A 40,518-nucleotide genomic window follows, 5' to 3' on the forward strand; every position below is an offset into this window, starting at 1 on the left:
TTGGGCATGGTGGGCATCCTTCCAGCGAGGAGCGCATCCTCACAGGTCAGGAGTCAACCGAACCGGGGGCAGACCCCCGTGGTTTCCGCTGATGGTTTCTAGCGCGGGGCCGAGTGTGTAGCATCTCGCGGTTGATGTCGTAAGGTCCCGGCGCGTGATCAGTCTTCCTGTCGCGCATCGGCGTGGCCGGCGAGCCGGCTGGCTAGTGCTCGCACCAGGTCGCGGAGGGCGTCGGGCTGTTCCACGACGAACGGCCGATCGAGCGCGGCGAGCAGGGGTGGTATCCATTCGAGCCGTTGTGCTCGTATCCGGGCCCGCACCCAGGAAGTGCCGGGGTCGAGCTCCTCGAGTGTGGCGACGGACGCGGGGAAGACGGAGCGGATCTGTTCGGGCGTCGATCGAATCCGCACGGACACCTCGTGCTGGTACGGCGCCTCGGCGATCGCGGTCAGCACTCGCTGGGCAGGGTCGAATCCGGCCGGTAGCTCGAACGTTCCGGCACGCATTTCGACGGTCGTGATCCGGTCGACGCGGAACGTGCGCACTTGCCCGGTGGCGGAGTCGAAGCCGGTCAGGTACCACCGCCCGGAGTGCGCCACGATGCCGTACGGATGGACGACGCGTTCGCTGGCACCGCCGTGGCCGGCGGTGTAACCGAGACCAACCGGGTGACGTTCCCGCGCCGCCTCGGCGACGGTGAGCAGTGTCGCGGCCTCCGCCGCGAGTGCCGATCGTGCGGGCGCGGTGAAGTCGGCGACCTCCAGCAGCGCGTCGAGCCGGCGGCCAAGAGCTTCGGGCAGCACTCGCCGGACCTTCGCGACCGCGCTTTCGGCGGCCGCGACCGAGGTACTGATCAACCCGGCACGCCGGCCCGCGACCAGACCGAGCAGGACAGCGAGTGCCTCCTCGTCGGTGAGCATCAGCGGAGGCATCCGAAAGCCCGGGGACAGGCGGTACCCGCCGTACCGCCCGCGCACCGAGCGGACCGGGATGTCCAGGTCGAGGAGGTGGTCGACGTAGCGGCGGACGGTGCGCTCGTCCACGTCGAGCCGCCCGGCCAGCTCGGCGACGGTCCGAGTGCCTCCGCTCTGGAGGATCTCCAGCAAGGCCAGGACACGGGCGATCGGACGGGTCACACTCAGGGATCTTCCAATACCGGGCGGATCCTGTCCACTATTGACCCTAACGTGTCCGGTGAACCCCGGAGGACGGGTCAGAGCCGCCCTCCACGGCAGAAGGGAACCACCGTGCAGTTCGTCTCCGTTCGCGTCATCACCAACGACGTCGCCCGCCTTGTCGAGTTCTACGAGCACGTCACCGGCCTCGATGCCCGGCGCCCGGCCGAGCAGTTCGCCGAACTCGTGGGCCCGTCGTGCACACTGGCCATCGGCAGCGCCGAGACAATGGCGCTGTTCAGCGCCGGAGCAGCCGTCCCCGAGTCGAACCGGACCGCGATCCTCGAGTTTCTCGTCGAGGACGTCGACCGCGAGCATGAACGGATGGCAAGCCTGGCCGTCGCCCCCGAAATCGTGCAGAAGCCGACCACGATGCCCTGGGGAAACCGCTCCCTGCTGTTCCGCGACCCCGACGGCAACCTGGTCAACTTCTTCACCCCGCTCACCGACGAGGCCCGCGCGAGGCTCACCCGCTGACCGGTCCCCACCGAACGACCGGGCGATCGACGCTGAGGAAATGACTCATTCCTGAGACTGATCTTGAGGACATCGCCGTGAGACAACAGAGACACCGCAAGTCGCACAAGATCGACATGGCTCGCGCTGCGAGCGCCTACACCGCGTAAGCCCGGAATGGACAGTGGCTTGCCGGCGCGGCCAGCGGGGCGCCACGAGCGTTGTCTGAACGGTCACTATCTTGACGTGGCAGAGCGAATCATCAGCTACGACCACTCGGTCTACCTACCAACCTCGAGCTGCAACCTGTTTCAGGCACTCGAATTCCCAGATCGACCTGGTTCGAGATCGATCTTCGGTTCGCACACGAGACGACGCCCACGCACGCATAGCTCGTCCTGGTCGCGCAGCCGCCGAAGACGAGGGCTGGCGTTGGTCGGGTAGTGCTGCAGCTGCGTAGTCAGCAGGTCGGCGGGCTCGATTTGTGGTTGTGCGGCGTTGACAAGCGGGGCGTGATCGGCCCGGCCCGACTGGAGGCCACTTACCGGCGCCGCAGTTTCGGGACCGTTCTTGTCGCCGCGGCCTTGTCGCGAGGGGCCGGCTACCGACGGTCGACGACCGCGATCGACGAATCGGTCATCGCGCGGGCGTTCTGCGCGGCCCAGCACTGGTCGAAAGGTGCAGCTGGGCACTCCGTTCTACGGCTCCCATATGAAGCTGCTGAACGGCGATGACGTCTGAGAGTGGCGAGCCATCCGAGGGCAGTTAGTCCTTCGGCTGCGCGATGTGGACGATGCTGTTCACCTCGTCCTTGTAGGACACGGTGAGAATCAGCCAGCCGCCGCAGGCGAGGGCGACTATGCCCAGCCGCGAAGTTGGAAGTACCGCTCGCGTGGCTCGGTGGTCAACGGGTTGTTCTGGTGCCGGACGAACCAGATCACGTGGAACGTCGCGCCGACGGCGGGCAGGCCGGCGATCCATACCCATGTCCATGGGCGCCCGGTCAGCAGCTCGACGACGAGCAGGACGGCGAGGTACACCAGCCACCGGGTGATGCGTGTCCACAGTGGAGCTTTCGCCTCGAAATGCCCGAACAGCGATGAAAGCACGGTGATCACGACGGCCGCGATCGCCCATTCGAGTTCCACAGATCAGGCGCCTTTTGCGAGCCCGAGCCGGTCAGCAGCAGTGCTCGCCGCGCCAGGCCTCGCGGCTTTCCTTGACCGCGACCGCGGCGATGACCAGGGCAACGATCGGGTCGGCCCAGGACCAGTCGAACAAGTTGTTGAGCAGCAGCCCGACCAGCAAGACCCCGGACAAATATGTGCACAGTAGAGTCTGCTTGGAGTCTGCGACCGCGCTCGCCGAGCCCAGCTCCCGTCCAGCGCGCCGCTGAGCATACGACAGGAACGGCATCACCAGCAACGACGCCGCCGCCAGCACGATCCCGACCGTCGAGTGCTCGGCGGACTCCCCGCCCAGCAGCGAGCGCACCGATTCGACCGTGACGTAGAGCGCGAGGGCGAAGAACGACACCGCGATCACCTTCAACGCCGTCCGCTCGCGGGCTTCGGGGTCCGTGCCGGAGAATTGCCAGGCCACCGCGACGGCCGAGGCGACTTCGATGACCGAGTCGAGCCCGAACCCTATCAGCGCGGTCGACGAGGCGACCGAGCCGGCGGAGATAGCGATGATCGCCTCGATGACGTTGTAGGTGATCGTCGCTGCCACCACCAGCCGCACCCGACGCGACAGCACTGCCCGTCGTTGCGAGTCGACGGTCGTAGTCGGGCTCGTACCGGCTGGGGCGCAGCATCCGTCGGCGCAGCCGTCTTGTTCGGTCGCCGACGCGGTCAGCGACAGATCGAGCCGGCGGGTGGTGTCCTCGCTCATCAGCGCAGCGCCTCCGCCGCACTCGGTCGCGGCGGGCTCGATCCGGTGACCGGCGCCGCGCCGTCTTCGTCGTCGACGCTCCGCTGGTCGGTGTCCACCGCGAGCACGACCTCCACCAGCTCGCTCAACGCGCGGGCCAGATGCGCATCCGCCAGCGCGTAGCGGACCTGGCGGCCCTCATAGGTGGCCACCACCAGGCCGCAGCCTCGCAAGCAGGACAGGTGGTTGGACACGTTCGAGCGAGTCAGTCCGAGCTGGGTGGCCAGTTGGCCGGGATAGCTCACTCCGTCCAGCAGAGCGACCAGGATCCGGCAGCGGGTCGGGTCGGCCAGGGCGTGCCCCAGACGGGCCAGCGCCGACTGTCGCGTCTCACATGTCAGCACGTCCCGAACAGTACAGCCCGAGCTGATATGACAGCAAGGGCTGAACAGTTCGCTGGCTCCTAACGAGAGGATGACTCTCATCGAGGCCAACTTTCCCAAGGTCGGTCTGCTTCCGCTCTGACCGTTGCCGTCCGCTGCCGTCACAGTGATGTCGGCGGTCGGGGCGCAATGAGCCAGCGGTCGAGTTCGTCGAGGATGTTTTCGATTATCGGGTACAGGCCGTCGGCGATCGCCGCCTGGGTTTGGCCCTCGACGGTGCGCCGACCGGCCTCGCCGATGATGATCCGGAACACGCCGGCCAGCGCGATCCCTTGCAGTTTGGCGATCTCCGGCGGGACGGTGGTCGTGTCGGCGATGGCCTCGGTGATGGCTTCGGCCTGGCGGTCGGTCAGCTCCAGCGCGAGCCGGTGGACGGCCGGGCTGATGGCCGCCAGGTGTCCGAGCTCGCCCCGCCAGAGCTCCGGCGGAATTCGGCGGATCCCGGCGACGGAGTCCAGGACGAAGGCGCGGACGGCGGCCGCCGGGCTCGTGCCGACGGGCCGGTCTCGAATCAAGTCGCACAGCCGTTGCCGGATCTGCTCCTCGCGATCGGTGACCAGCTGTTCCTTGGTCCCGAAGTAGTTGTAGACCGTCTGTTCGGCGACTTCGGCCTCGCGCGCGACATCGCTGACGGACACGTGTTCGTAGCCGTGCTCGGCGAATAGGCGGGCCGCCGTGTCCGCGATGAGCCGACGGGTGCGCGCCTTCTTGCGCTCACGAAGTCCCTGACTCGACACTATCGCAGACTACCAGCAACGCTCCAAGTTTCGTGCGTGTACTATTTTTAGAGTCAGCTAAAAGTTTCTAAGGAGCGCTGTGATGATCTTGATAACGACCGCGGGCAAGGTGGGTGCGGAGGCGGCTCGACTGCTCGCCGATCGGGGAGAAAGAGTTCGGGTCCTGGTACGCGACCTCGAGAAGGCCGCCGCTCTGGCGCGGTCGGGGGTGGAGGTGGTTGCCGGTGATCTGGGGGTTCCGGCGACCGTCGACGCGGCGATGCGCGGTGTTTCGTCCGTGGTCCTGGTCAGCCCGGCGGTACCCGCCCAGGAGCTGAACGTGGTCGCCAGCGCGGTCCGGGCCGGCGTCCGGCACGTCGTGAAGGTCACCAGCAAGGCATCGGCGGACTCGCCGATCGCCCGGCGGCGCGGCCAGGCCGAGATCGAGAACGGACTGATCGCCTCCGGGCTGGGCTACACGTTGCTGCGCAACAACGCCTACATGCAGAACTTCTTCATGTCGGCCCCGTCGATCGCCGGGGAGAGCAGCTTCGGCTCGGCCGCCGGCGACGGCCGTCTCGGCATGATCGACACGCGGGACGTCGCCGCCGTCGCCGCGGAAATCGCCCTCGCCCCGGCTTCGCACGCGGGCAAGACCTACTGGCCGACCGGCCCCGAGTCGCTCTCTTTCGCGGACGCCGCGGTGGTGCTCTCGAAAGTGCTCGGCCGGCCGATCGCGTTCGAACCGCTGACGATCGAAGAACAAACGCAGGCCATGATCGACGCCGGCCTACCGGCGGACCTGGCCGCGATGAACGCCCAAGCGGTGGGCTTGTTCGCCGAGGGCGACTGCGACTACGTCACCGAAGATGTGCCCTCGATCCTCGGCCGACCGGCCCGCGACTTCGAACAGTTCGTCACCGACCACATCCCGCCGTTCTCGTGAAGCCTCGTAGCGCAGCCGAAACACCCGTCAGGCAGCCCGTCCAGGAGGAGACCATGCCCATCTACGCGGTTACCGGAGCATCAGGGCAGTTGGGACGCTTGGCCGTCCTGGGACTGTTGAGCCGTGGAGTGCGGGCCTCCGACGTCGTCGCTGTCGTGCGCACGCCGGGCAAGGCCGCCGATCTCGCCGGGCGTGGAGTGCAGGTGCGTGAGGCGGACTACTCCTGCCCGTCGTCCCTGGTCGTCGCGCTGGCCGACGTCGACCGGCTGCTGCTGGTCTCCAGCAGTGAGCCGGGCCGGCGGGTCATCCACCACACCAATGTCATCGAGGCCGCCGCCAGGTCGACGGGCACGTCGCGCATCGTCTACACGAGCATGCTCAACGCCGATGACACGACCAACCCGCTGGCCGAAGAGCATCAGGACACCGAGCGCGCGTTGCGCGAGGCCGGCATCCCGTTCACGTTCTTGCGCAATGGCTGGTACACCGAGAACTACACCGGTCAACTCGACGAATACCTGCGGCGCGGCGAGATCCTTGGTGCCGCCGGCAGCGGCCGGATCTCGGCAGCGACACGCCGGGACTACGCCTGCGCCGCGGTGACGGCGTTGCTGCAGGACGAACCGGGCAATCGCAGCTATGAACTCGGCGGACCGTCCTTCGACCTTTCCGAGCTGGCCCGGGTGATCAGCGAGGTCACCGGCACCGCGGTGGTCTACCGCGACCTGTCGGTCGAGGAGTACACGTCCTCCTTGCGGCAAGCCGGCCTCGACCAGGGGAGCGCCGAGTTCGTCGCGGCGCTGGATGTTTCCATCGCCCACGGTGACCTGGCGACTGACAGCCAAGACCTCGCGCGGCTGCTGGGCCGTCCTGCGATGCCTCTCGCCGAGGTCGTGCGCACGGCCGCACAGCGCACCACAACCCGCTGACTTCCCATCGCAACCGACAGGAGCCGCGATGTCGTCACCCTACCCCGCCACCACGTTCCTATCCCGGGACGCCTTCGTCGCCAGCAAGCACGACGCGCCTGCCTACTGGTTCTATGACACCCTGTGGGTGATCTTGGCCGACGTCCACCAGACCGGCGGCTCGTTCTCGGTCATCGAACAGTGGATGCGGGCCGGAGTCGGGCCGCCGCTGCACGTCCACAACGTCGACGAGTGGTTCTTCGTGTTCAGCGGCTCGATGGACATGCAGGTCGGTCCGCGCGAGCTCACCGCCACGGCGGGAGACTCCATCTGGATCCCCCGCGGCACCGATCACAGGTTCACGACCACTGAAGAGACGCACGTGCTCAACGGCTACGCACCTGGTGGCGTTGAGCAGATCATCGCCGGCATCGCGACACCTGCCGAGCGCCGTGAGCTGCCGCCGAAGGATCTCGAGTTACCCAATCCGGACGCATTCGGCCGGCTGCTCGACAACTATTGGTCGTCCCTCAGTACCAATACCTGGGCCCAGACCGCACCCCAGCGCTGAGCTGGGCCCAGAAAGACAGCCTGGGCTCGACCGTTTCCTCGTCGGCTGTGGCCGGCCCGGCGGTGTTCCCGCCTGGGCCGGCCACGGAGGCCGAGCGTGCCCTGTACCTGCTCAGTCGGCCACCAGGGGAACGCCGGTGGTGCTCCAGACCGTGCCCCGGCGCTCGTGCCGGATCAGCTCGCCGACCGCGTGGGCCACCGGCGGCCCGACTTCGCGCTCGACCAGATGCAGGGCCAGGTCGATGCGGGACGTGACGTTGCCGGAGCTGAGCAGGTTGCCGTCATCGACCGTCCTGGCCTCGACCGGAACCGCCTTCGTCCCCCGCGAGGTCGCGGCCGCGTTCGTGGGTCACCAGCGGACTCCCGTCGGCCAAACCCCCGCTTGCGAGCAGGATCGAGCCCCCGCAGACGGTCGCCACGGCCGCGTCCGGCCCGGTTAGGGCCTCGCGCGGCCGGTTCGGCAGCTCGCTGCGTCCCGCCGCCGCGAGCAGCCAGCCGATGCCGTTCTCTACGGCCGGATCCATGGACAGGCCGCCGGCTGCCCCAGGAACCACGATCGCACTCTCGTTCCCCGGATCCAGAACCGCTGTGGCAGTCAGCGTGATCGATGCGAACCCGCTGGGCACCTCCCGCGCCCTTTCGTCGGTGACGAACTCGGTGGTCACCTGCCCGCCGGATAACAGGCCGGCGGAGTGGATGACCTCGAAGGGACCGAGGACGTCGAGGGGGTCGAGTCCGTTGTAGAGCGCGATCTGCACGTGCATGGCACAACACACGATCGATGAACCAATCGGCTGGCCGTTTGACCAGGACCTCAGCAATTATCACAAAGACACGTTGAAACCACACTAACCAGGTACGCAGGTGCTTCGGTGCCTTAACAGCTCGATCACCGCTCCGCTGAAGCGACCCGCGTGGCGACTCGGCGCGCGGACCAACTCTTGATTCGCTAGTGCGCCTGCTTGAGCTGATCTTTCACGGTATCAACTACCTCAACGGTGATGTACCGTAAACGCATCAACGGCCCGTTGCAGTTCTAGAAGCCGCAGCCGGGATCCGAGGCGTCCTCCGACAGCGGGCTGCCCGCAGGGAGCACATACAGCACCTCGAGCACCAGCGGCGTCGACCCGAGGTTGCGGCCGATGTGCACCTGGTCCGGCTTCTCGGTGAACGCGCGCCCGGTGCCGAAGACGCCGTCGAGGCTGCAGTCGGCCATGTTGTGCGTCAGCGTTCCAGCCTTCACGTACGCATACAGCGTGCCGTCGTGGAAGTGCCAGCCGGTGTAGCCGCCGGGCTGGACGGTGATTTCCCGCAGCGTGTAGTCGGTGTGGCCGATGGTCTGCTTGGCCAGGATCGTGCCGGTGACGCCGCTGGCGGGTGTCGCGGACGCGGTGGCGGGCAGCAGGACCGCGGCGAGCGCGGACGCAGCGAGGATAGTGAAAGATTTACGCATAAAGGTCTCCTCGTGAAGGCCGAAGGCCGATCTGGGTCTCTTCTGGCTGAGCGTAGTCGAGAGGAACGTTCAAGGTAGAGCATTGGAAGCTTGGCATACCATCAACTGGGCGCCATATAAGCTCGTCTTTATTCGCCTGCGCGGGGCAGCGTCTACCGGCCCGGATAGCCCTGCTGTTTGATCTCGCGGAACAGCCCGGTGGCGTTGCGTTTTCCCCGTTCCAACGCTGGTGTAGGTAGGTGACGTAGTCGTCGACCAGATGTGCGCGCTGCTTGGACACGGCGGTCAACTCCACGGCGGTGGCCGCGCGCAGGTATCGCGCACCGTGGCATGGTGCAGGCTGAGTTTCCGGCGGATCGCCGACTTGGTCCATTCTTGTGCAGTCAGTTCATGTATGGCGACGTGGTGCTCCCGAAGACGAGTAACGATCTTGAGGTCGGGCAGTTGCCGCTCCTCTGCGGGTGGGGTGTCGTCTGCGGGCGGTGGGGGCGGCGCGACGAGCCGAGCCCGATACGCGTTGATGGTCTTCTGGACCGCCTGGCCCAGGTTCTGCCACAGGTGGAACCGGTCCGCGACCTGCACCGCGTCCGGCGCACCCGCGCGGGCGCCTTCTATCATCGCCGGCCCGGTTCCCCGGCAGATCAACTCGACTTCGGGCCGGCGTTGCTTTGTGGTTCACTCCAGGCCTTCGACGATGAGCAGATCGAGCAGCGCCGCGTCACGGCGCAGTTTCCTGATCGCCTGATACTCGGCTGACCGGTACGCACTCAGTGCCGCCTCGTAACTGGGGAATTCCTGAACGAGTTGACGGCTGCGGGGCGACCCTTCGACGACCTCGTACCGCGAGTAATCGGTGATGAACAATGTTCGGGCGCCTTCGCGTCCCAGAAATTCGCGGACCGCGGTGGAGTATTTCGACATCTTCTCCGGGTCGGTGATGTCGCTCTGGTTGACCCAGTATCCCTTGGGCATGTTAACGGGCCTTTCGGCAAATGTGTGCTGAGGCGAACCGGTTCGCACGCGACGGTGCGCCTTTTCGGGTTCGTCAATCGATTTAGCGGCGGCTTAGGTACGAACGCGATCGTAGCAAACGCGTTCGTTGGTGACAAGCCTGTGGATGCGGGCGCCGCGTCGGAACCGTGTGCTCGGTGAGGCCTGCGCTATGACCGCCTCGAGGACAGCACCTGGTGTGGGTTCGACTGTGGTGGTGCGTTCGCGACGGGCTGCCGGACTGCCGGGCCACGTCGAGGGCAATCCCGCGAGAAGTCCCTACAACGGCCGCGCACTCCTGGACCGGCATGTGAGGTCGCACCGCGTGTCGTCGTCCGTCAACGGTCGCCACCCATCGAGCGTGGCGACCGCGGCAGCTGTCGTGATCGTACTTGCTCCCGTCCTGTTGCCGAAGCTAACTAAATTAGGTGGCTGGCCGAGGCGAGCAGCCGGCCCGGCTCCGGCAACGACGCCGGATCGCTGCAACGTAGCCGCCCGACGGGAAACCGGACGCCAGTCCGGCACTGGTTCCGGAGGGTCAATCAGCTATAGAGGCCGCGCGTCGAGGACGACAAGCCAGCGAAGGCAAGAGTGTCGTCGTGGAGGTCTACGAAACCAGCGCCCTTTCTCAGATGCGCGACTACCTTCCGGTGAGGTGGTCGGCGGCTGGGCCCTTGGCCACATTATCCACCCACGCTGCGGACGACCGCGAAGCGGACAACATGGGTGCCACGATGGCCCTGCTCGCGTCGAGGGCGCTTGGCCGCTCTGCGGGCGCCCGAGATCAGCGCAAGTCCGGGAACCTCTGGCTCCTTGAGGAGTCAGTCGGTGATCGCGTCGGTGGTCAGCACGAGATGCCCGTGCGCGCCACGGCCGAGCAGTTCATGAGCGGCACGGACGTCGTCGAAGGCGAAGCGCACCACGTCGAGGTGGAACAGGCCGGCCTGCGCCAGCGCCAGGACACGGACGCGGGCATTGGCCCGCACGGCGATGCCGGACGCGTCCTGCCCCGACGACCCGCCGAGCGCCAGGAACCCGTCGCGCTGCGCGCGATCGAAGGCCACGACGGTCGCGATTCGGCGCCGGTCCGCAACTAGCTCGAGCGAGACGTCTACCGCCTCGTCGGTGCCCACCAGGTCGATCGCTGCGGCGTACCCGTCCGGTGCGGACTGCCGGGCCCGCTCGGCAAGCCCTGGTCCGTAGGCGATCGGCGTGACGCCGACGGCGGCCAGGGTGTCGTCGTGCCCGCCCGACGTCGTGCCGACGACCCGGATACCGTCAACATGCGCGAGCTGGGCGACGGCTCGCCCGACCGAGCCGGACACGGCGTGCACCAGCACGGTTTCACCGGGACGCGCGGCCACCGCGGCCAGCGCGTGCGCGGCCGTGGTCCCGGCCAGCAGCAGGCATGCAGCCTGCTCCCACGACACCTGCCCAGGCTTGGGCAGTACCGACGACGCCGCGACGGTGACCTGCTCACCGTAGGCGCCGTCGATGCGGTGCATAACGACCTGATCACCCACCCGGATGGGTCCGGCCGGGCCGACGACGTCGTCGCCGACCTCGATCACCGTCCCGGTTGCTTCCACGCCAAGCGGCATCGGAAAGTGGATGTCGCCGCGTCGTGAGGCGTAGGCCTGGTCGGTGTAGCGCTTGAAGTCGACCGGGTTGACGCCGATCGCCGCCACCCGCACGACCACGTCGTCGGCGCCGCGAGGCACGTCCCGCACGAGCTCAAAGGACAGCTTCGATTCGTCGCCGAACCCGGTCGCCACTACCCGCCGGGGTGCGCCTTCGCGGCTCACGGGCGGGTCCCTGGCTCGACGGCGTCCCGGGCTAGGGGCAAACCGCCCAAACCAGCTCCGACGACGGTGATGATAGGTGTGCTCATGATGCCTCCAGCAGATCGGGTATCTCTGACAAATTCGCCGTAGAGAGGCTGAGCAAGTTCGTCACGAACATGTTCCTTGACGACCGGGGTATAACTTCGGACCCTCATGCTGGGAGGATTGGCCTCGTGCGGGCGCCGAGCCGCCAGAAGTCAGGAAGGGCAGATTAGCCGGCGCACAGCCCCTCGATGAGCGTTCGGAAACCCCACCGCAGCCGCTGCTCGCCGGTCCCGGAAAGAATCTCGTCACGGACGCGGACCAGGTACGGGTAGGTGTCGCGCTGCGCCTCGGCTATCGCCAAGGCGAGGTCTTGCTCCTCGCCGTCCGCTTCAACCGATTCTTCCCGGCTACCCTGCTCGGCTGCCATGGCGGTGGCCTGCTGCAATAGGATGTCGACGCCCCACGCCGCCTGCCGATTCGACAGGCCACCGACTAGCAGTAATCCGAGCACTATGTCGATCAATCGCAGATAGTTCGGGCCGGACGGCCGCAGCGTCAGCACCGACCGCGCCAAGCTGGGATAGGCGAAGAGCAGATCGGTGTAAGCGCACAGCAACGTGATGAGCTGCTCCCGCCACTGCTCCGGGCCCCCCTCGCTAGGCTGCTCCAACCCGGCGACGAGCTCGTCCAGGATCGCTCCATGCAGTTCGGCGGTGTTCCGCACGTATACGTAGAGCGATGCCGGCCCGGTGTCGACTTCCGCGGCCAGCCGTCGCATCGTCAGGCGCTCCAAGCCTTCTTCCCGCATGACGCGCAGCGCAGCGGCCACCAAGCCATCACGGCTAAGCGGCGGTTTGGCAGGGCGGTCGCGGCGGCTGAGTGGTAAACGACGTGGGCTCACAACGCGATCGTAGCGAACGCGTTCGTCAAACGCCAGAGTTGCTGGCTGTGACTCGGCCTCCATGCGCGCGAAACGGCTCCTCGTGCGGAGGTGGCAGGTCAGCGAACGAGCCACAAACTCGTGAGGCTGATCATCTGCAGGCAGAGTCAGGTCGTGGCGGCGGTGGCGCAGGGCCTCGGGCGAGGTAGTCCGGGTGGCTCCGCGCGAGATTGGTCCCGCACGCTGGCGCCGGTGGCGCGTTACCTGAGACTGAAGGATGCGATGGTTCCCCTCGGTCCAGCAACAACGAGCACGCTAGTCGAGCATGAGGAACCCTGGGCGTATCCGTACGCCCGGCACCTGCTGTCGGCAGTCCAGGCGACGGACGTTGAGACCTGACGTCGGCATCGCGAAGCCGGGCGGCGGCCGCGCTGACCGGCCGCTCACGTGAGCGAGACGACCGCGCGATAGCGCGCCCGTCCACCGCGGACGAGGTCGATGGCGGTGTTGATCTCCGTCACCGGGAAGGTCTCCACCTGCGGGCCGATTCCGTGCCTCGCGGCGAAGTCGAGCATCAGCCGGGTCTCGCTGGGGGACGCGGGCACGCCGCCGGAGATCGTCTTCTCGGCCGGGAGCAGCTGCATCGGGTGCACGGCGATCGCCTCGCGCGGCACGCCGACCACGCTGATCCGGCCCTGTGGCACCAGCAGGTCGAGGTAGTCGCCCCACGGCAGGTTCGCGGACACCGTCGACAGGATGAAGTCGAACGACCCGGCCGCTGCTTCGAGAGCGCCTTCTTCGCCGGTGGCGATGAAGCAGGTGGCGCCGAAGCGACGGGCGTCGTCCTCTTTGGACTGGGACGTCGAGATCGCCGTGACGTCGCAGCCCCAGTGGGCCAGGAACTGCAGGGCCAGGTGACCGAGGCCGCCGATCCCGACGACGGCCACCCGGTCGACCGGCCGGACGTCGTGGCGCAGCAGCGGCGCGAAGACGGTGACGCCGGCGCACATCATCGGCGCCGCCTGCTCGGACGGGATCGCGTCCGGGATGGGATAAGCGGTGCGCCAATCCGAAACACGCAGCAGCTCCGTGAAGGCGCCGCGGTCGCCGCGCATGACGGTGTCGTCCCGACGGGGACAGAGGTTGTGCCGACCGCTCAGGCAGAGCGCGCAACGGAAGCAGGCCCCGGCGATCGCGCCGACGCCCACCCTCGTGCCGACCGGCAGGAGATCGGTGTCGACGGCGCTGCCGACTGCTTCGACCACGCCGACGGCTTCGTGCCCGGCGACGCAGGGGTAGCGGGTGATGCCGTACTCGTCGTCGATCTGGCCGATGTCGCTGTGGCAGACGCCGCAGTGCGTCACGCGGACGTCGGCTTCCAGCGCGCCGAGGGGGCCGGGCTCGCGTCCGTACGGTTCGAGGCGGGCGCCCGCGGAGCGCGCCGCGTAGGAGGTGACGGTCATGGTGTCCCTTCCTGCCGGAGTCACACCGACGGTACAGTACGAAACGGTCTCGTACCGTTCGAGGCCGTGACGTGCACTGATATGCTCGCCGGATGAGTGTTCGCCCGCTGGATCCCACCCGCGACGCCCGGATCCTCAACGCGGTGCTCGACCTGCTCGCCGAGACTGGGTACGTGTCGATGACGATCGACGCCGTCGCCGCCCGGTCGGGGACGTCGAAGGCCACCATCTACCGGCGGTGGCGCAACAAGCGCGAGATCGCGGTCGCCGCGATGGCCCGCTACCAAGGGAGCCGGACGTCGTGGTCGGCCGACACCGGGACGTTCCGCGGCGACCTGCTCGCGCACACGCGACGCTTCGCTGAAGTGCTCGCCGGCTACGACGGCAGCCTGGCGGTGGGGCTGGTGCAGGCCCGGGCATCCGACCCGGAGCTGATCGACGAGCTGGAGACCCGGTTCTCCAGCGGCGCGCGGTTGCCCGAAGAGGTGGTCGAGCGGGCCGTCGAACGTGGTGAGCTGCCCGGCCTGGTCGATGTCGGGCTGTTCGAGGAAGTCGTCGCGTCGGTGCTGTTCATGAGGTGGCTGTGGCGGCTGCCCCTGGACGACGGGTTCCTCGACCACGTCGTCGATCGGCTGGCGCTGCCGGTGCTCACGTCCGGGGCTCGACCTCCTCGTAAACCTCGAACAGGCCCGGGTACGCCCTGGCGCCCGGGACGCGCTGCCCGGCCGGGGTGAAGTCCTGGAAGACCGCGCGGTAGGCGTCGACATCCGCCCAGGACGCGATGGTGACGTACGGGAACATCGTGCGTTCAGGCCGGTGTTGCGGTGCAGCCGGCGCGCCGCAAGCCCGGCGCGGTCGCGAAGTGGCCGATCGGGGCGCGCCAGGTCCGGAGGAACCCTTCCTCGTGTTCCGGCGGTACGGTGAAGCTGTTGATCAGGGTGACGGTCATGTGTCTGTTCTTCCGGACGGTTCAGGGCACAGTGACGACGGCGCGGCCGTGATCTGTCGCGCTCGCGGCCTGGTCGGCGCCGGCCTCGGCAAGGTGAGCGTGCGGGTGACCGGCAGGACGAGCCGGGTCGCCGCGGCCAGGCGGGTCCCTTCACACAGTGCTGTTGTCTTGTCTCGGCCGGCTCTCGTCGACACCCGCGGGCCGAACTCGGGCGCGCCGAAGTCGGCGATGGAGGCGACCGGGCGAGATCGTTGGTCAGCTTGACGAGTTCGGCGATGACACCCGAGTCTGCGTTGTTCCAGGCCGCTTCGATGGCGCGGCGCGAGTGCCCGGACCCCTGTTGTCGACGAGCTGAAGGCCGTAGGTGGTGGGGGCCGCGCCGACCGAGATGAGGTAGTTCTGGGTGGCCGGTACCGCGATCTCGATGACCGTGGCTTCCCGCGCGACGGCGAAACCGGACGGCCGTCGACCCGACACCGCCGACGCCGAGCTCGAAATGTCCGGTGTGGACGCCGGAATCGCCCACTACGTGAGTCTGAGCAGCGCAGACGAAGCGGCAGCGCACATCAATTGATGAAGCTGGACTCGCTTTCGCGCGGTCGTCGGGTTGAGTCCGATGGAGTACTTGCGTACGTGGCGCACGGCGATCGCTCGCGGTCGGCTGCTGTACGGTGCGTTCTCCCGCGAGACCGGGCATCAGCGGCGACGGCGTTCCGCACGAGCGTCGAATCGCCGTTCCGGATCGCCTCGACGAGCCCTTTGTGCACGGCTATTCACTCGGCCAGGTAGGCCGTCGAGGTCGATGACGCCTCGGGGGCGGTGCGGACCGGCAACTCGGTGCACCGGGCGGATCAACACCGCGCGCGGCGGGTGAGCGAGATCGTTGCTGGTGATCGCGGCAATGTGTTCGGGCAGGGACCAATTCGTGTACAGGTAGCTCTAAAGACCGTGGCCGAAGCGGCGCATCGTGTTCAGGCAAGCGCCCAAATCACGAGAGTCCCGGCCGGTGCGGGTTGCTGCCGCCTCGTGCGCGCCGCGGACGGCTATGGCGTGGCAATGGTTGTCGCGCCTCGGAGCGTCAGAAGGATCTGACGCGGCCGGACTACGGGGCTGACCTTCGTCAAGAACAAATCCGCTGCAGCGCTCTGGGCGGACGTTGACGATGCCACGTTCGGCCAGCAGCCGACATGTCTCCTCGATGGTGGCGCGACCGTAGCCGGTCTGCTTGCGCAGCCCTCCATCGTGGCGACCCGATCGCCGGGGCGCAGGGGTACGGGTACCGATCAGCTGGCTCGATGCCCAAGGTGTGAGCACGCGCCAGGCCGAGGGCACGTGAAAACATACGCATAATTTGCCTCTTGACAGGGCGCCCCTGCCGAAGACAGGATCAAAACTACCCGAAACATACGGGTCATTGGGGGCATGAGTGCCTGGTAGCCCTGCCAGGCAGAGAGGCGAATAGCTGTGGTGCAGCGAGCGTGGGCACGAAGCTTCTTGATGGCTGACGCCGGAGATCGCCGATCGAGTGGTCATCGCACCCGGCAGGCGCGCCGACCTTCTGCTGATCTCTGGTGATCCGATCGTCGTCATTCGCGACACACAGAACACCGAACGGACCCAGAGCGCCGACACCGGAGTACTCCCTCATCCGCTGACAAAGCGATCCGTCATCACGGTGCCGGTCCGTCCGGTCTCGCCGTCCTCGCTGTGTACGCAACGACGCCACACTCCCAGGAGCTCCCATGGCCAAGCCCTCCGCCGCTGCGGTGGCCCAGCCGCGTAAGGCGGCCATCGCTGGATGGATCGGCAGCACGCTGGAGTACTACGACTTCTTCATCTACGGCACGGCCGCCGTGCTGGTCTTTAGCAAGATCTTCTTCCCCGCTTCGGATCCAGCCGCCGGGACGCTGCTCGCCCTGGCGACGTTCGGGGTCGCTTATCTGGTCCGGCCGATCGGTGCCCTCGTGTTCGGCCACATCGGGGACCGGTTCGGGCGTAAGCGCGTGCTGGTTTCGACCGTGCTGCTGATGGGCGGGTCGACGTTCCTGGTCGGCTGCCTGCCGACCTATGACCACATCGGCGTACTGGCGCCGGTATTACTGGTGACGATGCGCTTGCTGCAGGGGCTGTCGGCGGCGGGGGAGCAGGCCGGAGCCACCTCGATGAGCCTCGAACATGCACCGGCGAATCGCCGGGCGTTCTACACCAGTTTCACTCTCAGTGGTACGCAGCTCGGACAGATTCTGGCCACGGCTGTTTTTCTACCGGTCGCCGCTCTGCCCCGGGACTCGTTGCTGAGCTGGGGCTGGCGGGTGCCGTTCTGGCTCAGCGCCGTGGTCGTTCTCATCGGCTTCCTCATCCGCCGCTCGCTGCAGGAGACCCCTGTCTTCGAGCAGAGCCGACAACGCGACGAGGTTGTTCGGGTACCGCTCGCGAGCTTGATCCGGGACCATTCGGGCTCCGTCGTGCGGGTGGTGGCGGCGGCCACGATCGCCACCGTCAGCACGATCTTCACCATTTACGCTCTCTCCTACGCCGTCAACACGCAGGGCTTGTCCAGCACCGCGATGCTCTGGGTCGGCATCGTGGCCAGCATCGTGTCTTTGGTGGCAATCCCCGGTTTCGCCGTGCTCTCGGACCGGGTCGGGCGCAAGCGTGTCTTCATCGGCGGCTCGCTGGGCTGCGCCGTGCTGATGGCCGCCTACCTGGGTTCCATCTCGACCGGCAACTACGGTCTGATCTTTCTGACCGGCATTCTCACCTTCGGTGTCGCGCATAGCGCCGCCGCCGGGGTGTGGTCGGCCTTCTACGGGGAGCTGTTCCCGGCTCGGGTCCGCTTGTCCGGCATCGCGGTCGGCACAGCGATCGGTTTCGGCCTGGCCGGCTTCGCGCCTTCGATCGCGACCGCGTTGTCCGGCGGGAGCCCGACCGCATGGCTACCGGTCGCCGGATTCGTCGCCTTCGTCTGCCTGATCAACATCGTCGCCGTCGCGACCGGGCGGGAGAACTTCCGCACTCCCACGGAGCAACTCGGCGTCCGAGCCGCAGAGCTGCAGAGCGCGTCCGCGCCCACCTCATCCGCGCGCTGAACTGCCGCCTCCGCCAGGCTGGCATGGCTATCCGAATCGTGTCGTGGATGCTGTCGGTATGAACGACTCATCAAAGCCGGCGTAAGCCACGCCGGCCGCGCGGCGGCACTCGCCTAAGTTGACGACATGGTCCGCGGTATTTGTCAACGGACATGGTGGCGCCGGCGAGCTGCTGTCGGGGCTTGGGCGCATCGATGGGCTATCCGACTGAACCAGACTCTGGCGTTGCGGCGTCCGGTGTGGTGAGGTACCCGACCGACATTCCGGACAACGCCGCGGCCCAGCGACCCCACGACGTCCCATCCGGCCAGATGTGCGCCGACATCGTGCGGTGAATGCACGCGCCCGTGATCGTGCGGGCGACGATTACGAGCGCGGTCATCGGGTCCGGTTGGCGGACCTCGGCGAGGTGGTGCATTGCCTTGTCGAGGAACAGCCGCTGGATGGTTTCCAGGGCTTGGACGCCCCGATCGGTGGCCTCCTGATTGCGGGCGTTGACCAGGACGTAGGGGATCGCATGGGTCCCTGCCGAGAACCCGTCGGCCAGGGCACGAGTGAACGCTTCGACGAGTTCCCGCAGGCTGTCACCGGCGTTGTTCAACGCGCTGGCAAGGTCCTCCTCGATTCGGCCGAGCAGCCGGTCCTTGACCGCGTTGAGCAGCTGGTCCTTGCTCGCGAAGCGCCCGTAGATCGCGCCGATGGACACTCCGGCGCGTTGCGCGACGGCCGCCATTGTCAGCTCGTCGGTACCCGCCGTGGCCAGCACCTGCTCGGCCGCCGTCAGCAGGCGTTGCAGTGCGGCGCGGCTGCGTGCCTGTTGCGGTGGGTGGAAGCCAGGTGCTGTCTTGTCGGAAACCACATGCTGACGGTACCCGGCGGCCGATAGTGCAGGTCGCCGCGTCAGGCGCGCAGGTAATTGAGGCACATGTCGACCACCTCGTCGCTGATCGGCGTGCGTGATTTCGGAAGGCCGATCCAGCCTCCGGTATGCCCTGCTGAGGCCATGCAACTCATCGCCACTTGAAACGTCATCGCCAGTGCCAGCTCCGGATCACGGTGCCCGATCTCGTGCGCGTCACGCAGCGCTGCGGTGCAGAACGACGCGCACAGCCGCTGCCAGGCGAGCGCCCCTCGGGCGAACAGCTCTTCGTCGGGAGATACCGCAGTGCCGAGAGAGCGGGCGACCGCGCTCAGGTCGGCCTGGGCGAGGAACGTGACCAGCTCGCGCACGGTGTGGTCGAGGCCTTTGCCGTGGTCGTGGAGCCGCTCGGCAGCGTCCTGCTCGAGCCGCGTGAGCAGTCGGTCCTTGACCGCGAGGACTAACCCGTGTTTGCCGTTGAACCGGCTGTAAAGCCCTCCGATAGAGATCCCCGACTCCTCGGATATGGCCGCCATGGTGAACCCACCGGGGCCGTCGCGGGTCCAGACCGTTTCCGCGGCGGTCAGGATCTGCGCCATCGACCGCCGGCTGCGGTGCTGGCGTGGGGGATGCAGCAACTCGTCCTGCAGCCCGGGCAGCCAACTCCCGACGGAATGCTCGTCGTCCGGTTCCGCGGGCATCGATCTCCTTCCGGTTCACGCTTCTGCGATCTCCAGCTCGCTCTCGGAGTCCGGAGACCTGCTCAGTGCGGCAGTGGCACCCAGCGCCACCACGCACATGACGCCCATGGCGTAGAAGCCGAGATCGAACGAGCCGGTCGCGTCCTTGACCGCGCCAAGGGTGTAGGCGGATGTGAGGCCGCCGACGTTGGCGCAGGTGTTGGAGAATCCGCTCGACACACCGGCGACCCGGCCACCCAGCTTGCGGATCGGGATCTCGAAGAGCGGTCCGAAGTAAACCTGCACGAACACCGCTTGGAAGGCCACGATCGCGACTATCAAGGGGAGGCCGTGAGACAAGGGGAGGAGTGTGAGAGTGCCCGCCAGGATTGACACCGCGGTGCCGATGATAAAGAGCGGGCGGCTGATCCGGTCGGAGAGGTAGCCGCCGAAGAAGTTGGCGGGAGCGGTGATGGCGGCGGCCAGCGCGACGATCAGGCCGGCCGTCTCCAGAGTCACTCCCTTGGCCACGACCAGGTAAGTCGGCAGCCAGAATACGATGCCCTGGGTCACGGCCACGCGGACAAACTGGATGACTCCGCAGAGCCACAGGACCCGCTGCCTGAGGAGGCCGGCCAGCTCCCTCAGTCGCAACGGCGTGGCGGCGTCGGCCCGCGGACCGTCGTCGCCGACCCGCCAGTACACCATGACCATCAGCAGGCCGAAGATCGCGAACAGGATGAAGAGGGGCCGCCAGCCCAGGGGCCGCACGAGGACAGGCCCGAGTGAGCTGAGGAAGATGTTGGAGGAGAAGCCCCCGGCCGCGTAAAGACCCATCGCGGTGGCCCGGCGCCCGGACGGGAACTGCGCCGTGATCAGGCGCAGGCCCGGTGCGAACATCAGGGACCGGAACACTCCGGAGACTGCCTGATTTACCACCAACGGCCAGTACGCCGACCACAGCGGGAAGCTCAACGCGAGCAGATTGGTTCCGACCGTGCCTAACAGGAACAACCGCTTCGGCCTGAACCGGTCGGCCAGATAGCCGGCCGGAATCTGCATCGCCGCGTACGTCGCGATCGACGCGGCCGCGAGGCCGCCGGCCTGCGCGAAGCTCAAGCCGAGGTCCTTACGGATCAGCGGGAGGAACAGGGCGATGCCCGCATAGGCCAGGGATTGAAAACTCTGGCACACCACAATCAAGGTCGCTGTGGTGATCCGCCGGCTCTGCGGGCTCGGCGGTCCGGCCACCGTCACCGGCCCGCTCACCCGGCCAAGCCGGAGGGGATCGGATCGGCCGGCCGAGCGGCGGCGAGACTGCTCAGTTGCCTCACGTCATCGGCCATGCTCTGCAGCTGGGAAAGCACTCGCCCGGACGGTTGCGAGTCCGGCTCGATCGGGGACTCCGCGGCGTTGACGGCAAGGCCCAGCACCGTCGGCCGGCCGCTTAGCGCGTGCACGATGGCTCGCAACGGGTGCAGTGTGGTCACGGCTGCCAGCCACCCATACGCCGTGGCGACGCAGCCGACGGCCCGGCCCGGCAGATCGCGCCGCGGATCGGCGCGGAGTTGTCCGACAGAGTTCAAGGTGTCCTTGACCAGGCCCGACACGGACCCGGGGTAGCCCGGTGACGAGATGATCACGCTGTCGGCCTCGCGGAGCGCGCGACCACGCCAAGTACCACGCGGGTTGCCGGCTGCGTCGGGTCGTACGTCGGCAGGGCAGCCAACGCCTCCGCGCCAACCAGGCGCGTGCGGGCGCCGTTGATGCCTGTGGCTGCCAGCGCGACGTGCAGTGGGGACTCGCCGGAAGGGCCGGGCGCAGGTGCCGTCGAGGCCGACGAGCAGTGATGCGGGCATGAGAGGCTCCGTTACGAGTGGTCGTCGGCACGGCCAAGCGTCCGGCCGAAAAATTTGGAGTAAGGACCTGCGACTCGGGCGTTTCGAACTCGGGCCCACCGTGTCCTGTCCCCGGCGATGTCGAGGAATTCGAGGGCCGCGTCGACGGCGCGCAACGCCTCGCGCAATCGCAGGCTTCGTCCCTGTCCACGCCCGTGTCGGCGTCACCGTAATAAATCGGCACCGGCGAAACGCCGCTACGAGCCCGGTTCACCGGGTTGGCGTCCTGGGCCCGCTCGAGTTGTTCAGACGGCTCGTAGCCTAGAAACCGGCTCTCGGTCGAGCCAGGCTTTCCGGGCCATTCCATCGCTTCGCCAGCGGCGCGTCCTCAGCTAGGTCGTCCAGTCGGTGGGACCGTAGAAGTCGATGGCCGCCGTGAGCTCGCTCGACACGCCGGGCAACGGCCCGACGGTGCTTTCCAGATCGAATCGGGCACGCCGCTGCTCAGCGCTGCGATGGTGAACAGGACTCCTTCCGCCGAAGAGACCCAGCCGGCGACGCGCTCGGTAGGCGGCCCACAACCGGCGCCGTTGGCGCGGACTCACCGGATCGCGGCATTCACATCGTGCAGTGCGGCCAGGTACCTGGCCTTCTCGGAGAGGCGGGAGCTGACCGGAACGACGGCGTAGCTGGCGGCCGGCAGGAACGGCCAAGGACCCATTCTGCTCAACCTCGCCGAAGTATCTGCCGGGTGGCGTAGACCTCCGCGGGATAGGCCCGGCCGATCGGCGGCCGCGTGCACGTCGAGCAGAAGCGTCGGGCACCCGATCTCGACCGCGTAGCTGACGCCGCGATCGCTGGTGACACCCGGGACGAGCCGCTGCGGTTGCGGCAGATGCGACACTTCCACCGCTGCCGCGAGAACTCGGCGCGGCACGGCCTCGCGGCGAGGTCCGCCGGTGGCAGGTTGCGGCCGGTCAGGGGCAGGGGCGGCTGGGTGCAAATCATCGGAAACCTCAATCTCGGACGGACGGCGAGGTCACACGCGCAGCATCGCAGCCATCGGTGGTTCCTTGCCGGACAGGTACCAGTCACCGAGCCAGACTTCCTTGGCGTCGGTGGAGTCATGAGTGGCGAACGTGCGAGCGTTGCGCCAGAAGCGGTCGAACCGGTACTTGCTGGCGGTACTGCGTGCGCCGGTGAGGTCGAAAATCCCCTGGGTCACAGTGAGCGCGGCCCGCACACAGGCGACCTTGGCGGCGATCGATTCGATGAACAACTCCGTCACGTCATCACCCGGCTGAAGCTGTTCCAGTTGGGCGGCGCCGCGCAGCAGCACGGCGCGGGCTGCGCTGAGGTCGACGGCGAACTCGCCGATGCGCCGGCGGATCAGGGCGTCCTCGCCGGCGCTGGCGAATTCGGGGAGGCTGGGACGATCCAGCTTCCGCACGTAGCTCACACTTGCGTCGAACGCACCGAGGCCAGGACCCAGCAGGATCGCCGCGTGCATCAGGAACACATACGGCAGCAATGCGCCCCTCGGCCCATGTGCCTTGTAGAAGTATCCATCGGGGACGAACACGTCGTCGTAGACGACGGTCTGGCTGTGCGTACCGCGCTGGCCCATGACGTCCCAGTCGTGCTTCATGGTCACGCCGGGCTGATCGAGCGGGACGAGTGCGTGGTATCGCTTGTCCTCGCCGGTCATCTTCAGCCCCACGTTCGCCCACCCGCCGCTGCCGCTGTTGGTGTTGAAAGTCTTGGTTCCGGTCACGACGATGCCGCCGTCGACCCGCCTGGCGATGACTGGCCCGGCAGCGCCGGTCTCCGCGTTGGACGCGCAGAACCGCACTCCTCCGTCATGGATCAGCCGGGCGAACTCTGCCTTTGTGCTTTCCGGCAGGCCGTTGGACTCGTCGAAGATCTCCAGCGTCACCAGTGTCTGCACCACGAGGTTCATCCCGACCGACGAATCGCCTGTGACGACGTCGAGCAGGATCTCGAAGAACGCTTCGGTGTAGCGGGTGGGTGTGCCGTCGCTGACGCCGCCGAATCGCCGCGGGAGGTTGAAGGTGAAGAGGCCTTCCTCCCACACCCGCCGCATGCCGAAGGCGGTGTCGCTATTTTCCGCGTCGGCGACCGCGGCGCTCGCAGGCAGTTCCTCCCGGAGGGCCTTGGCCGCCCGGGCGAGCTGAGTGATGCGCTCCGCGACCTGCTCTTCGTGCAGCTCGAGGAACTCACCGTGCTCGACACCCATGGGCTCTCCTGCAACCGGATCACGTGACGAAGTGCGGTAGAGGGCGGTCAGGCCCGCTGACCTCCACTCGAACACGAACACGAACACGAATTCTTATTCTGGTATAGCCTTGAGCGTGCCGACTGTCAACAGCCTTGAGTGTGGCGACTGTCAACAGAAGTGCCGCGGCACAGAGACGTCGTGGAGCGATCCCTCCACAGTTACGCAAAACGCTTGACAGCCGGCCGAAACCAACGTCATCATATCAGAACGCAGGTTCGCATTCGCGTTTCGCCGCGCCCGGTGCTGAAGCCGGGCGGCGCACTCTTGATTCCTCTGGAGGTCCGGCGATGAGCCGTTCCCACGCCGAAGCCGTACAGCTCGCGGTCGCCGCGCTAACCGCGGGCGGAATGATCGTCGTCAGAGACGCGCCCGAGCGCGAGAACGAGGGTGACCTGATCGCGGCTGCAGAACTGATCTCGGACCGGCAGATGGCTTTCTTGGTCAGGCACACCACCGGCATCGTCTGTGCGCCGATGCCGGCCGCCCGCGCCGACGAACTGCGACTGCCGCCGATGGTGGCCGACAACTCCGACAATCACGACACGGCGTTCACCGTCAGTGTGGATCTGGCCGGCACCGGTACGGGCGTGTCCGCCGCCGACCGGGCGCGCACGGTGCGAGCCCTCGCCGATCCGAAGTTGCGTCCCGAGCGGCTACGCCGCCCCGGTCACATCTTCCCGCTGCGCGCCCGCGACGGAGGCGTGCTCGAGCGCGCCGGACACACCGAAGCCGCCGTCGACCTGCTCACCGACGCCGACCTGTCGGGCGTAGGCGTAATCAGCGAAATAGTCGCCGAAGACGGTTCGATGCGTCGCGGGACCGACCTGGAGCAATTCGCGTATCACCATGATCTCCCGCTGCTGGACATCGCCGATCTTGTGCGTCTGCGGACGGCCGAGCAGCCGGTCGAGCCGATCAGCAGCGCGACCATGCCCACCGAATTCGGCACGTTCCGAGCCGTCGTCTACCGCGCGGTCGATGCCACCGAACACCTCGCCCTCGTGATGGGCGACGTCGCCGCTGCGGGCGCCACCGGCAGCGGTGTCCTCGTTCGCGTGCACAGCGAATGCCTCACCGGGGACCTCCTGGGCTCGTTGCGCTGCGACTGCGGTGTCCAGCTGGAGCAAGCACTGCGTGCGATCGCCGCCGAAGGCTGCGGCGTCGTCGTGTACTTGCGCGGACATGAGGGTCGAGGCATCGGTCTCGGCCACAAGATCCGCGCCTACGACCTGCAGGACCAGGGCTTGGACACCATCGAGGCCAACATGGCCCAGGGAATGCCCGCCGACGATCGGAGCTACGAAGTCGGTGCCCGGATCCTCGATGACCTCGGGATTCGCACCATTCGGCTGATCACCAACAATCCTGTCAAGTACCGGGGCCTGGACGGACAGGGACTTCGTATCGCCGGCCGGGTGGGCCTTCCCACCGTGGCGAATGTCCACAACGTCCGGTACTTGCGCACCAAACGAGACTTGATGGGCCACGCGCTGGACTTGAGCATGGCGGCAAGAGCCGAATAAGCACGATATTTCCCCTTTGCTACCACACGTTAATCGCCAAGAGAGGTCGATTATGATCGAGACGTGGGGCTTTTACCTGTTCACCTCCGGGAACACCGGTCCGGCGGAACGACCGACACCGACGCAGTATCAAGAGGCTTACGACCGCTACATGCACCTGTGGGCATCCTGCGAGGAGTGGGGATTCGACGGCCTCGCGTTCGCGGAGCACCACTTCGACCCGGTCTCCATTTCTCCGTCGGCGCACCTGCTGGTCGCCGCTGTCGCGGCCAGGACGAAGACCCTGCGCTTCACGACGCTGGGCAGCGTGCTGGCCTTGCACGACGCGCGCCGCTACGTCGAGGAGGTGGGCATGCTCGACTACATCACGCGCGGCCGATTCGAACCCGGTATCGCGCCCGGCGCGGGTGACGCCGAAGCCATCAAGGCCGGCTTGCCGCCGGAAGAAATCCGGCCCCGCTATCACAGCGGTGCCGACCTTCTGAGCAAAGCGGCCGAAAGCCCGATCGTGACCCACCAGGACGCGTTCACCAACCTTGAGGAGGTCCTGATGGTCCCGTCGATGCGGCCGGAAACCGGTTGCTCGACGTGGGCGACCGTCATGTCCCCCAATTCGGCGAAGTGGGCGGCGGAGAAGGGGTACAAGCTGTGCACGGCGTGGCTGCCCACGCCGATCGCCGCGTCCGTGGCCGCTGCGTATCGCGACGCCGCGCACGCCGCGGGGCGGGCCGTGGATCCGTCGATGCTGGGCTTGCGCCGGAGGGTGTTCGTCGCCGCGTCGGACGCCGAAGCGCAGGAGAAATACGAAGCCTCCCGCGACATGGTCGGTGTGACCTCGGGCAGAGCGTTCGAGACGACCGACCGCGCTGTCCGCACCATGGCGAATGAACCTGACGACTTCGCCATCGGCTCGCCGGCGACAGTGGCCGAAAAGCTGGTCGAGCAGTGCCGGGCCGGCGGCTACGGGGCGGTGATGTGCTTCACCGACTTCGCGTTGTTCGAGCACGCGGACCTCGTCGGATCTCACGAACTGATCGGTCGCAAGGTAGCTCCCATCCTGAGGTCGGCGACCGTCTCGCCAGCAGCCTGATGTCGACGGAATTCTTCGGATCACCAAGGGGTATCTATGACGGTCACGCACGACTTCGAGACGCACCATACGACCGGCGGAAGCGGCCTGGCGCTGGATGTGTTCCGCCCTAGCGCTGGCAGCCGTCGATGCGCGGTCGTGGTCCTGCACGGAGGCGGATGGCGGTCCGGTTCCCGGGAGCTTGTCCACACGCGCGCGGCCGCGCTCGCAGCTCACGGGTTCACCGCCGTAGCGGCGCAGTATCGATTGCTCGACGTCGCGGCGTGGCCAGCGGCGCTAAGCGACGTCGCTGAGGCGTGTTCATGGGTCCGTGAGAGCGCCGACACGCTCGAAATTGCACCGGACTATCTCGTGGTGCAAGGGCACTCGGCCGGAGCTCACCTCGCATTGATGGCGGGCACGTTCGACGCCGAGCTGCGACCGGCAGCTGTCGTCGCCTACTACCCGGCCATCGGTTTTCACGACGTGCCCGCGCCCGCGGCAGGTTCACTGTCTCTGCCGCTGGAGATGGACGACGTCGGCCGAGTCCCCAGCTGGATGCTGTTCCCCGCTGGGGCCGGCCAGGCCGACCTGCGCGCGGCCAGCCCGATCGACCTGATGCAGAAGGATTTCCCTCCGACGATCATCCAGCACGGGACAGCCGACAAGGCAATCGACGCGCGCTCGAGCATGGCGCTGCACCAGCGTCTGGCCGATCTCGGCGTGCCGGCCGACCTGCACCTGTACTCCGGCCAGAACCACGAATTCGACCGAGCACCGTCGATGACCACGACCACCGTCAGTGCCACGGTCGCCTTTCTGGAGCGCTTTGTGACGGATCGGGAGCGACAGACTGCAGAAGCCCAGCGGTTCCCCTTTCCGCCATCTCCGGATGCCTGACTGCGGCCTTCCGCAACCAGCTGAAACCTGTCGTGTGCGCCGGAGTCGGCGTGGACCGTCATCGAGGAGGCATCGGATGCCCACGGCGAACGAGACACAATCGATGGATGCCGCGCCCGTGCACAGATTCGACTTGCTTGTGAAGAAGCTTGGCCGCGGTCGGACAAGACCACGATCCGTTACGCCACCTCCGCGCGCCAACTCCTCACCACTGTCGTCGAATGCCGGTATTGACGGTTGAGCGCTGGCCGGTCCCCGAACGGCGCCCGCCCTGCGGGCGGGCGCCGTTCGGGGTCTCAGGCGGCGAACGGGCCCAGGTCGCGCACCGCGCGCAGGCGCTCCCCCGCCTCCTGGATCACCGGTTCGCCGTGGCCGAAGCACGCAATGTCGGAGTCGAGCGCGGCGAGCAGCCGGAACGATGCCGCGGCTCGGTCCCGGACGAGGTTGAACGGACCGAGCATCAGCGCGCCGCTGTTCTCGAAGATCGTGTCGCCGGTGAACAGTACCCGTGGGCCGGGCAGGTGCAGGCCGATACCGCCTGGAGTGTGCCCGGGGCCGTGCACGACGACGGCTCCGTCGCCCAATGGCAGCGCGTCGCCGTCTGACAGCTCGCGGTCGACCCGGCATGGTGATGTGGGCGGCATTTCCCCGTTGTCCCCGCTGATCTGCGCGAGCAGCGCCTCCTCTGAGTGCAGCAGCGTCGGCATCGGCGCGGGTGCGTCGCCGAAGCCCCGGGGCTTGAGCGCGGCCACCCGCCCTCGAGCCGGCGGCCGCTGCTGCGCTGCCCATGGCCGTGAACACCGCGCAACTCGGCCTGGACCTGCTCGGCGTCACCCCCGCCACGACCCTGCTCGTCAATGGCGGCACCACCACCGGCGGCTTCGCCGCGGTGCCCCTCGCCCGCCTGACCGGGGCCCGGGTGCTCACTACCGCGGGCCCCACCCACACCGAAGCCTTGCGCGCCACCGGAGCCGAGGTCACCGCTTACGGCACGGGCATGGCCGAACGGGTCCGCGAACTGGCGGGCGGGCCCGTCGACGTCGTCCTCGACGTCTCACCGCACGACGACGCCACCATCCCGGAACTCCTGCGCACGGTCACCGACCCCCACCAAGTCCTCACCATTAGCAACCTGTCGCAGGCACACGGATCCGGCGCCCGCGACGCATTCACCGAAGGACCTCTCGGCCACCGCTACGACGTTGTCGGGGAGTGCAGCCAGCTCGCGGCCGAGGGGCAGTTCGGTATCCCCGTCGCCCGCATCATCCCCTCTCCGACTGGCGTGAAGTCATCCAACTGAGCCAATCACCACACCCCGGCGGCAAGATCGTCCTCCAGGTCACCGAGCCGCAGTGAAACGAATCTCTGAGGCGCACCCGCTCTGAGCCGCGTATCGGTTGCAACGAACACTGCGTTCGCCAACCGCCGGTGCGAGAACCTGTTCCACCTCCGCGCTGCTGTCGGCCGCCTCGCGGCTGGCGACGTGGTGACCCGCAGCGAGGTCAGCGACAGGTGGAGCGCCCGGCGCGAAGCTGAGGGCCAACGATCTCCGGGCAACAAGGCCGTGATCCTCGAGCGGACTTTCCTACAGGCGCGGGAACTCGAGCCTTCCGCGGCATCAGCTTGAGGCTCCGTCCATGCGGTCGAGGGCAGCACGCACGGCCCGGGTTTGTCGGAGGTCGGACTATCCGGTCGCTTCGGGACTGTGCGTTCGTCGCGACGTACGGGTGCTGGCTGTCGCCATCAGCACGACAGCGGGGAGGGTGAGCAGACCGACGCGCAGGTTGCTGAGCTGAGCGAGCGTACCAGCGACCAGGGGACCGGTGACCTGGCCAAGGCTAGCGACCGTAAGGATCTGGCCGAGTGCTTGATCGGCGGTGCGGGGGCTGGCGGCGACGTGCAGGGCGGCGGCGAGCGGGAACGTGCCCCCGATTCCGATGCCGGTGATCACGAGCCCGACGGTCGCCGGTAGCGGGTTGCTGGTGGCGAGAAGAATCGGGGTGCCGAGGAGTGCGGTGAGCAGCGACAACCGAAGGACCGCCGTCGTGGACAGGTGCCGGGCGAGGCGGCTGGCCAGCAGACGGCCGGCGAAGTTGGAGGCGTAGAGGACGCTGACCAAACCGGCGGCGGTGTCCCGGCCGATACCGACGTCATCGTGCAGGTAGCTGGCGGCCCAGAAGCTGATCGTGAACTCCAGGGCGACCACCGCGACGACGGTCGTCAGGGTCCGCAGTGGTGTCGACCCGGCCGCACTACCGGCACGCGCGGTGTCCGGTGCCGGCGCGGTATCGGGTATGCGGGTGCGCCGCAGAGCGATGGCTGCGGCGGCGACCAGGGCGAAGGCGATGACGAAGGAGAACTGCCAGCCGAGGGCGGTGGCGGCGCAGGCGCTGACGACGGCGGGGGTGACAATGCCGGCCACGCTGACAGCGCCTTCGCCTTCGGTCATCGCGACGGCGCGGTGGCGGTGGTGCAGGTCGGACAGCACCGCCCAGAGCCGGATGAGGGCGGCGGTGGCGAAGGCGCTGAGCAGGAAAGCCGCGGTCAGCGTCACCGCAAGCGCCCGGCCGTAGCCGAGCAGTACACCGGAGACGGCCGCGGCGAGGAGGCCGACGACGATAGTGGGCCGCCGCGGCGTGCGGGAGCGGCTGGCGTGGATGCCGGCGGCCAGGCTGCCGAGGGCGAACGCGACCTGGTGCAGCGCACCGAGGAGATATGAGGTGTGCTCGATCTCCCGCAGATACGGCAAAACCGGGCCGAGGGCGGCGAAGAGGATGCCGAAGGCGAATAACGCCGCGAATGCTGCCCACGTCGCGCCGTCACGCCGGTAGACTGCCGCCTTCGGCTCGGTGGGAGCGGCTCGGTCGTGGCGGCTCATCGGGACACCGGTGTGCGGCTGGCCCAGCGCGCGAGCATCTCGGCGTCCAGGACACGGTCGAACGCCGAGAGCCCGACGCCAATCAGGGCCGCGTCCGCTCCGGACAGCGCGGTGACGATGCGGGGCGGTGGGTCGCGGTGCACGATCATCAGCCCGTCGTGCACGGCGCGGTCGAATTCGTCCGTCGCGGCATCGCGCAGGTGTGCGGCGAGGCCGCCGAGGGTGATCAGGTCCGGATCGAGGGCGTTGATCAGCCCGGCGAGCCCGCGGCCGAGGTCGACGGCCAGCGCGAGACGGGTCGCGCGGATTTCCGGTGTGGGGGCGGGGTCGGTGTAGAGCCGGTGGAGCCATGCGCGGGGATCGGGCTCGGCTGGCACGTGAGTGCGGCGGGCGATCGCCGGGGCGTCGAAGGCGACGGTCCAGCAGCCGCGGGCGCCGCACGGGCATGCGGCGGCGGGGTCGCCGAAGGGCAGGTGCCCGAATTCGCCGTGCAGCCCGCGGGCGCTGGGCGTGGGCCGGCCGTCGACGATGAAGGCGCCACCGACACCGACTTCGACCACCACGTGCAACAGCGTGTACGGGTGCGGGCTGTGGAGCCGGGCCTCCGCGACTGCGGCCATCGTCGCGTCGTTGCCCATCACCACCGGCAGGTCCGGGTCGGGCGCGATGCGGGCGATCGGCAGGTCGTGCCAGCCGAGCATGGTCATCTGCGCTAGCAGGTGCTCGGCCACCGGTCCGGGCATCGCCACCCCGACTCCGACGATTCGGGGCTTGAGGGACGCGGTGAGCGGCGCGATCCGCGCGCTCAGGCGGTCGAGCAGTGTCTCCGGGTCGGTGCCGTCGTGTCGGCCGGTGGCTGCGATGGTGACCTCGCCGGCCAGGTCGCAGGTCCCGATGCGCCAGTCGCCGTGTCGCACGTCGACGACCATGGTCAAGGGGCCCGCGGGGTGGGCGTGCACGGTGGTCGTCGGCCGCCCGGGGCCGGTCGCCGGGGCGCGGCGTTCGACGACCAGCTCGGCTCGAGTCAGTCGTTTGACCAGGTCGGAGGTGGGGCCGCTGTCGAGACCCAGGTGCCGGCCCAGCTGGGGGCGGGTGAGAACCGCTTCGCGGCGTAGCACCGACAGCGCGTCGGCGGCCGAACGCCAGTGTCGTGCTTGGGCTGTGGTCATCGCCCCTTAATATACTCGTGCAGCGAGGATATTCCAAGGCGATGGTCGCTTGGACGCTTCGCCGTCGGGGATGAACCGATTCCGCTGTCCGAGGTAGAACGCGACTGGTCGCTGCCGGCCGACAGCAGCAAGCGCATCGTGCTGACCCGAGGACGCGGATTCCGGCTCGACGCAGCCGGTGATGACTGGTCGTCCTTGACTGTGGATGGTGATAGCCGGATATTCGAGACATATCGACCCTCACTCAGAACACGCCGCGCTACCTCATGCTCGCCGGCTCGCCGTTGAATTGGAGCAGAGCGCCGGTGTTGCCGGTGAGCCGGATTTCGGTCAAACCGACATTGCGCATGGTGGGAAACACCCGGCGGTAGTCGGCAAGGTGGATACCCATCAGTCTGCAAAGCAGGAGCCGGATCAAGGTCGAGTGGCCGATGATCAGGACGCGGCCGTTCGGGTATTCGTCGGCAACGTCGTCGAGGAAAGCCAGGGCCCGCTCGATCGCCCGGACCGGGTCTTCACCGCCCGGCAGGTGATGGCCCACCGGGTCCCGGGTGAACTCCGTCCACCGCTCGCCCAGCCGGTGGGCCATTTCGCCGGCGGTCAGTCCCTCGCCGTCACCGAAGTCGAGTTCGCGCAAGCGGTCGTCGATTCGCTCCGGTAAATTCGTCCGCTCGCACACCGGGACGAGTGTCTGGCGTGCTCGCCGCAGCGGAGAGCTGAAACATGCCGACAGTCCCGCCGTCGCGGCCCAGCGGGCCAAGCGCTGAGCCTGCAGACGGCCCGTACTGGTCAAGTCGATGTCGCTGCGGCCGGCGTAGCGGTTGTCCGCGTGCCACTCGGACTGACCATGGCGCACCAGCACGACGTCGGTCACCTGGATGCCTCCCGTTGGTTGATGCTGTTCCTGGGGCGATGACTGCCGGTCGCTCCCATGCCGACGGTGGCGGCTCAGGCGGCCCCGTGGGTTGCTCGGGACTTGCGGGCGAGGGAGTCGAGGGACACGGCGACGGCGAGGACGGCACCGGTGACCATGAAGCGGAATGAGGAATCGAGGTTGAGCAGGGTCAGGCCACTGGAAATGGACTGGATGACGATGATGCCCAGCAAGGCGGCGGATGCTTTTCCCCGTCCGCCGAAGAGGCTCGCGCCGCCGATGACGGCGGCGGCGATCGCGTTGAGGTTGACGTCGCCGGCGCCGCTGGCCTGGTTCACCGCGGCGAGGCGGGCGGCGGCGAGGACCCCGCCGAGCGCCGCCAGGGTCGAGCAGAGGATGAACACCGAGGTGTAGACCCTGGTGACGTTGATGCCGGTACGCCGGGCGGCTTCGGCGTTGCCGCCCACGGCGTAGACGGAACGGCCCCAGCCGGTGCGGGTCAGCAGGTAGTGGAAGACCAGCACCAGGCCGACGAAGGCGACGAACATCCACCCGACACCGCGGCTCTGGTTGAGGTACCACGCGGCGAAGCCCAGACCCGCGAGGACCGCGAGACTGCGCAAGGCCAGCAGCGAGGTGGATCGCGCGGACAGCTTGGCCACTCGGCGTTCACGAGCCAGTGCAAGACCGGTGAAGAACACCGCGGCGGCGGCGAGTACCACCAGGACGTAGGACAGCCAAGCCGGCACGAAAGCCAGCTGCGCGAAGAACACCAGCTGCGAGTCGAACGGCAGGTTGATCGCGCCCTTGCTGCCGAGCAGGTACAGCTGCAGGCCGAGGAAGCCGAGCAGACCGGCGAGGGTTCCGACGAAGCTGGGTACGCCGAACCGGGTGAGCAGCTGGGAGTAGAGCCAGCCGATCACCGCTCCGGCCGCGAGTGCGGCCAGGACCGCCAGCCAGGACGGCCAGCGCTGGTTGACGAAGGTGACCGCCGTGACCGCTGCGGACAATCCGCTCACCGAGCCGACGGAGAGGTCGATCTGACCGACCAGCAGGACGCAGACCACGCCGAGCGCGATGACGCCGACCGACACGCATTCGACGGCGAGATTGCCGAGGTTCGCGCTGGAGAGGAAGATCGGGTTGAGGGCTTGGAAGACCGTCCAGATGATCACCAGGCCGATGATGATGGGCAGCACCCCGAGGTCGCCGGAGCGGATCCGGCCGGTGAAGGCGGTGAGGGTTCCGCGGACGCCGGCGTCGTCGCGCAGGCGTTCGTCGGCACGGTCGATGTCGGTGCGCGCGGGCGGGGTGGGTGTGCTGATCTCAGTCATCGTTGCCGACTCCGTTCGTGCTGGCCGCGGCGGCGGTCCGTGCCGTGCGCCGGGTCACCGCGTTGTCGGTCGCGCCGGTGATCGCGGCGACGATCTGTTCGGATGAGGTGGTCGCGGCGTCGAACACGCCGTTGTTGCGGCCGAGGCGCAGGACGGCGATGTGGTCGGCGACGGCGCGGACGTCGTCCATGTTGTGGCTGACCATGATCACGCCGAGGCCGCGCTGGCGAAGCGTCTCGATGAGGTTGAGCACTTCGGCGGTCTGAGCCACGCCCAGGGCCGCGGTCGGCTCGTCCAGGATGATGATCTTGGGATCGCCCAGCAACGACCGGGCGATCGCCACGGTCTGTTTCTGCCCGCCGGACAGCGCCGCGACCGGGACGCGCACGCTGGGGATCTTCGCGGAGAGCTGCCTCAGCAGTTCCCAGGACCGGGTCTCCATGGTCGTCTCGTCGAGCCGGGTGCGGCGCAGTTCCCGGCCGAGGAACAGGTTCTCGACGACGTTGAGGTTCTCGCACAGGGCCAGGTCCTGGAAGACCGTCGCGATGCCCAGCCGGCGAGCGTCCGCCGGGCTGGTGATGCGTACCTGCTCGCCACCGAAGGTGATGGTGCCGGCGTCCGCGCGGTGGACGCCGGAGAGAACTTTGACCAGCGTCGACTTTCCGGCGCCGTTGTCACCGACGATGGCCGTCACCCGCCCGGCGGCGACGTCGAGGTGGACATCGGTCAACGCTGCCACCGCGGCGAAGTTCTTGTCTATGCCGGCCAGCGACAGGATGGGGCGGTCCGGGATGCCCGCGCTGTTGGTGATGGAAGACATGATCTCCTCGCTGTTCCCCGTCGGTCAGGCGATGCCCGCGCGGGCGCACGCGGCGGCGTACTGCGGGGTGCAGATGGCCCCCGCTTTCAGTTCGTTGCTGCTCACCAGGGCTTGCTTGAGGTTGCCGGTGGTGACGACGGTCGGGTCGAACAGCTGGGTCGGGGTGTTGAACAGCGTGGTCGCCCCGGTCGGCTTCTTGCCTTGGGCGAATTGCACGGCGATGTCGGCGGCGGCTTCGGCGACGATCTTGATCGGCTTGGAGATGGTGTTGTACTGGTCGCCGCTGACGATCCGCTGCGCGGCGGCGAGCTCGGCGTCGTTGCCGGTGACCGGGGGGACGGGGTTCACGCCGGCGGCCTTGAACGCGGCGATCGCGCCGCCGCCGGTGCCGTCGTTGGCCGCGACCACGCCGGCGATCTGCGTGCCGAACCGGGTGATCTGGCCGCTGACCCAGTCCTGGGCCTTGGCCGGTTGCCAGTCGGGGGTGTCGAATTCGGCGAGCAGCTTGATGCCGCTGGTGTCGAGGGCGCTGTGGATGCCTTTCTTGATCAGGCCGGCCGCGGCGTCGGTGGGGGAGCCGTTGACCTCGAGGATGCCGCCTTGGGCGCCGGTCTGCTTGAGGTGGTCGACCAGCGACTGCGCGATTTTGGCGCCGATCTTCTCGTTGTCGAAGGAGATGTAGTAGTCCGGGGGCATGGTGGGGATCGGGCGGTCGTAGGCGATCACCGTCGCGCCCTGGGCGTGAGCGGTGTTGACGATGGTCGCGGCCGCGGTCGAGTCGACCGGGTCGAGCACGATCACCTTGGCGCCTTGGGCCAGGGCGGAGTTGGCCTGCTGCTGCTGTTGAGCGGCGTCGGCGTTGGCGTTGGCGTAGATGACCGAGCAGCCGGCGCAGAGCTGCTTGACCTTGGCCTCGAACAGTGGGTGGTCGGCCAGTTCGTAGCGGGTGGAGGCGATGTCGGGCATCAGGAAGGCGATCTTGGCCTGGGCGGCGTCGCCGGTGGCGCCGGGACTGCCTGCGGTGTCGGCGCAAGCGCTCGTGACGCACGCCAGGGTGGCGGTGATCGCGACGAGGGTGAGCTTCCTCGAAGTGTTCATGTCAGGTGCTCCGTTCAGCGGTGATCGGTGGGGGTGGACGCCGGTTGACGGCGGTGCTGCAGGACGTCGGGATTGGCGCAGTACGCCGGCTCCGCACCGCGCAGCCAGCGGCCCGCCTCGTCGGCGACCATGGCCGCGGCGCGTTGGGCGACGCCTCTGGTCGCGCCGGCGAGGTGGGGTGTGAGCACCACGTGCGGCGCGTCGCGGATCGGGTGTTCCGCGGGCAGGGGTTCGATGTCGTAGACGTCCAGGGCCGCGGCGAACAACTTCCCGTCGCGCAGTGCGGCGGCCAGCGCGGTGTAGTCCAGCAGCCCACCGCGAGCGCAGTTGACCAGAACCGAACCTTCCCGCATCAACGCCAGTTCGGCGGCGCCGATCAGCTTGTGGGTGTGCGGGGTCAACCGAGCGTGCAGGGACACGACTTCGGAGCGGGCGAGCAGCTCCGGCAGCGGCACGACCACGACTCCCCGCGGAAGAGCGGCGGGATCGACGTAGGGGTCGTGAACGAGGACACGCGCACCCATCGCGGTGAGCACGGTGGCCAGGTGACCACCGACGGCGCCGGCACCCACCAGGCCGATGGTGGAGCCGTGGACCTGCAGCCCGGTCGCGTCGTAGGCGTACAGGTCGCTCTTCCACTGTCCGCGCAGCACGCTGATGTGACTGTCGGGGATGCGGCGCATCGCCGCCAGGAGCAGACCCAGGGTGTGCTCGGCGGTGGAGACCGCGTTGCGCCCGGGGGCGTAGGTCACCGCGACGCCGTGCAGGGTGGCGGCGCCGAGGTTGGCGTTCACCGGGCCGCCGCGGCTGATGGCGAACAACTCCAGGTCGGGGCACGCGGCCAGGACCCGCTCGGTGAGCGGCGCCATCTGGGTCAGGCACACGCGGACACCCTGCAGGGCTTCGATCAGGGCGTCCTCCGATCCGGAAGCCTCGTCGACTTCAGCGATGGCGCGGAACGGTTCGTGCGGCCACGGCAGCGCGAGTTCGCGCACGGCCCAGGCGTCAGGACCGGATTCGGCGTTCAGGGCTTCGGCGAGCAGACGGTTGAGCACGAAGTGGTCGCCGGCGAGCAAGATGGGGGCGGGTGGTGCCATGAGGTAGTCCTTCTCGGAGTGGTTCAGCGGTCGGCGAAACGGATCAGGTTGCGCTGCCTGGCCTGGTTGGCGACGTCGGGGTCCAACCACGCGCGGTCGGCGAGGGCGGTGACGAAGGCGTCGTAGCCCGGGGCCAGCGCGGCACCTCGGGCCAGGTCGGGTTCGAGGGTGTCGCGCACGCGGACCAACCGTCGCGCAGCGGCCGGGATGTCGCCGCCGGCGGCACCGGCGGCCAGGACGGCCATCCCCCGGGCGGGTTCCGGGTCGTCGGGCAATCGGACCGGCACGCCGAGCACGTCGCAACGCAGCTGGTTCCACCACGGATTGCGCGACCCGCCACCGGTGAAGCTGATCGGTCCAGCGACGTCGGCGCCGGCGCCGCGCAGGACGTCGAAACACAGCCGCTCGACGTGCGCGACACCTGTGCACACCGCGGCGAAAGCCCGCGCGGCGCCGGTGCCGGTGCCAGGCCGGTCGAGCGCGCCGTTGCCGAGGAATCCCTGTGCCTGGGGGGCCACGAAGGGGAAACGTTCCCCCCGTCCGGTCAGCGGGTAACACAGCGGGACCTCGGCGACCTCGGCGGCGGCCGTGGTCAGGATCGCGAGGTCGGCACCGGGGAACAGGGACTTCACCGCACCAGCGCCGCTGCTGGACGCGCCGCCGGGCAGCCACAGGTCGCCGTAGGGTGCGCGGTGCGAGTAAACGGCTCCGGTCGGGTCGTGCAGCAACGTGGTGCTGACACCTTTGAGCGCCAATGTCGTGCCCAGGACGGAGTTCCACTCGCCGGGAACCAGGGCGCCGGCGCCGAGCTGCGCGGCGCACCCGTCGGTCATCCCGGCCACGACGGGCGTGCCGACGGGCAGGCCGGTTCGTTCGGCCGCGTCGTGGCACACCACTCCGAGCGTCGTTCCGGGAGGAACCACGGGCGGGAGGACGGCCGGGTCGAGCCGGAGGCGCTCGAGGACGGCTTGTGGCCAGCAGCGGTCGAGCTGGTCGTAACCGGTTTTGAGCGCGTGACTGGAATCGGACTCGACCGCGTGCCCGGTCAGCGCCGCGGCCACCACATCGGGTTGGTGAGCCAGCCGGACATCGCCGGTGAGCAGGCCCTGGTCCCGCCACCACAGGAGCTTCGGGAGAGCCCACGCCGGCTGGATCCGGTAGCCGAGTTTCAGCCAGAGATCGGCCCCCGCGTCCTGCGCTTCACCGGCCAGGGCGCCGGCACGGGCGTCGTCGTACATGAGTCCGGGGGTGCGGGGCGTTCCGTCGAGGCCGGTGAGCAGGACCGTTCCCGAGGTCGCACACACCGCGACACCGCCGACCGGCCGGGTGCCGATCTTCGCGGTGACGATGGCGAGGGCATCGGCGGCGGCGGTCCACCAGGCACGTGGGTCCTGCTCGTGCCGGTTGTGGTCCCGGTGGCCGTGCAGCGGGCGCGCCGCGTGGGCGATGGTGACGCCGCCGTCGTCGACCGCCAGCGCTCGGCAGCTTTGGGTGCCGAGGTCCAAGCCGATCCAGACAGCATCGATGGTCGGGTGCTCAAGCATGTGTTCCCACCTCCGAGGCCGCCCCGGCGTCCGGGTGCGTGCGCCAGTGCGGCCAGCGGACGGAAACCATCTCGCGTGTGGTGAGGAACTCCTCGTGCTCCCCGTCGTAGAACCCCGTCAGCTCCGGTACCGGGTCGAATCGCTGACGTGTCCGGATCAGCGCGGCCGCGGCGGTGGCGAGATCCGGATACCGGCCCAGCAGCGCCGAGGCGTGGACGAACGAGCCTTTGGCACCGACCTGGCTGTCGGTGGTGACGATCGCGGGGATCCCGGTGATGTCGGCGATCATCTGACACCACGAGCTGCTGGCCGCACCGCCGCCGCACAACCGCAGCTGCGTGGGGTGGCCGGGCGCGGCGGTCAGGCAGTCGCGGATCACGTGTCCGAGGCCCTCCAGCACAGCACGTGCGAAGTGCTCCGGTTGGTGTCCGAATTTCACGCCGGTGATCAGGCCGCTGGCGTTGAGGTCGAGAAACGGTGCTCGCTCGCCCGCCGGCGACAAGTACGGCAGGATCCGCAGACCGTCGGCACCAGGGGAGGCTTGTCCGGCGAGCGCGGTCACCGCGCCCGGAGCGGGCAACCCCAGCAGGCCGGCGAGCCAGTCGATGACCCCGCAGCCGGCCAGGGTCGGGAACGCTCGCAGCAGGAGGTCCGGCGTGTCGAGCGCGAGTGTGAGACCGGCCGGCTGCGCGGTGGTGTCGACGCTGTCCACCAGCACTTCCGTGCACAGCGTCGTGCCCAGCACGCATGATGCGTGACCGGGCTCGGTCGCTCCGGAGCCGATCGCGGTGGAGGCGATGTCGTAGGGAGCGAGTACGACCGGGAGTCCCGCTGGGAGCCCCAGCAGGCCCGCGGCCTCGGCGGTCAGCTTCTGTACCCGGTCAGCGGCGCCGAGCAGAGGTGGCACGAGGTGACGCTGCGGACCGAGCCCGTACAGCTCGAAAAGCGCGTCACTGTGCTGAGCGAGCCGAAGGTCCAGCCAAGGCGCCGAAGAGTCGGTGCTGTCCATGCCGAGCACTCCGGTCAACCGGAGAAAGAGCCAGCTCCCGCAGGTCAGCACCGCGGCCGCGCGGGCCGTCGTCTCCGGCTCCTCGGCGATCAAGGCGCGCAGGATGGCGTTGGGCAGGCCCGCGTTGGTCAGGGATGCGTTGATGCGGAACGCCTCGGTGAGGACATCGCGCACACGCCAGTCTTCGACGATGCCGGCAGCACGCCCATCGTTCCACAGCACCGCGGGCCGCAGTGGCCGATGGCGCCCGTCGACGAGCCACGCGCCATCTCCTTGTGCGGTCAGCGCGAGGAATTCCACGGGGCGGTCGAGACGTTCCGCCGCTTCACGGACCGCGGAAGAGGCCGCCTCCCAGACGGCGTCCATGTCCTGTTCGGCGCGATCGGGGGAGGGGTGCGACACCGTGGTGCCGCGGCTGACGGCGAACAGTTCGTGCCCGTCTTCGTCGAACACGGCCGCCTTGATGACCGTGGTTCCCGCGTCGAGACACACCACGACGGGACGACCCGCGGGACCGCTTGCGGTCATGGGTGCTCCTCCGGATGCCCTGGCACGCTGCAGTGCGTGCCGTGATCCGTATTACAGCCAACCGGAGCTCGACTTAGCAAGTTCTAACATTGTGACACAGTGACCGAAGATGGCAGAAAGTAATATCTACTGTTCAAGACGATATTTCGAGGTGGATCGCTGATCTTGAGTAACCGTTAACTTAACACTAGATATCACTCTGATGGCGGGCCGCGTCCACGGTGACTCCTCGTCCGCGGAGATCGGTGAGGACGTTCGACGGAGTCTCGTCATCGACGATGACGCGGTCGATCGTGTGCAGGTCGACCAGCCGGTGCAGCGCCCGGCGACCGAACTTGGTGTGGTCGATCAGGGCGATCGTGCGGGACGCCGCGGCAATCAGGGCGCGACGGGTGATGACGGTGTCCTGGGACTGGATGAAGCAAGTTCCCCCGGTCACCGCGGTCGTCGACATGATCAGGACGTCGGTGCTGAGGTCCGCGGCCGCCACGGCGGTGGCCTGTCCGAGAAACGAGTCGTAGGCGGCGACGTACCGGCCACCCAGCCCGATGAGTTCGATGTCGACCTGGCCGGCGAGCGTGCGGATCACCGGCAGAAAGTGGGTCACCACCGTGAGCGGAGCCCGCTCGGGCAGCAGACGCGCGACGGCCAGTGCGGTGGTGCTGTCGTCCAGGGCGACGACCTGGCCCGGCCGGATCTCGGACGCGACCACCTCGGCGGCCATCGCGCTCTTCGCGGCTGCTTCGGCCTGCATCCGATGCTGCAGGTCTCCGTGAAACGTCACGGTCGGTGCGCTGGTGGCGCCACCGCGGACCTTGTGGAGGAACCCCCGCTGGGTGAGCGTGTCGAGGTCGCGGTGCACGGTCATGATGCTGACGCCGAACTCGCTGGCCAGATCGTCCACCCGCATGAACCCGGCTTCGGAGATCAGCCGCTGCATCGCGGCGCGCCGCAGTTCCGGATTGCCGCTGTGGCCTGAGCTGGAGCCGACTCGTGGAGACACCCCGTCAGCATCGCATCAACTGCCCCCCGCCGTCGTCGCCGCGTCGCTCCTGCCCGGATAAGGTATGTGCCGCTTGCAGACGGGCACGGCGTGCTCAGCCGTTGCGCAGGTACGGTTGTCGCGGACGTTTCGCCGCGGTGAGGCGGGTTCGGCTCGGACGGCGCTCGGTAGCTCACCAAACGTTTGCTCACTCCTCCGACTTGCCCGACTTCAGGCCCGACGAGATCAGGTCCATCACCGACGAGTCGGCCAGCGTG

The 40,518-nt window shown here is 68.1% G+C and carries 39 protein-coding genes and 1 pseudogene; 11 read left to right on the forward strand and 29 right to left on the reverse strand.

Annotated features, from left to right (window positions below; all coding sequences use genetic code 11):
* Positions 1 to 158: 158 nt before the first annotated feature.
* Positions 159 to 1,136, reverse strand: coding sequence for a helix-turn-helix transcriptional regulator (locus C2L58_RS32275; protein WP_199191550.1), 978 nt, complete (start codon positions 1,134 to 1,136; stop codon positions 159 to 161).
* Positions 1,137 to 1,247: 111 nt separating this feature from the next.
* Between C2L58_RS32275 and C2L58_RS32280 the strand changes: the two genes are divergently transcribed.
* Positions 1,248 to 1,652: a VOC family protein gene (locus tag C2L58_RS32280; protein WP_103341446.1), complete on the forward strand. Its 405-nt coding sequence runs from the start codon at positions 1,248 to 1,250 to the stop codon at positions 1,650 to 1,652.
* A gap of 836 nt (positions 1,653 to 2,488) precedes the next feature.
* Here the strand turns inward: C2L58_RS32280 and C2L58_RS32285 are convergent.
* From C2L58_RS32285 to C2L58_RS32300, 4 genes are all read right to left on the reverse strand, one after another.
* Complete coding sequence (locus C2L58_RS32285; protein WP_103341447.1) at positions 2,489 to 2,779, reverse strand: hypothetical protein; 291 nt, start codon at positions 2,777 to 2,779, stop codon at positions 2,489 to 2,491.
* Positions 2,780 to 2,810: 31 nt separating this feature from the next.
* A complete protein-coding gene (locus C2L58_RS32290) occupies positions 2,811 to 3,524 on the reverse strand; it encodes a cation transporter (protein WP_103341448.1) in 714 nt (237 codons plus the stop codon).
* Complete coding sequence (gene cmtR, locus C2L58_RS32295) at positions 3,524 to 3,907, reverse strand: Cd(II)/Pb(II)-sensing metalloregulatory transcriptional regulator CmtR (protein WP_103341449.1); 384 nt, start codon at positions 3,905 to 3,907, stop codon at positions 3,524 to 3,526. Before cmtR ends, C2L58_RS32290 begins: the two co-directional genes overlap by 1 nt.
* A gap of 140 nt (positions 3,908 to 4,047) precedes the next feature.
* Positions 4,048 to 4,683 carry a TetR/AcrR family transcriptional regulator gene (locus C2L58_RS32300; protein ID WP_103341450.1) on the reverse strand — a complete coding sequence of 212 codons (636 nt, stop codon included), beginning with the start codon at positions 4,681 to 4,683 and terminating at the stop codon, positions 4,048 to 4,050.
* Between the two features lie 82 nt (positions 4,684 to 4,765).
* Here C2L58_RS32300 and C2L58_RS32305 point away from each other — a divergent pair, with 82 nt between their 5' ends.
* Genes C2L58_RS32305 through C2L58_RS32315 form a run of 3 tightly spaced genes read left to right on the forward strand, consistent with a single transcriptional unit; the run spans position 4,766 to position 7,087 of the window.
* Positions 4,766 to 5,608 (forward strand): SDR family oxidoreductase, encoded by an 843-nt coding sequence (locus tag C2L58_RS32305; RefSeq protein ID WP_233226062.1) that lies wholly within the window; start codon positions 4,766 to 4,768, stop codon positions 5,606 to 5,608.
* 53 nt (positions 5,609 to 5,661) lie between these two features.
* The gene (locus tag C2L58_RS32310) at positions 5,662 to 6,537 is read left to right on the forward strand and encodes an SDR family oxidoreductase (RefSeq protein WP_103341452.1); all 876 of its coding nucleotides are present in this window, start codon (positions 5,662 to 5,664) and stop codon (positions 6,535 to 6,537) included.
* 28 nt (positions 6,538 to 6,565) lie between these two features.
* Positions 6,566 to 7,087, forward strand: coding sequence for a cupin domain-containing protein (locus C2L58_RS32315; protein WP_103341453.1), 522 nt, complete (start codon positions 6,566 to 6,568; stop codon positions 7,085 to 7,087).
* A gap of 280 nt (positions 7,088 to 7,367) precedes the next feature.
* On the opposite strand, the gene C2L58_RS32320 is transcribed toward C2L58_RS32315, so the two are convergent.
* The 7 genes and pseudogenes from C2L58_RS32320 to C2L58_RS32350 form a co-directional block, all read right to left on the reverse strand.
* Positions 7,368 to 7,850 carry a hypothetical protein gene (locus C2L58_RS32320; protein WP_233226063.1) on the reverse strand — a complete coding sequence of 161 codons (483 nt, stop codon included), beginning with the start codon at positions 7,848 to 7,850 and terminating at the stop codon, positions 7,368 to 7,370.
* Positions 7,851 to 8,122: 272 nt separating this feature from the next.
* Entirely contained in the window at positions 8,123 to 8,539 is a 417-nt protein-coding gene (locus C2L58_RS32325) for a cupin domain-containing protein (protein ID WP_103341454.1), read from the reverse strand.
* A gap of 285 nt (positions 8,540 to 8,824) precedes the next feature.
* A pseudogene (locus C2L58_RS32330) lies at positions 8,825 to 9,196 on the reverse strand (hypothetical protein); the annotation flags it as partial.
* Positions 9,197 to 9,214: 18 nt separating this feature from the next.
* Entirely contained in the window at positions 9,215 to 9,511 is a 297-nt protein-coding gene (locus tag C2L58_RS32335; protein WP_103341455.1) for a DUF1330 domain-containing protein, read from the reverse strand.
* An 839-nt stretch (positions 9,512 to 10,350) separates the two neighbouring features.
* The gene (locus tag C2L58_RS32340; RefSeq protein WP_158264203.1) at positions 10,351 to 11,334 is read right to left on the reverse strand and encodes an alcohol dehydrogenase catalytic domain-containing protein; all 984 of its coding nucleotides are present in this window, start codon (positions 11,332 to 11,334) and stop codon (positions 10,351 to 10,353) included.
* 250 nt (positions 11,335 to 11,584) lie between these two features.
* Entirely contained in the window at positions 11,585 to 12,187 is a 603-nt protein-coding gene (locus C2L58_RS32345) for a TetR/AcrR family transcriptional regulator (protein WP_369904267.1), read from the reverse strand.
* Between the two features lie 494 nt (positions 12,188 to 12,681).
* Positions 12,682 to 13,701: an NAD(P)-dependent alcohol dehydrogenase gene (locus C2L58_RS32350; RefSeq protein WP_103341458.1), complete on the reverse strand. Its 1,020-nt coding sequence runs from the start codon at positions 13,699 to 13,701 to the stop codon at positions 12,682 to 12,684.
* A gap of 92 nt (positions 13,702 to 13,793) precedes the next feature.
* On the opposite strand from C2L58_RS32350, the gene C2L58_RS32355 reads away from it, so the two are divergent.
* Entirely contained in the window at positions 13,794 to 14,435 is a 642-nt protein-coding gene (locus tag C2L58_RS32355; protein WP_103341459.1) for a TetR/AcrR family transcriptional regulator, read from the forward strand.
* 74 nt (positions 14,436 to 14,509) lie between these two features.
* Here C2L58_RS32355 and C2L58_RS49445 read toward each other — a convergent pair whose 3' ends face one another.
* Positions 14,510 to 14,650, reverse strand: a complete 141-nt coding sequence (locus C2L58_RS49445; RefSeq protein ID WP_158264204.1) for an antibiotic biosynthesis monooxygenase family protein — start codon at positions 14,648 to 14,650, stop codon at positions 14,510 to 14,512.
* Positions 14,651 to 15,053: 403 nt separating this feature from the next.
* Between C2L58_RS49445 and C2L58_RS49450 the strand changes: the two genes are divergently transcribed.
* The gene (locus tag C2L58_RS49450) at positions 15,054 to 15,224 is read left to right on the forward strand and encodes a hypothetical protein (RefSeq protein ID WP_158264205.1); all 171 of its coding nucleotides are present in this window, start codon (positions 15,054 to 15,056) and stop codon (positions 15,222 to 15,224) included.
* 1,168 nt (positions 15,225 to 16,392) lie between these two features.
* Positions 16,393 to 17,739, forward strand: a complete 1,347-nt coding sequence (locus tag C2L58_RS32360; RefSeq protein ID WP_103341460.1) for an MFS transporter — start codon at positions 16,393 to 16,395, stop codon at positions 17,737 to 17,739.
* Positions 17,740 to 17,938: 199 nt separating this feature from the next.
* Here C2L58_RS32360 and C2L58_RS32365 read toward each other — a convergent pair whose 3' ends face one another.
* The 5 genes from C2L58_RS32365 to C2L58_RS32385 form a co-directional block, all read right to left on the reverse strand.
* The gene (locus C2L58_RS32365) at positions 17,939 to 18,598 is read right to left on the reverse strand and encodes a TetR/AcrR family transcriptional regulator (protein ID WP_103341461.1); all 660 of its coding nucleotides are present in this window, start codon (positions 18,596 to 18,598) and stop codon (positions 17,939 to 17,941) included.
* A 41-nt stretch (positions 18,599 to 18,639) separates the two neighbouring features.
* A complete protein-coding gene (locus C2L58_RS32370; RefSeq protein ID WP_103341462.1) occupies positions 18,640 to 19,299 on the reverse strand; it encodes a TetR/AcrR family transcriptional regulator in 660 nt (219 codons plus the stop codon).
* A 15-nt stretch (positions 19,300 to 19,314) separates the two neighbouring features.
* Positions 19,315 to 20,547, reverse strand: coding sequence for an MFS transporter (locus C2L58_RS32375; RefSeq protein ID WP_199191552.1), 1,233 nt, complete (start codon positions 20,545 to 20,547; stop codon positions 19,315 to 19,317).
* On the reverse strand, positions 20,544 to 21,137 hold the full coding sequence (locus C2L58_RS49980) for an NADPH-dependent FMN reductase (RefSeq protein ID WP_103341463.1): 594 nt from the start codon (positions 21,135 to 21,137) through the stop codon (positions 20,544 to 20,546). Before C2L58_RS49980 ends, C2L58_RS32375 begins: the two co-directional genes overlap by 4 nt.
* A 1,018-nt stretch (positions 21,138 to 22,155) precedes the next feature.
* Positions 22,156 to 23,460: an acyl-CoA dehydrogenase family protein gene (locus tag C2L58_RS32385; RefSeq protein WP_146073721.1), complete on the reverse strand. Its 1,305-nt coding sequence runs from the start codon at positions 23,458 to 23,460 to the stop codon at positions 22,156 to 22,158.
* A 242-nt stretch (positions 23,461 to 23,702) separates the two neighbouring features.
* Between C2L58_RS32385 and ribA the strand changes: the two genes are divergently transcribed.
* Genes ribA through C2L58_RS32400 form a run of 3 tightly spaced genes read left to right on the forward strand, consistent with a single transcriptional unit; the run spans position 23,703 to position 26,907 of the window.
* Positions 23,703 to 24,938: a GTP cyclohydrolase II gene (gene ribA, locus C2L58_RS32390; RefSeq protein WP_103341465.1), complete on the forward strand. Its 1,236-nt coding sequence runs from the start codon at positions 23,703 to 23,705 to the stop codon at positions 24,936 to 24,938.
* A 52-nt stretch (positions 24,939 to 24,990) separates the two neighbouring features.
* Positions 24,991 to 26,028, forward strand: a complete 1,038-nt coding sequence (locus C2L58_RS32395; protein ID WP_103341466.1) for an LLM class flavin-dependent oxidoreductase — start codon at positions 24,991 to 24,993, stop codon at positions 26,026 to 26,028.
* 36 nt (positions 26,029 to 26,064) lie between these two features.
* Positions 26,065 to 26,907 carry an alpha/beta hydrolase gene (locus C2L58_RS32400; RefSeq protein WP_103341467.1) on the forward strand — a complete coding sequence of 281 codons (843 nt, stop codon included), beginning with the start codon at positions 26,065 to 26,067 and terminating at the stop codon, positions 26,905 to 26,907.
* 296 nt (positions 26,908 to 27,203) lie between these two features.
* Here the strand turns inward: C2L58_RS32400 and C2L58_RS32405 are convergent, their stop codons facing one another.
* A complete protein-coding gene (locus C2L58_RS32405) occupies positions 27,204 to 27,659 on the reverse strand; it encodes an MBL fold metallo-hydrolase (protein ID WP_103341468.1) in 456 nt (151 codons plus the stop codon).
* A 35-nt stretch (positions 27,660 to 27,694) separates the two neighbouring features.
* Here C2L58_RS32405 and C2L58_RS32410 point away from each other — a divergent pair, with 35 nt between their 5' ends.
* A complete protein-coding gene (locus C2L58_RS32410) occupies positions 27,695 to 28,207 on the forward strand; it encodes a hypothetical protein (RefSeq protein ID WP_103341469.1) in 513 nt (170 codons plus the stop codon).
* Positions 28,208 to 28,591: 384 nt separating this feature from the next.
* Here the strand turns inward: C2L58_RS32410 and C2L58_RS32415 are convergent, their stop codons facing one another.
* The 10 genes from C2L58_RS32415 to C2L58_RS32460 all read right to left on the reverse strand — a co-directional run bounded on the left by C2L58_RS32415 (position 28,592) and on the right by C2L58_RS32460 (position 40,261).
* Positions 28,592 to 29,785 (reverse strand): MFS transporter, encoded by a 1,194-nt coding sequence (locus C2L58_RS32415; RefSeq protein WP_103341470.1) that lies wholly within the window; start codon positions 29,783 to 29,785, stop codon positions 28,592 to 28,594.
* Entirely contained in the window at positions 29,782 to 30,954 is a 1,173-nt protein-coding gene (locus C2L58_RS32420) for an ROK family transcriptional regulator (RefSeq protein ID WP_103341471.1), read from the reverse strand. Before C2L58_RS32420 ends, C2L58_RS32415 begins: the two co-directional genes overlap by 4 nt.
* Positions 30,955 to 31,213: 259 nt before the next feature.
* A complete protein-coding gene (locus C2L58_RS32425) occupies positions 31,214 to 31,828 on the reverse strand; it encodes a histidine phosphatase family protein (RefSeq protein WP_103341472.1) in 615 nt (204 codons plus the stop codon).
* Between the two features lie 74 nt (positions 31,829 to 31,902).
* Positions 31,903 to 33,162 carry a sugar ABC transporter permease gene (locus tag C2L58_RS32430; RefSeq protein WP_103341473.1) on the reverse strand — a complete coding sequence of 420 codons (1,260 nt, stop codon included), beginning with the start codon at positions 33,160 to 33,162 and terminating at the stop codon, positions 31,903 to 31,905.
* A complete protein-coding gene (locus C2L58_RS32435) occupies positions 33,155 to 33,982 on the reverse strand; it encodes an ATP-binding cassette domain-containing protein (protein ID WP_103341474.1) in 828 nt (275 codons plus the stop codon). The genes C2L58_RS32430 and C2L58_RS32435 overlap by 8 nt, the downstream gene beginning before the upstream one ends.
* A 24-nt stretch (positions 33,983 to 34,006) precedes the next feature.
* Positions 34,007 to 35,080 (reverse strand): substrate-binding domain-containing protein, encoded by a 1,074-nt coding sequence (locus tag C2L58_RS32440; protein WP_103341475.1) that lies wholly within the window; start codon positions 35,078 to 35,080, stop codon positions 34,007 to 34,009.
* Between the two features lie 14 nt (positions 35,081 to 35,094).
* Positions 35,095 to 36,177 carry an NAD(P)-dependent oxidoreductase gene (locus tag C2L58_RS32445; protein ID WP_103341476.1) on the reverse strand — a complete coding sequence of 361 codons (1,083 nt, stop codon included), beginning with the start codon at positions 36,175 to 36,177 and terminating at the stop codon, positions 35,095 to 35,097.
* Between the two features lie 23 nt (positions 36,178 to 36,200).
* A complete protein-coding gene (locus tag C2L58_RS32450) occupies positions 36,201 to 37,721 on the reverse strand; it encodes an FGGY-family carbohydrate kinase (RefSeq protein WP_103341477.1) in 1,521 nt (506 codons plus the stop codon).
* Positions 37,714 to 39,258, reverse strand: a complete 1,545-nt coding sequence (locus C2L58_RS32455; RefSeq protein WP_103341478.1) for an FGGY-family carbohydrate kinase — start codon at positions 39,256 to 39,258, stop codon at positions 37,714 to 37,716. Before C2L58_RS32455 ends, C2L58_RS32450 begins: the two co-directional genes overlap by 8 nt.
* 187 nt (positions 39,259 to 39,445) lie before the next feature.
* Positions 39,446 to 40,261, reverse strand: a complete 816-nt coding sequence (locus C2L58_RS32460) for a DeoR/GlpR family DNA-binding transcription regulator (protein ID WP_233226065.1) — start codon at positions 40,259 to 40,261, stop codon at positions 39,446 to 39,448.
* Between the last annotated feature and the right edge of the window lie 257 nt (positions 40,262 to 40,518).

This window comes from Amycolatopsis sp. CA-126428 (genome assembly GCF_002904335.1).
Classification (GTDB): Bacteria; Actinomycetota; Actinomycetes; order Mycobacteriales; family Pseudonocardiaceae; genus Amycolatopsis.

Bases quoted from the DNA above. Each gene is read 5' to 3' on its own strand.
- C2L58_RS32290 (WP_103341448.1), bottom strand. From the start codon at position 3,524: ATGAGCGAGGACACCACCCGCCGGCTCGATCTGTCGCTGACCGCGTCG.
- C2L58_RS32305 (WP_233226062.1), top strand. From the start codon at position 4,766: ATGATCTTGATAACGACCGCGGGCAAGGTGGGTGCGGAGGCGGCTCGA.
- C2L58_RS32310 (WP_103341452.1), top strand. From the start codon at position 5,662: ATGCCCATCTACGCGGTTACCGGAGCATCAGGGCAGTTGGGACGCTTG.
- C2L58_RS32315 (WP_103341453.1), top strand. From the start codon at position 6,566: ATGTCGTCACCCTACCCCGCCACCACGTTCCTATCCCGGGACGCCTTC.
- C2L58_RS32320 (WP_233226063.1), bottom strand. From the start codon at position 7,850: ATGCACGTGCAGATCGCGCTCTACAACGGACTCGACCCCCTCGACGTC.
- C2L58_RS32325 (WP_103341454.1), bottom strand. From the start codon at position 8,539: ATGCGTAAATCTTTCACTATCCTCGCTGCGTCCGCGCTCGCCGCGGTC.
- C2L58_RS32335 (WP_103341455.1), bottom strand. From the start codon at position 9,511: ATGCCCAAGGGATACTGGGTCAACCAGAGCGACATCACCGACCCGGAG.
- C2L58_RS32350 (WP_103341458.1), bottom strand. From the start codon at position 13,701: ATGACCGTCACCTCCTACGCGGCGCGCTCCGCGGGCGCCCGCCTCGAA.
- C2L58_RS32355 (WP_103341459.1), top strand. From the start codon at position 13,794: ATGAGTGTTCGCCCGCTGGATCCCACCCGCGACGCCCGGATCCTCAAC.
- C2L58_RS49445 (WP_158264204.1), bottom strand. From the start codon at position 14,650: ATGACCGTCACCCTGATCAACAGCTTCACCGTACCGCCGGAACACGAG.
- C2L58_RS32360 (WP_103341460.1), top strand. From the start codon at position 16,393: ATGGCCAAGCCCTCCGCCGCTGCGGTGGCCCAGCCGCGTAAGGCGGCC.
- C2L58_RS32370 (WP_103341462.1), bottom strand. From the start codon at position 19,299: ATGCCCGCGGAACCGGACGACGAGCATTCCGTCGGGAGTTGGCTGCCC.
- C2L58_RS49980 (WP_103341463.1), bottom strand. From the start codon at position 21,137: ATGCCCGCATCACTGCTCGTCGGCCTCGACGGCACCTGCGCCCGGCCC.
- ribA (WP_103341465.1), top strand. From the start codon at position 23,703: ATGAGCCGTTCCCACGCCGAAGCCGTACAGCTCGCGGTCGCCGCGCTA.
- C2L58_RS32395 (WP_103341466.1), top strand. From the start codon at position 24,991: ATGATCGAGACGTGGGGCTTTTACCTGTTCACCTCCGGGAACACCGGT.
- C2L58_RS32400 (WP_103341467.1), top strand. From the start codon at position 26,065: ATGACGGTCACGCACGACTTCGAGACGCACCATACGACCGGCGGAAGC.
- C2L58_RS32410 (WP_103341469.1), top strand. From the start codon at position 27,695: ATGGCCGTGAACACCGCGCAACTCGGCCTGGACCTGCTCGGCGTCACC.
- C2L58_RS32415 (WP_103341470.1), bottom strand. From the start codon at position 29,785: ATGAGCCGCCACGACCGAGCCGCTCCCACCGAGCCGAAGGCGGCAGTC.
- C2L58_RS32420 (WP_103341471.1), bottom strand. From the start codon at position 30,954: ATGACCACAGCCCAAGCACGACACTGGCGTTCGGCCGCCGACGCGCTG.
- C2L58_RS32430 (WP_103341473.1), bottom strand. From the start codon at position 33,162: ATGACTGAGATCAGCACACCCACCCCGCCCGCGCGCACCGACATCGAC.
- C2L58_RS32435 (WP_103341474.1), bottom strand. From the start codon at position 33,982: ATGTCTTCCATCACCAACAGCGCGGGCATCCCGGACCGCCCCATCCTG.
- C2L58_RS32440 (WP_103341475.1), bottom strand. From the start codon at position 35,080: ATGAACACTTCGAGGAAGCTCACCCTCGTCGCGATCACCGCCACCCTG.
- C2L58_RS32445 (WP_103341476.1), bottom strand. From the start codon at position 36,177: ATGGCACCACCCGCCCCCATCTTGCTCGCCGGCGACCACTTCGTGCTC.
- C2L58_RS32450 (WP_103341477.1), bottom strand. From the start codon at position 37,721: ATGCTTGAGCACCCGACCATCGATGCTGTCTGGATCGGCTTGGACCTC.
- C2L58_RS32455 (WP_103341478.1), bottom strand. From the start codon at position 39,258: ATGACCGCAAGCGGTCCCGCGGGTCGTCCCGTCGTGGTGTGTCTCGAC.